Source organism: Lentimicrobiaceae bacterium, from assembly GCA_020636745.1.
In the GTDB taxonomy this organism is placed as follows: Bacteria; Bacteroidota; Bacteroidia; order Bacteroidales; family Lentimicrobiaceae; genus Lentimicrobium.
On record JACJXH010000002.1, the window covers coordinates 57672 to 115342 of the forward strand.

The following is a 57671-nucleotide window of genomic DNA, read 5'->3' on the forward strand; positions in this document are numbered from 1 at the left end:
AGAATCTGATGAGATAAAGAAGCACAAGCCTTTGTATAACAGGGCTCAGCGAAGGTCGGTGTATGGATATGCTTTGTTTGAGTCAATGGATGAAAACGGATACCACAGATTATCTATCGGCCGTAATGTGAACAACCATCAGCCAATAACATCATTTACCACGCATGAGCATGCCCGAAAATATCTGTATGAAATGGTCGAGAAATTTGAGCTTTGCCAAAAACTCTGCGGCCTTTATGAAACAGATGGAGCCTGCTTTCATTACGGGATAAAACAGTGTCGTGGTGCCTGTATCGGTAAAGAGGCCCCTGAATCGTACAACCGGCGGGTTGAAGCTGCCATCAAACTATCGGGCTTTGTGCACACTGATTTTTATGCTGTTGAAATGGGGCGGCACGCTGAAGAATTGGCTGTTGTAAAGGTTTCAGATGGACGTTATGTAGGATTTGGCTATACCGACACCGCTTTTTCCGACCCTGCCAGCCTTGAAGCCTGTATTAAACCTTATCATGATAACCGTGATACCCGTCAGATTATCCGGAATTACCTGAAAAAAAACCCACGTACCAGAATCATAAGAGTTCACAACAATTTTTCCTGATTAAGATGTTAAGAAAGCTGAAAATGATGTGCCACGGTTTGTCGTTGGTACTGCTCCTGTTCGTAGCTGCATCCTGCGCTACAACAAAGGTTGAAAAACCGGCTGAGGCTTATCAGTCAGCCAGTCATGATCTGCAACCTTCATTGATAGGTTTTACTGCTGAAGCCCGGCTGAGCGATATACAAAGAACGCTGAATAGCCAGTTTAACGGATTGGTTTATGAAGACAACAGTCTGGATGATAACGGCGGTGACAATATGATGGTAAAAGCATGGAAACAGGGAGAGATAAAGCTCGCCATGAAGGACAATGTAATTATTTACCGTGTGCCATTAAAGTTGTGGATAAAAGCCGGTTTTAAGACGAAACAGCTGGGAATTACCCTGTCTGATTACCGTGAGGTGACCGGCGCCCTGGCCCTGATGTTCCGCACGTCCATAACCCTTAACCCCGATTGGTCAGTAAGTACCCGTACAGAAACCACGGGCTATGAATGGTTAACAGAACCGGTGATTAAAATAGCCGGAATAAACGTTCCGGTGAAGTTTGTGGCAGACCTTGTCTTGCAGAACAACATGAAAACCATGAGTGTAGCAATTGACGAGAGTATTAAAGATTATCTTAATCTGAAACCATATGCACTTGAAGCCTGGAAATCGCTCAATCAGCCCATTAGCCTAAGCAGCGACTACAAGCTCTGGTTAATGATTAAACCATCTGAATTCTATGCTTCGCCTATAACTTCATCCAACGGCATTATCCGGCACCAGAGTGGTGTAAAATCGGTAATTGAAGCATCAATGGGAGACAAACCAAAGATTATGGCTCCGGGACCTTTGCCCAATCTTATTATTAACAACCAACCCAGAAACGAAGTTATTGTCAATACATCAGTAGATGTGCCTTTTGTGGAAATTAACGCCCAGGCCGCAAAGTATGTCACAGGTCAAACATTTACACAAGGTAAGCGAAAGATAAAAGTGGAATCAGTGAACATTTATGGAAGCAACGGAAAACTGATCGCTGAAACCACACTCTCGGGAAGCCTCAACGGAACCCTTTATTTTTCGGGTATTCCTGCATTTAATGCACAGGATTCAACATTGTACATCAAAGACTTTGACTTTGACATATCAACAAAGAATTTTCTGGTAAAATCTGCTGCCTGGATATATCAGAGCGGATTCAGGAACATGATTGCCAAACAGATGGTATGGTCGTTGGCGCCTGAAATGAAAATGTTCAGCGCCGAAATTAACCGAAGCCTTAAATCTTACCGGCTTGCCGATGGAGTGGCCTTGAACGGAGAAGTTACCCGCATTGTTATCGGTGATATTTTGCTTACACAGGAAGGATTAAAGCCTTTTTTTAGTGCCGAAGGGAATCTTAAAGTCGTTTTTACCGGGTTTGGCGCCAGAAATTAAACCTGGTGCTTCCGAAAACTGATTTGGAATATGTGACTGATGATGAACCGAAGGTAAAAGTAGAAAATCCTGATATCAATAGAAAGATGAAGGACGTTTCCCTTCAAACAAAAACCCTGATCTGCTGATCAGGGTTTGCTCCGGATTTTGACCAAAAAAGGCGGAATATTGCCGGCGTTCTGAGATGACCATCTCCTGTCCGGCCTTGAGTTAATCGAGGGTTTTATCAATGAACATGTATCAGGTTGCCTGAACCGGAAATGCGGCTGTCAACGGAAGGATAGCCTGCATAATATATGCTTCCGCTTCCGCTTATGCGTGCATTCAGATATTCGGCCACACTTATTTCGGTATTGCCTGATCCACTGATGCTGATGTCAGCTGTTTCGCTCAGCAAATCAAAACTGTGAATATCTCCTGAGCCTGAAACCGTAAAGTTTTCTGTAATTGTTTCACCGGCAAGCCATATTTTACCACTTCCTGAAATAGAGGCACTAACCGAATTGGCAAGTACTTCTATATCAATAATTCCAGAACCTGATATGCTAACATATAAATCGTCCGTAACTATAGGGGTTTCGGCATAAAGATTTACTGAGCCTGAAAGCCTGATGTTGTTATACATGGCCGATGAGATGTAGATTTTAACAGGTTCATGATTTCCCAGTCCGGCACCGTTTTCAAGTCCGATATTCAGTTCGCTGCCTGATACATAAGTTTCTATGGCGTCGAGGATATTGGATTGTGCTTCAATGGTTAAATCGCGATAAGGACTTTGATAAACATAAACATCTGCCGGAATCGACACTGAAATGTCGCGATGAATGGGAACAACTCTGGTTTCACTTACAACAGGGCCTGTTCCGTGAATATTATGCCAGTTATCGCGTTCACATGATGAAAACAGCATGCTGACGATCAGCAGCGGAAGAAGGTAAAGTAGAGATTTTATCGTTTTCATATGGTCTGGTTTTGGAAGATGTGTCTTGTATGTTTGTTTTTTGGAATAAGAAAATTTCATGCCAAAAATTTTTCTTATTCCGGAAAACATTTTAACGATGCAAAAATGCTTCAAATTAATTTAGTTTGATAACAGAAGAAGATGAACCGTAATTTGGGAGTGATGAAAGGTGTTAAAATATGGTTGAACAGATTATCAGTGAATTAGTGGGCTGTATTATTTTAAGGCCGATAAATGAAAAAGCCTGTCTGATCAATCAGGCAGGCTTTAAAACATTTTAACGGAAAGTATATTACTTCACAAATTGCTCGGCATAATAGCGGGCTGTGAGTTTTTCGCCGGTAGCTTTTTCAATCATATCATTCCAGTAAAGGCTGGCACCGGGCATAAATACTTTTTGAGTCAGATATTTCCCAACTTCTTTGTTGCCGTAGAAACTCTGGTAACGAAAATCATCTGATTTCACAATGTTGGCTGTAATGTAATGATTTAACTGTGAAGCCAGCAATTCACCAAGCAGATAGTTGTGGTAATAACAAGGTGATGTAGCGATATGAATTTTGCTGGCCCAGTCCGGTTCATTTCTGCCTTCCGGACGTTTTATCATTTGATATTTTTCAACCAGGCTCCACCATAAGTCATTTAAATCCTGATCGGGATTTTCATACATTGATTTTTCGAACCGGTACATAACCTGTGCCCAACGACTGAAAGTAAGTTGCTCAAGACGCAGTACCCGGTATGTATCTTGTGCTATTCTTACCTTTTCAGTGCTGTCAATCAGGCCCATATCCTGCATCCACTGTGGATTTGAACCCATACGCCCAAACATCATGGCTATGGCTTCTGTCGTAAATGTATGAGCCGGGTTGCGCAAACTGAAAGGAAGGTTTCTGTCGATGTACTTATCATAAACTCCATGCCCAAATTCGTGCATCATGGTGTTCATCCAACTGTAATTGGGCTTAATGTTGCACAAAATCCTTACATCTCCGGCATTGTCGATGTCTATACAATAGGCATGCTGATTTTTGCCCGGCTTTTCATATAAATCGCTGTTGGCCAGCATATCAGTAATGTCAAGTCCTATACTTGAATAGTAATTGGTGGTAAGTTCTTCAATATTTTGGTTACCATAATATTTATCAAGATCAACACTGTAAATGGACGGTGCTTCCTGGAAAAAGCGGTTCTGATAATGCCAGGGCATCAGTTGGTCTTTGTTGATTTTGAGCCTGTTGGCCAGATATGTATCGATTTCGTCCTTTAATCCGGCAAAAGCGTCGCGGGTGAGGTTGTCAAGTTCGTCAAACAAGCTGCTGATGTCGTCAGGATTTTGCTCACTCAGCTCCAGACTCATGGCATGGTAGTTTTTAAAGCCAAGCTCCTGTGCTATCTGGTTCCTGACTTTTACCAATGCAATAATATCTGCTGAAACAACCTGCCCGATTTTTTTATGACCTTCCCACGCACTCTGCAGTTCGGCACTGTTGGTTGATGTTTTCAGTAACTCTTCCACATCATTATCAGATAGTTGCCTGCCATTCACATCGGCACGGAAATTTGAGTATTTCTTCTCAATTTCCACTTCCATTTTAATGCGTTTGGCCAGAAGTGTTGTGTCAATCTGATTGCTCAGATAAGCTGTATACAATACATCCAGTTGACGTTTTAGCATGGTGTCGGTCACTGCTTCCGACTCTTTTATTTTTTTGAGCAACGCAAAGTCTTCTTTACTGGTATAAATGCTGTTTAACTGAAACTGTAGCTGCTCTGACTTTGCATAATCTTCGTCGTTGCCTGAGATGGATGCATTCCAGTAAGCAATGTAAGCGTCACGCTGAAGTGGTTCAACACGGGCTTCCCAGTCCGCAATAAACTGTTTTAATTCCTGTTCCATTTTTTCTTTTTTGTTGCTGCAACCTCCGGCAATCAATAGCAGGCTTAAGAGTGGCAGCAAAAGGTTTAATGTGCGTTTCATATATGATTTATTAAGGTTATCCGGATGTTGATTATCAATGCCTGGTGTGAAAGTTAAGGACTTTGGTTAAAACCTTGCAATTGGCAGGCAAAAATGCCAAATGTAAAGATTGCGTCCCAAAGCAATTCATTTCAGGCAAAATCATGCAGTGTTAATCTTCACCGCGATTTGATAAATCAACGATTGCAATCTGTTTTTAATCAAGGCTCCAGGTTGCTCCCTCTTTGGTGTCTTTAACGCTGATGCCAATTTTGGTAAGTTCGTTGCGGATTTTATCAGCCGTTGCAAAGTCTTTTGCAGCCTTGGCATTAGCTCGCAGTTCAAGCACCAGTTGCATTACACTTTCAAGGCCGGCATTATTTTGCGCAGAGGATTCTTCCTGTTTCAAGCCCAGTATTTCACCGATAAAAGTGTTGAAGGTTTCGCGTAAGAGTTCAAGATCGCCGGCTGTGAGACTTTCTTTTTTGTCGTGAACCGAATTGATAATCCTCACTCCTTCAAACAGGTTTGCGATTACAATAGGGCTGTTAAAATCATCATTCATGGCCTCATAGCAGTTATTTTTGAGTTTAACCACGTCCGAAGTAGACAATGCTGAAGGAACAAGTTTTTCGAGGGTTGCCCATGCTTTCATCAGGCGATCAAGTCCTTTTTCAGCAGCCATGAGCGCGTCATTGGAAAAATCAAGTGTACTGCGGTAGTGTGCCTGGAGAATGAAGAAACGGATAGTCATGGCGCTGTAAGCTTTGGTCAGCGAGGAGTGTTCACCACTAAAAAACTCGCCCAAAGTAATGAAATTGCCCAGCGATTTGCCCATTTTCTGACCATTGATGGTAATCATGTTGTTATGCATCCAGTATTTAACCGGATCGGTGTGGTTGGCTGCCACACTTTGTGCAATTTCCGACTCATGATGCGGGAACATCAGGTCCATACCACCGCCATGAATGTCGAAGCGTTCGCCAAGGTAACGGGCACTCATGGCCGAACACTCAAGATGCCACCCCGGAAATCCGTCGCTCCATCTGGAAGGCCAGCGCATGATATGTTCAGGCTGCGCCTTTTTCCACAAGGCAAAATCAAAAGGATTGTGTTTTTCATCCTGGCCATCCAACTCACGGGTATTCGACATCAAATCCTCCAGCACGCGTCCTGATAATTTGCCATAGTGATATTGCTTATTGTATTTTTCAACATCGAAGTAAACAGATCCTTCGCTTTCATAAGCCATTCCCGATTCCAAAATGCTGTCGATCATGCTGATTTGCTCAATAATATGACCCGAAGCACGTGGTTCGATGCTCGGACTTAGCACATTCAGGCGATCCATATCGCGGTGATAGCGATCGCTGAAATATTGCACTACTTCCATGGGCTCAATCTGATCGAGGCGGGCTTTTTTGGCAATTTTATCCTCGCCGGCATCTGCATCATTTTCCAGATGGCCCACATCGGTTATGTTGCGAACATAGCGCACTTTGTATCCGAGGTGCCTCAGATAACGGAATACCAAATCGAAAGTGATGGCCGGTCTGGCGTGACCCAGATGGGCATCGCCATATACAGTCGGACCACACACATACATGCCTACATGAGGACTGCTGATAGGTTCGAATAGTTCTTTTTTACGGCTTAACGTGTTGTGAATATAGAGTTTATGTTCCATGAGCGCAATATTGTTGTTGCAAAATTATTAAAAATCCATCCAATCTATGGTATATTACCTGATTTACAGCTGCAAAAGTTAATATGACTGCCAGGGCTTAACCTGCATTCAATGAAGCATCATCAGGCTTTATTTGACAAGGTGTAGCGTCACACCGGGTTTTATATACCATAAAAAGCAAAGTCAGGCATACAATGGCTGATGCCATTATCCAAACAGATGAATCGGATTTACCCAGATTTTCAGCGCTGATGGTGGTAAATCCGTTTGCATAAAGATATGAAGCCACTACAACCATCGTATTGTTGATAAAATGCGCCATAGCCGGAATCCAGAAGGAGCCAGACCAAACAAAAAGATAACCAAAAGCCAGACCAAGGAGCAGTCGTGGAAAAAAGCCAAAAAACTGGAGATGCAATGCACTGAAAAGGACAGCTGAAATGATTACCGGAAGATGTATGCCTTTGAATATTTTTCTGAAAATTCCAATCAGAGCTGACCGAAAAAGCAGTTCTTCGCCAATGGCAGGAAGCAGTCCAATCATAATGATGTTCATGACCAGTCCCCAGGGGCTGCTTACCATGAGAAATTTTTCAGTCAGTTGTGAAGCGGCCTCCTCGGCGCTGCGCATCCAGTTATCGAGGCCCGAAAGCCACTGGGGCAGGCTCAGGCCTTCATTCCATTCAATAAGAAAGCCTATAGCAGGCCCTGCAGCAGCCATAATAAGTACTGTAAAAAGGATATGAACCCGTCGGGGCTTGTTGAATCCCAGAAACTGTGCAGGATTGCTTTCGCTGAGTCTGGCCCATAACAAAGGGGGCAGAATAAAAAAACCTATCTGGTTGATAATTTGCGTCAAGCGGATAAAATGGAGACTGATTGCCTGTGAATCAGCCGATGGCGAAAGCACATGAGGCCCCCAAATGGCGATAGCTGCAAGGTAAGCCACCGCCAGCGACAAAATTCCACTGAGCATGACAATCAAAATCAGGAGAAATATCTGCGTGCCGGCAGAAAGCCCGCGGAAGGATAGCAACAGTCGCATAGCTGATTAAAAATTTCGTTATTTTGCAGTGAAAATTCAGCAACAGAACAAACGGTAAAAGTAGTATAAATGAAGATAGGAGAGATAGAAGCGGGCGAGTTTCCGATTATGCTGGCTCCGATGGAGGATATTTCCGATCCTCCGTTCAGGCAGATTTGCCGGAAATTGGGAGCCGATGTTGTTTTTACTGAGTTTATTTCATCCGAAGGGCTTATCCGCGATGCAGCCAAGAGCCTGCACAAGCTTGATTTTTCGGAAGAGGAAAGACCTGTGGGGATACAGATTTTCGGGCATAATGTTGAATCTATGGTGATGGCCGCCAGAGTGGCCGATGAAGCCAATCCCGATTTTATTGATTTGAATTTCGGGTGTCCGGTAAGGAAAATTGTAAACAAGGGTGGTGGTGCTGCCTTGCTTCGCAACCTTCCGTTGATGCTTCAAATTACCAACGAAGTGGTAAAGGCTGTTTCACGACCTGTAACCGTGAAAACCCGACTGGGCTGGGATGAAAGTTCCAAGCCCATTGTGCAGTTATCCGAACAGTTGCAGGATGCTGGTATCAGTGCCATTACCATTCATGGCCGTACACGGGCCCAACTCTACAGCGGAGCAGCTGACTGGACGCTGATTGGCGAGGTTAAAAACAATCCGCGTATGGTAATTCCGGTCATTGGCAATGGAGACATCATTGATGGCCAGTCGGCCCTTGAAAAGAAAAATCAAACCGGGGTTGATGGTATGATGATTGGTCGTGCAGCCACCGGTAACCCATGGATATTCAGAGAGGTAAAGCATTATTTAAAAACCGGAGCCCTGCTTGCCGGGCCATCACTTCAGGAGAGGCTCGACATTTGCCGCCAGCATCTGCTGACATCTGCCAGCTGGAAAGGCGAATATTCAGCATTACTCGAAACACGCAGGCATTACCCTCATTATTTTAAAGGTTTGCCCGATTTTAAACCTTACCGCATGAGATTGATGACCTCGGTTAAAATGGAAGAGGTATTAAGCACCCTCGATGAAATCGCATCAGCATATATGCCTCGCTGAAGCTTAAAATTTAATTTTCTGAATCATCCTGACAATAGCCTAAAACTAAATAAATGAAAATGATGTATTCATAATTTTATTTCAATATATTTGTATCAAGCCTAAAATATTGAGAAATGACTTCAGATCCATTGAAAATATTTATAGTTGAAGATGATGTTATTTTTGCCAAAATTATGTCACATCATCTTTCTCTTAATCCGGAATATAACGTTGAAATCTATCCGGATGGCAGAAGTCTGATCAAAAATCTTTATAAAAATCCTACTCTTATCTCTCTGGACTACAACCTGCCCGATATGACGGGTCTGGAAGTGCTCAAGCAAATAAGAGAATTTAATCCTGATTTGCCTGTGGTCATTGTTTCAGGCCAGCAGGATGTAGGTACCGCCATTGAGCTGCTGAAAAAGGGGGCTTATGATTATGTGCTTAAAGATCAGGATACCAAGGAACGGTTATGGAACATCATTAAGAATATCCGTGAGAATGTTAAACTCAGGCAAAAAATAGCCGACCTGGAAGAGGAAATAGGCAAAAAATATGAATACAGCAACCTGATTAAGGGAAACAGCCCGGCAATTTCAAAAGTTTTTACATTGATTGAAAAGGCTTCACGAACCAATATTACCGTTTCAATATATGGTGAAACAGGTACTGGTAAGGAGCTGGTTGCCAAATCTATCCACCATGCGTCATCACGCAGCAAAAAACCTTTTGTGGCGGTAAATGTTACAGCTATACCTAAGGAATTGATTGAAAGTGAGATGTTTGGCCATGAAAAAGGTGCTTTTACAGGAGCCAACAACCGGCGTATTGGCCGTTTTGAAGAGGCCAACCATGGCACTATTTTTCTGGATGAAATTGGCGACATGGACATGAACATGCAATCAAAACTATTGCGTGTTTTGCAGGAAGAAGAGGTTACCCGTGTGGGCGGCAGCGAAAATGTGAAACTGGATGTCAGGGTGATTGTAGCCACACATAAGAACCTTCTTGAACTTGTGCGTAAGGGCGAGTTTCGCGAAGATTTGTACTATCGTTTACTTGGACTTCCGGTAAATTTGCCGCCTTTGCGCGAAAGAGGTAACGACATTGCCTTGTTGGCCCGCTTTTTTGTAGATGATTTTTGTGTGAAAAACAAAATGAAAAAACTTTCTATCACCTCCAAAGCGGTCGAAAAACTTCAGAAATATCATTTTCCGGGCAACGTACGTGAGCTTAAGGCAATTATGGAGCTGGCTGCTGTGATGACCAATACAGACAATATTGAAGAGTCGGATATTTCGTTTAGCTCAACAGGATCATCACAGGATTTTCTTTACGAGGAAACAACCCTTGAAGAATACAACAAAAAGATTATCAATCACTTTATGCAGAAGTATAACAATAAAGTGCGCCTGGTAGCTCAGAAACTCAATATTGGTAAAACCACCATTTACCGGCTCATGAACGAAGGAAAACTCTGAAATCAGCGGATTCTTTGATGGTTTACTTTCTGTTTCTCAGCCATTTTTGACAAAATCTGATTTCCGATTTTTCTAAAGGAGATTGCTGATATCAAGTCCCGATGACAAATGGAAGGCATGAATCCCTTCAAGGCGAGCCGCTTCAACATGTACGAGCGTATCATCAATAAAAAGTGTTTCAGAAGGATTCAGATCTGCATCACCAAGCACATGTCTGAAGATTGCTGCATCAGGTTTTACCATCCCCAACTGATGCGAAAACCAAAGCTTTTCAAATAATTGGTCCAACCCAAAACCGTATTCGCTTTCAAACCGCTTCATAAAACAATCATAGTGAATCTGGTTGGAGTTTGACAGTAGAAACAGCCGATAACTCTGTCGAAGCTCTTGCAGCTTTTCAACCCTCTTCATTGGAAAATCAAGTAACAGGGCATTCCAGGCCTGGTCAATCTGTTGTGGTGTAATCCCTGGAACAAGCATTTGCATGGCTACTTTTCTAAACTCATCAGGCGAAACAGAACCTTTTTCCAATCCTATCAATAAATCAGAACTGCTTCGACTTCCCCAAAAATCGATACCATCGCGCACACCCAGGTCAGAAAAAGCGCTGGCACTAAGCAATGGATTGATATTCAGTAGTACATTGCCAAAATCAAAAATGATGTTTTTTATTCCGTTCAGGTTAATCATTGTTTTTTTCATAAACTCTTTATTCGTGAAAGAATGGGTCAAAGCTAAAAAAAAGAAGCCGACTGCTTTTATTTTTTAATTATTTTGTACATTTGCAATCCCTTAGTAAAACAAGGGATGTGGTAAATTGCCGCAAGGGCCTATAGCTCAGTTGGTTAGAGCACCTGACTCATAATCAGGTGGTCCCTGGTTCAAGTCCAGGTGGGCCCACAAACAATAAGAGGCTGTCTCAATAGGGGCGGCCTTTTCCATTTACCAAAGGAATGGGTGAATTTTTAGTATATATTCTCTATTCAGAGAAGGAGGATTTTTATTATATAGGTCAGACCGAAAATGTAAACATTCGGGTACAGGAACATTTACATGGAAAGTATGACAGGGCATTTACCAAAAGAGCAGATGACTGGACTGTGATTCAAACAATCAGCTGCCACAGTAAACAGCAGGCTATCTGTATTGAACAACACATAAAGAGGATGAAAAGCAGGGTTTATATTGAGAATCTGCAGCGTTATCCTGAGATGGTTGAAAAGTTAATTAAAAGATATTCATGAAGTCCCTGGTTCATCCCGATAGCTATCGGGACCAGGTGGGCCCACAAACAATAAGAGGCTGTCTCAATAGGGGCGGCCTTTTCCATTTACCAAAGGAATGGGTGAATTTTTAGTATATATTCTCTATTCAGAGAAGGAGGATTTTTATTATATAGGTCAGACCGAAAATGTAAACATTCGGGTACAGGAACATTTACATGGAAAGTATGACAGGGCATTTACCAAAAGAGCAGATGACTGGACTGTGATTCAAACAATCAGCTGCCACAGTAAACAGCAGGCTATCTGTATTGAACAACACATAAAGAGGATGAAAAGCAGGGTTTATATTGAGAATCTGCAGCGTTATCCTGAGATGGTTGAAAAGTTAATTAAAAGATATTCATGAAGTCCCTGGTTCATCCCGATAGCTATCGGGACCAGGTGGGCCCACAAACAATAAGAGGCTGTCTCAATAGGGGCGGCCTTTTCCATTTACCAAAGGAATGGGTGAATTTTTAGTATATATTCTCTATTCAGAGAAGGAGGATTTTTATTATATAGGTCAGACCGAAAATGTAAACATTCGGGTACAGGAACATTTACATGGAAAGTATGACAGGGCATTTACCAAAAGAGCAGATGACTGGACTGTGATTCAAACAATCAGCTGCCACAGTAAACAGCAGGCTATCTGTATTGAACAACACATAAAGAGGATGAAAAGCAGGGTTTATATTGAGAATCTGCAGCGTTATCCTGAGATGGTTGAAAAGTTAATTAAAAGATATTCATGAAGTCCCTGGTTCATCCCGATAGCTATCGGGACCAGGTGGGCCCACAACAATAAGAGGCTGTCTCAATAGGGGCAGCCTTTTCCATTTATCAAAGGAATGGATGAGTTTTTGGTGCATATCCTCTGTTCTGAAAGGGAGGATCTTTATTATATAGGCCAGGCAAAGAATTTAAACATTCGGGTTCAAGAGCATTTACATGGAAAGTATGACAGTGCATTCACCAAAAGAGCGGGTGACTGGACAGTAATTCAAACAATTAGCTGCTTAGTAAACATCAGGCCATTGCTATAAAACAACACATAACAAGGATGAAAAGCAGGGTATCTATTGAGAATTTAAAACGTTATCCTGGGTTGGTTGAAAAGTTACTTAAAAGATATTCGTAAAGTCCCTGGTTCATCCCGATAGCTTTGGGGACCAGGTGGGTCCACAGGTAAGAGTCGGAAAATGAATGAAATAACTTTGTTTCCTGCACGTTAACCCTGATTTCAAGACGTTTGGCTTACTTTCTGAAACCCGTTCTTTTCAATGTTTACGGCGAATATTTCTACAAAATTTCTACAAAAATTTTAAAGACAATTTGCCCAACAAGAAACCGAAAAATGCGGTGTAACAAAGGCCTGCGCTCATGCCGTTTTGGATGTTTTAGCCAAAAGCTACACCACCGCCATTAGTAGAATTTAATCCCGCGTAAAAGGCATTGAAAAAGAAGAGTTGAAAATTGCGCCAACTGAAAAGCTCGACTGCCACTAACAAATGCACAACTGTCCTGAGCTCTGTATCCATTCAGGCTGTTAAATGAGTCAGCGTGGTTTTTGAGTGTTGAATATTGCTCTTTAAGGCAGGCAATAGAAAACGGCAAGGGCAAATTCCTGAAAAATTTACTTTTCAGGTACTCATCTGTTGTTCAGTGTAATTTAATAGTTGAGAAAAATGAGATTGGGCGCATTCACTGGGTTAGGGAAACTAATCGGGAACATTGCGCTGTTAAAGGATTACATCATATGTTGCATATTGTAATATAATCAATTCAATGAAAGCATTTTGCAGGTCACAGGTTCCAATTTCTTTATTGAGTATTTTTGTATCGTGACAAAGAGTAAGGTTTAAGGTAAAACACTCAATGTAAATCAATACCTTCTTATGGAATCTATCCGCAAAATATATAAAATCGGGCTTGGCCCTTCGAGCAGTCATACGATGGGTCCTCGGATAGCTGCTGAAAAGTTCAGACAGAGGAATGAGTTGGCTAAATCCATCAGGATAACCCTGTACGGAAGCCTGGCTGCAACCGGAAAAGGGCATTTAACGGATAAGGTGCTGCGTGAATCATTTCCAGAGGATAAGGTAAGAATTATCTGGGAAAAAGATACCATTCTTCCGCAACATCCCAATGGAATGAAATTTGAGGCCCTGGATGATAAAGGAAAGCTGTTGGACGACTGGGTTGTTTTTAGTGTTGGCGGGGGCGATATTGAAGACAGTGAAATAAAAGCTCAGAAAGTAAAGATATACCCTCACTCCAAAATGACCGACATTCTTAAGTGGTGCCAGCAAAACGGTCGCACGCTCTGGGAATATGTTGAACTGCACGAAGGCGAGGAGATATGGGAATTTTTGGCCGATATTTGGAAGACTATGAAAGCGTCTGTTGTGTTAGGACTGGAAAATGAGGGTGTATTGCCGGGTATTCTGCATTTGCCAAGGAAAGCCTCATCATATTATATTAAAGCCAAAAGCTCTGCCGGTACTCTGCAAAAAAGAGCCTTGCTTTTTGCATATGCTCTGGCCGTTTCCGAAGAGAATGCAGGTGGCGGAACCATTGTAACAGCACCTACCTGTGGCTCGTGCGGTGTTGTGCCGGCTGTTTTATACCATATTCAGAATACCTATGCCTTTTCAGATTTAAAAATACTTCGGGCGCTGGCCACTGCAGCACTCATTGGTAATCTGGTAAAGAAGAATGCCTCTATCTCAGGCGCTGAAGTGGGATGTCAGGGCGAAGTAGGTACAGCTTGTGCAATGGCTGCCGGAGCTGCAGCCCAGCTTTTTGGAGGAACACCCTCACAGGTTGAATATGCTGCAGAAATGGGGCTGGAACATCACCTCGGACTGACATGTGACCCTGTTGCGGGACTGGTGCAGATTCCCTGTATCGAACGCAATGCCATTGGCGCCGGGAGGGCCATGGACGCCAGTGCTTATGCCGTTTTATCTGACGGACACCACCGTGTGAGTTTCGATAAAACCTGCCTTGCCATGAAGGAAACAGGGCACGATTTGCCAAATATTTATAAGGAAACCTCGGGAGGAGGGCTTGCACTGCTGATTAAATAATCAGGCACCCGGCGGAATTTTCTGTAATGTATAACCAGCTGTTTTTTTGGCCTGGGCTTAAAAAGACCGATACAGCTTTGTAAAATCAGAGCTGGTAGATGCGGGGTTTTGAGATTGTGCAAGGTTATAAAGCAGCAATGCAGAAATCAGATACCTGACCTCTGCATTGCTGTGTTAGATTTACGCATTACGCGTTTTCCTTTAGCAGCCACCACCTGATGAAGGGGCTGTTTTAACAGGAATCACCACTTTTTTTGCGGGTTGAGGCTTTTTTACAGGAATTTCTTCCACCACAACAGGGGCAGTGAGTTTTCTCAATGCAGCCGTATCAATCATTGGGAGTTCGTTTTGCAGACAGGCTTTTGGAGTTAAAGTGCCGGTATCGGAATGGATAAGCTGGGCATAAGTACCATTCAACACCAGCACATGATCTATGCCGGTTTGTTTAAGCATCATATACGGGCCAATGGCCTGCTGGGGAGTTTCACCATAAATTAATGCATATTGGCCTGCTTTATCCAGTTCTTCAAAAAAGGCCAGATTTTCCTTAAAAAAGAGTTCGCGAACAGGAATATTTTTGGCATCCTTCAAATGGCCTTTATCAAAAGCGATGGAGTTTCTGACATCAATGAGAATGGTTTTACCGTCGGCGGAAGCAATTATTTGCAGTGCTTTTGCCGGGGATACATAGCTATTGCTGTCGCCAGCCAGCTCAATACTTTGGGCGGGGCTCAGCTTATAACTGATTTCGGGTTTTCTGAGAGTAAGAAGGCCCGTAACAAAGACCAGAACAATGGCCACCACTACAATGGTCAGCCGGTTGGTTTTATTTAGTTCTTTCATGCCTGATAAATTAGAAGATAATTAACAACCTCCTCCGGAAGAAGCTTCAACCGGCTTTTTAATAATTTGAACTGCCTTTTTTGGGGGGGCAACAACTTCGGCTTTCACTTCGGGTGAACCGAAAAAATGCTGCCGGGCTCCAATGCGGAATTGATAGCGTGCCAACTGCTCAACGGGTTCAGTTGCTGCCGGCTCTTCAGCTTTAACAATATCGTTAAACCATTTATTAAGGCCTCCCTGCATCACAAAAATGGTTTCAAATCCGGCTCTTTTTGCTATAATCCAGGCCTGATCGGCTGTAGCATCAGCATTTGAATAAAAAACCTTATCCACATCTTTATTGCTGAGCATGGCCATGCTCGATGGCGTTAACAGAGAATCGAGCGGCACATTCAGGGCACCGGGAATTGCAAAGGCTTTAAACTGGGTTTCAGGCCTGACATCGATGAGCAACAGAGCAGGGTCTTTTTTCACCAAACGGTCTGTAATCAAATCGGTGGATAAGAACCTTGAAGGGTCGTCAATGGCATTGAGGAGCTGTTGAGGATTAATTTCCTTGTTTCGGCTGGTTTCTGGCATAAAAAGCATGCCTGCACCAACAGCCAGTGCAATGAAAGTAAGTACAATATATCTCTTATTCATGGGTGCGTGATTAGTATTCTACTTTTTTAACTTTCTTTTCGATAAATCCGGCGCCGTAAAACATACCTACTGCGGCCAGAACCAGCAGAAAGGCAAATACGGTTTTTCGCATACCCAGCATCTCATAAATTTTCAAATCGCCCAGGTTTTCACTATTGTACATAGTAGAGAGGACGGGATAAAATTCGGAGAAAATGAATATGCCGATAAACAGGCCGGCGGTAAAGAGAATAGCATCAATTTTACCGATGGCTACACCGCAAAAGCTTGTGCCAGGGCAAAACCCGCCCAGGGCAAAACCGCCGCCCATAACTATTCCGCCAACAATGGCAGAAGTTACATAATAAGGATTGATATACAGCATGGAAGCATCCATCCATCCCATGTAATCAAAGTAAATAATGCCGCTCATGGCAGTGATGCCTGCGGTAAAAAATACGCGTAAAACAACAAAATCATATCCAAAAAAAGTACCCATGATTTTGCGTGAGGAAGAAAAGCCTGAAGCTTCAAGCGTAAAGCCGAAAGCCATACCCAGGAGCACTGCAATCACATTGTTCCATGCTTCGGGAATCATTTCCATTGGAATAAGAGGGCCTGTCATAATATTTCCTTTCTGAAATTAAATCCATAGTTTTTTAAAAATCCAACCAAACAGGTATGCTGAACCGAAAATGGCCAGCATGGTAACAATGCCCGAGGCTGAAAGTACCGCCATTCCGCTGAGGGCCGCACCACTGGTACAGCCCCTTGCCAGCTGTGAGCCAATTCCAAATAGCATTCCACCTGCCAGTGCGGCTATTAACCGGTGCCGGCTGGTTATTTTAGGCGAGTGCTCAACTTTAAATTTGAGTCGTCCATAAATGGTGCCTGACAAGAATGCCCCTGCCAAAACGCCAAGAACTTCGAACACCAGCCAGTTATTCATGGGGCTGCTGTCGTCAGATAGGAATTTGCTGTAATAGCCTGATTTCATGGCGTGTTCCGGAGCGACAACGTTTACTGACGTTACTACGGTGCTTTTTACAGCGCCTGAGGCTCCGAGTCCACGACCTGTAATATAATATGTGCCAAACAGCACCAGGCCCAACAGAACTCCGCCCAGATAAGGGTTGATGTAAAATGAGCCGTCTCTTCTATTTTTTTCCATTTTGTTTGCAGTTTTTGTCATTAATACAAATACCTGGTTATCTGGCCTGCTTCAAGCATGATAAAGCGGAACATCAATCCTCCAAGCAATATCAGAACAACCGGAATGACAACAGGAATATGATAACCGAGGCGTTCAATCACTTCAAGAATAGCCGGGAAAACAAGCCCGAGGATAATCACAAATACCCAGAAAGGTACTGTAAACTGCCCCCCAAGGAACAAGGCTGCTGCGTCAATCTGAACCTGTGAACCAGCTTTCATTCCCATAATGAGATGGGTAATAAAAAACAGTTCAATCACAATCAGCAGCAGGTCAATCCAACTCATGGTACGGCGTTCTTCTTTTGATTTGCTCATCAGCAGAATAGTGGCAGCTCCGGTTGACATGCCCGAAACAAGGAAAAGAGGGCCGAGAATACTGGTGTTCCAAAGTGGTCTTGCATTAAAGGCCGATAAAAGAATACCGGTATAAATCCCAAGAATAACGGATAAAACAATGATGATCCAGGCCATCCATAGTCTGTAGCGAATCACAAACGCTTCGAATTTTTCAAGTAAGTTGTATTTCCAATTCCATCCGGGAACAAGCTCTTTCATATAACTGGCCACCCAAATCATAGAAAGCGGGGTAATGGCCATCAGCACCCAGGCACCCCACGACATGGGCGATTCGATGCGTATGGTGGTATATAGTTGCCAGAAAAAAAGCTTGTGTTTCAAATCGAGAAACAGGGCAAACAAACCCAGAACAAGCGCAAAGGGAGCAATAATCGGGGCTTTTTTAACAGCTGCCGGCATTTCATTTTCTTTGCCCATAATGGTAAACAGGGCTGCAAAAAAGAGGATACCCGCTGCGAGTCCGCCCAAAAACAGATATAAAGGAATCTGCCAGTGCCAGATATTAAGGTAAGGGTCGATGTTGGGAATATTGCGGCCGCTTACAAATAGTTCTTCTTTCATGATTTACTGATGTTTAAGGTGATCAGATCAGGTAAAAAATATGAGGATTGGTTCCTGCTTCAGGTGCCAGAGGCTTGAACTTGCGGTTCTTCAGTACATTGGTAATTTCGGAGTTGGGGTCATCAAGGTCGCCGAAATACATGCACTTGGTAGGACATACAGCAACACAGGCTGGTTTTTCGCCCTTCCGCACCCGGTGAATGCAAAATGTACATTTATCAACATAGCCTTCGGGATGCGAATAACGTGCATCATAAGGGCAGGATTGAATGCAGGCGCCACATCCTATACATTTGCTGTGGGTTACCAGAACAATTCCGCCGTCTTCAATATGACTGGCACCGGTAGGGCAGCAACGCACGCATGGCGAATTGTCGCAGTGGTTGCAACGCTCTGAGCGTAATTCAATTTCTACATTCGGATAGCTGCCATCAACGGTTTCTGTAACCCAGTCGCGGCAAAAGCCGATGGGCACATTGTTTTCGAGCTGACATGCCACCACACAGTCGCTACACCCAACACATTTCAGGGTGTCAATTGCCATAGCGTATCTCATGATACAACCTCCTTCATATTTTCTTCATTATGATTCACAAATGTTACAAAATTGCCACGCATTCCGGTACCGCCCATCAAAGGGTCAATCATGACATTGGTAATGAGTTCGGTATCGTTGGCTCCTTTGCCAAAAGCACGCGAAAGTTCCTTCATATGATGTCCGAAGCCGTGTACCATATAAATAGAGTCCCAGCGAATGCGTTCAGTGACTCTTACTTTTACAGGAAATACTGAAACCACTCCATCCTGATTTTTCAGGTAGGTATAACTCCCATCACTGAGTCCCCACAAACGTGCAACACGCGGATTTATCCAAACAGCATTTTCCTTCATCAGGTCGGTGAGGTTCGGATTATTGGCTGTGCGGCTGAACGTGTGCATGGGTGCACGACCGTATATCAGGCGGTAAAAACCTTCTTCCGGTTCAGGGTGAGGTGTATAAACCGGAATGGCATCAAAGCCGGCTGCGGCCAGAGCTTCGGAATATAATTCAATTTTGCCTGATGCTGTAGGGAAGGTATGGGGTATGGTGGGGTCAAGATAGGGCGTGCCATGTTTTCTGGGCAATACGATAACTCCCGTTTTTTCAATCTCTTCAAGTGAAGACCCGAGTTGTTTCAATTGCCAGTCAAGCACTTCTTTATAATCTTCATACTCAAACCATGCGTGAAGACCCAGCCTTTCTCCAATTTGTTTGGCTATCCACCAGGCGGGTTTGGTTTCATACATGGGTTCGATGGCAGGTGAGCGCAAGGCGATGGTGGGCTCACGGTGAGGTGAGTCGCGCAGGTCATCATAGCGCTCAAGGTAAGTGCATTCGGGTAAAATAACATCAGCATAACCGGTAACTTCGGTGGGCATAGTATCCACTACTACAACCAGGTCAAGTTCCTGAAGTGCTTTTTCCATCTGATTCTTAAGTGGAATTGCCATAGGAAGGTTGGTGCCGGCAATAATCCAGCCATGTATCTGATGTTTGTTTTCTTCCGAGGCAACCGAGCAGTCAATAAAAGCATTGGTTACCGACATTTTTGCAAAGGGGTATTTCCCATTCAGTGTTTCCACCCATGACCATGCTGGTTTAGGGTAGGCCGGATGCGGATGGTCGGGGATATTCACTCCTTCTTTCAGGAAGAAACCACCTCTTGCTCCCCACGATCCCAACAGTGCATTTAAGATGGCAATGGCTCTTGAACGCTGGGCGTCGTCGCCATACCAGGAAACATGCCGGCCCGGGTGAACAATCACAGCAGGTGCAGCATCAGCCATTTCCTTGGCTGTTTTTCTGATCTGATCAGGCTCTATTGTTGTAATTCCGTAAGCCCACTCAGGTGTGAAATTGCGCACATGAGCTTTTAATTGTTCAAAACCTTTGGTGTGCAGTGCAACATATTCTTTGTTATATAATTCATCATAAATAAGCACGTGAATCCATGACAGCAATAAGGCGATGTCAGTTGCCGGTTTAATCGGCAACCAGTATTTCGATTTACTGGCAGCAGTCGAAAGGCGGGGGTCAACAGTAATGATTACAGCACCCTTGTCAATGGCATCTGACATTTCCTGAACCTGGCTGTTGTGCATATTTTCGCCAATATGCGAGCCAATCAGTACCATGCACCGGGTATCGCGTATGTCAGTAGGTTCAGGGCTGCCAATCTGAAAACCGAAAGTAGTTTCAAATCCTACTTCACGGGCTCCCCGGCATTGTGCGTAAGACGGGGCCGAGATTGTGGATGAACCATAGGCTTTAAGCAGGTGAGAGAAATAATGACCGGCTGAACCATGATTGAACAGTGCAATGCTTTCCGGACCGTATTTTTCTGAAATCTCTTTCATTTTTGTGGCGACAAAGTCAAGTGCTTCATCCCAGCTGGCTTCCCGGTAGGTTTGTTTCCCGTTCTCATTAACCCTGATTAAAGGTTTTTTGAGCCGGTCTTCATCATAAACCATTCCAACGCCGCCTGTACCCCGGGGACATAACCTGCCGTTGCACTGAGGGTCCAACTCGTTGCCTATTACCTTGCTTATGCGGCCATCGCCGTTTACATGAGCCCAGCCTGCACATTTCCAAAAGCACACTTCGCAGTATGTTGGAATCCTGCGTAATGCATCTCCTCCATGGCCGCTGCTGTTTTCGCTGCCAAATAATGGCAGGCCAAACCCCATTTTACCTGCGCCGGCTGTTACTGCAACCGCACCCAGGCCCAGTGCTGAAATTTTAATAAAGTCTCTTCGTGTTTTCATGAGGACCAATTCTTTTTTGACTTTCGACTACAATAGATTTCTCCTGATGTTCCCCTTTTTTTATACTTCTGTATTCTTTCTCTTACGCTTACAAAAATTTTGAAAAATCAGATTATCAAGGTTATAGTAAGCATTTTTACAGAGTTTTATGTTGGAAAAACAGAGCTCTATTGTTTGTTGAATAACAAAGGTATATTAAAGTATGTTATATCCAATATTTGTTTATCGATATTGATATTGCTTAACATGCAGATAATCAGTAGAAAACAAACCAGGTAGTTTTGGGGCTTTAATTTCATATCCTCATAAAGTATTGAAAAACAGCATTGTATAAAATTGTTTAGAATGCATATAAATTTGAAGGAAATTTTTTAAAACACTGAATATCAAATAGTAGGGCGTTTGTCGAACTTGTCAATATAAAAGTCGTCAGGCGTCATAAAATAATATGACCTTAAGCCCGGGTATGTTTAAAAATCATTGTTTGACCCTTGTAATTTCTTATTAGTTTTGGATTTCATTTGAATAACGTGAAAATTTCAGAATTTTATAACCGGCGCGCATTTCTTAAGCTGGTTCCGATTGCCGGAACTGCGTTGTTTTTGGCTTTCTGGTATATACTTACAGGAAAAAACAGGAAGTTGCTGTCAAAACCAGTGGAATGGCGTATCGATACAAGAAAACTGGGTGACGGAGTTTATTTTTATGATAACTTTATTGTTTCGGTTAATGAGGGCAAAACCAGCATATTTTCTAACAAATGTACCCACGCGGGTTGCCTGATAAACCGGGAAATTTCGGGAGAATTGGTTTGCCCGTGTCATGGTTCAAAATTTAATGCAAAAACAGGGGCTGTTTTACGCGGGCCTGCTATTTTGCCGCTGCACAGACTAACATATAAAGTAGATTCGAAAACCGGTGAAATAGTTGTTATCAGTTAACTATGGATAAAATGAAGAAACTGAAGGAATTACTTGTCTTTGACACCTGGGGATGGGTAGCTGCTTCTGCTTTGATTTTATGTGCGGTTTCCGGAGTTTTGTTAGCAGTTCCCTATGACATTACCAACCCGTATTTGTCAGTTAGTCGCCTGGTTACAGCCAATCAGGCTGCTTCATATGCCAGAAATGTTCATTACTGGAGTGCCCAGCTTTTTCTGATGCTGACCATTGTCCACCTTTTCGACCATTTGCTTAATAAAGGGGAAAAAGGCATTAGGAAAAAAGGAGTTTGGTTCAGACTCTCATTTTCGTTGCTCTTTGTGTTTTATGTTATGATTTCGGGTTTTATTTTAAAAGCCGATGGAGATAGCTTACAGGCGCAGCGTATTCTTGATTCTTTACTCCGGAGTGTTCCGTGGGCAGGTTCCATGTTGGCAGATACTTTTGTTGGCACTTCCGGAAGTTTGCAACTGCTGTATATTCAGCATGCAGCCACGGCCAGTATTATTATTTTTATTGTGGTTTTGGAGCATGTCCGTAGTTTGAATGTGAAATTAAAGACATTTATCCTCACCTTTATTATCATCGGACTTGTAAGTCTTTTTTTCAGAGCGCCATTGAGCGAACTGAATAATGATTTGATGAAAGGACCCTGGTACTTTATCGGACTTCAGGAAATTCTGCATTGGCTGCCTCACCCATCCTATGCTGTGGCTGGTGTTATTTTTTTACCGGGAATTTTATACCTGTACTATTTTCTGCATGAGAAGAAAAAGCAATTAATCCTGAAGTTCTTCTTCGCATTCCTGGTTGTTTATGGTTTGCTTACTATTACCGGACTCTTTTTCAGGGGAGCCATGTGGCAATGGCAATGGCCCTGGGCGCCTGGCAGCCGGATTCCGGCTTTGCTGGTAAAGGATCACTTTTTTCATCCAACCGCCGATACTGCAAAACTTGAAATTATCGGGGGACGGGTAGAAGGGTGCATGAGTTGCCATAGTGGCATGACTGGTTTTAGTGAAGCCCATAAACCCGGGTATATTGGTTGTTATGCCTGTCATGGGGGAGACCCGCTTACACTTGATAAAAATCTGGCACACCGCAGGATGTATGTGGTGCCCGGAAATCTGTCAAATGCATCGGCAGCCTGTGGAAATACAGGATGTCATCCTTCTGTTACTGAAAGGGTTCCCACCAGCCTTATGGCGTCTTTAACCGGTATTGTAAATGTTGATCGGTGGGTTTTTGGTGAAAATAAAACACCCGATGGCCTGGCCAATGTGCATGATATTGGCCATCAATCAGCGGCCGATGTGCATCTCAGAAATTTGTGTGCAGGCTGTCATCTGGGCATGGAGAAAACCGTGCCGGGCCAGCATGAATGGATAGACAGGGGAGGGGGATGTTTGGCCTGTCATCTGAATTATGACGAAAAATCCCTTTCAAGCCTTCATCAACTGAAACAGCAGCGAACATCAGAGTACTTTCCCGAATTTCACCCTGCCATTAATCTTAATATAAAAAATGATCATTGTAACAGCTGCCATAGCCGTTCGGGTCGTATCTCAATGAATTATGAAGGCTGGCATGAAACAAACCTGAAGCCTGAGGAGGCAAGAGGGCGCGATGACTTAAAAACGCTGCATGATCAACGTGTTTTTATCAGGCAACCTGCTGATGTTCATCACACAGCCGGAATGTTGTGTGTTGATTGTCACGGCTCATATGAGGTGATGGGTGATGGAAATCAATATATGCATAAGGAAGACGCTGTAAAAATACAATGCAGCGATTGTCATGCTAAAAAGGCTCACCAAAAGTCATTGATCACACGCACCGATCAGGAAACACAACTCATAGCCTGGCTAAGAAATTATACGACTGAAGGTGAACAGGTTGTTTTAACGCAAAAGGCAGATCGGCCATTGGTTAATACGAGGGTTGAAGAAGACGGGAATGTATTGAAATTGATAAAGAAATCGGGGGCAGGCAAAGTCGTGATGAAACCGCCTGCAACTGTTTGCAGTGAGGGGAAAGTGCATATGAGGCTAAGTTGTGAAGCCTGCCACACCGGATGGGCTCCCCAGTGCATTGGTTGCCACAATGCTTACGAGCCTGAAACCATGGGCTTTGACATGCTTACACGTAAACCCCGGAAAGGAACATGGGTGGAATTTTCGGCCGAAGGTATTGCCGGGTTACCAGTTTTAGGTGTCAATGAAAATGATAACACTGTGGCCGGAGGGAAAATCACAACTTTTGTTCCCGGAATGATAATGACTATTGATAAACAGTCGTTCAATCATGCTGATGCACAGTCGTTTCACAGGCTTTATGCACCTGTTTCGGCGCACACAACACAAAAAGCCGGACGAAGCTGTGTATCCTGTCATAACAACCCGCAGGCATTGGGTTTTGGGAGGGGAAGCCTGACTTTATCAAAATCGGGAAAATGGTTTTTTGATGCTGAATATGCTAATTCAGCCTTTGATGGATTGCCTGAAGATGCGTGGACAGGCTTTATGAAAGAAAGAGCCGGTCAGGCTGCAACCAGGTTAAATATGAGGCCGTTTAATGTTGAGGAACAAAAAAGAATACTGCTTGCAGGAGCGTGTCTGACTTGTCATTTGCCCGAATCCAATGTTATGCGCGAATCATTGATTCATTTTGATGTCGTGCAGAGCAGGATGAGTAGTAAATGCATAAAACCGGTATGGTAAAATAAAAGCCATCCCGCAAGAGATGGCTTTTTCACAACAAAGTGCCGGTTTTCAGCTATTTCACAATAGGATTGTCAGCAACAGAAGCCCATTCGGCATAGGCTCCGGCGTACAATTTTACATTCTGATAACCAGCAACTTCTTTCAGGGCGATGTAGAGAACTGCCGCTTTAATTCCAGTCTGACAGTAAACAACTACTTCTTTTTCAGGGGTAGCCCCAAAACCGGTGGCCACCTGAATAATTTCATCTTTTGATTTAAATGCGCCATTGGCAGTCTGTACTTCTTTAAAGTTCATCAGCACAGCTCCGGGCAAATGACCTTTGCTGCGTTGGTCTTTATCCATGCCATCAAATTCTGCTTTTTCGCGTGCATCAAGCAGTATAGCATTTTGGTTTCCGGACAATGCTTTCACGGCGGCCATATCAATATTCATTTCGGGTTTCATTGAAACCTCAAAGGTTGCTGCTGGAAGGTTTTTGGCTGTTGCAGTCATGGGTATACGGGCAGCCTCCATAAGCGCCATATCTTTATGTAAAAGATATACATCGTTGGCTCCCAGGTATTTTAAAACCCACCAAACGCGGCTGTTGTATTTTTGTGAACCATCATCGTAAATCACAATTTTAGAAGTGTTGCTTACGCCTTTTTTGCCAAAAATAGCGGCCAAATCAGCAGCATCTTTAAATTGTCCTTCAACAGGACCATCCTTATAAAGGCTTTTATGAGGTATATTGATGGCGCCTTGTATATGTTGTTTTGCATACACATCAGCAGCCTGAACATCAATCACCACCATTGATTTATTGGATTTCAGTTCCGATGCAAAAGTTTTTGCATCAATGCTGATTTCACCGGCAAATAGCTGCTGGCTAAACAAAGCCAGAGAAAAGAGGAATATGAAGATTTTCGTTTTTTTCATAGTTGTTTTAGTTAAGTTTAACCTGAATCTGAATTTGAAGCATATCGTTGGGAATCTCATTGTAGTTAACCAAATCAGTAGATGAGCTGGTTTCGGTTTTGTACATGTAATTGAGTTGAACCCTTGTCCAGTCATTGGGGTAGTAGTTCAGTCCGAATGTCATGGTTGAGTTTCTGTATGCCGAGTGGATATCGTCTTCAAGATCCATATCGGGGTCATAGGTTTCATATTTTACAACGGGCATAATTTTCCAGGGTGTATTATACATAAGCTGGGCAAAATAACCATTGCTTTTAAAATCACCAACCACAAGTTCGGGTGTTGAGCCACAGCCTCCACCCATCAGTTTTGAGCCTTTATCCTGGCCAAAGATATATTCGGCCTGTAAAATAAAGTTGTATTTTTTCAATTGAATATCAGCACCATAGCGCATGCGTTCATCCATAGTTTTAACGGTTACGTCCGGATTTTTCTGTTTGCCAAAGAGGTAGCTTCCGCCAATACTAATCCAATCGTAAGGTGCAATGACCAATCGTCCTACTACATCTTTCTTCAGGTCACCATCAAAAACATTTTTTCCGGTTCCGTTGGTAAAAGAAAGATACCATGAAAGAATGTTCTCTTTTTCAAGGCCAAAGAATTTTTTAGCACCGCTGGTACCGCTGAGCATGACGCCTAAGTCGCGATCGGGAGCTGTAAGTTCTTCCACAACTTTTGACCTGTTGATGGTGTATAAATCCTGACAGCCGGTTGAAAGTTCGAGGCCAAAAGGTTTTTTAAACTGACCCATAGAGATTCTGAACCATGGTTTGAATCTGTTGTAAGAAACGAAAGCATCCAACATATAAGGTCCATTTTGGAAGGAGCTGAACTCGGCGAGTACATAATACGAAAAATCGTAAGGGATATTGCCGGCAAAACCAAGGCGGGCACGGCGAATACACCAGCTGGCTGCATCTTTTGAAGATCCATCTGCATTGTCGCCATTGAATTCGTACCTGAACTCAGGTTGTATATAACCAATGATGGAAGGTCCACCGGTGGAAGAGGTCGGCTCCATGCAGCCCTGGGCGCTTACCGATGCTAAGCCGGCCACCATTGAAAACATTAAGGTAAATAGTAGTTTCTTCATTGTTGTGAGTTTTAAAAGGGGAAGCAACCAATTGCTCCCCCTCTGTGCTAAATATTGTTATCAGATTAGTTGGTTACTACTGCCCAGTTTTTAGGGCCTTTGTAAACAGGTTTGGCTGATGCTTTCAATTGATCATAAACCAGGTGATTGGCGCCGAAACCAATGCTTTTTGCTTTATAACCCAGAACGTTGAGCCAGAATGTGGCAATACTTGAAGTTTGTCCGGTATAGCAATAAATTAAGGCATCTTTTGAAGGATCGATGGTTTTTACAAGGTCACCGGCCAATGAAATAACAGGTGTGTTATTGGCACCGGCAAAGTGGCCGAAAGTCAGATAATCAGCATTTGACCAGTAGTTGTGAATCTGGTAACTGGTGGCATTGGCAAGTACATCACTACCTGACATGGGTGAAAATCCTGCGTCAAGAACAGCCTGAACTCTTTCTTTAAGAATGGCGGCACCATCAGTGGCGGTGGATGACCATACAGGCTCGTCGAAACTGCCGGCAGCAGGTGCTGCTGTGGTTACCCAGTTTGCATTGCCAACGGCAATATTTCCGTTTGCCTGCACTTCGTGTCCTGAGTTGGAAACCCAGGGTCCTTTATTGTTAGGATTCCAGCCTGCCATACCCCATTTTAAAACAACAGCGTTGGCAAAACCTGAAAGTCGCAGTGCCATTACTGCCTGTCCGGCTGTTTGTCCGGTAAAACAAACAACGCAAATAGGTTTATCAGTGTAGTTGGCAGCAGTCGTAACTACATCTTTCAAAGCTACATTGATGGCATTTTTGATATGGCCGGCAGCAAAATCAGCAGCAGGACGGATATCAAACACGTGATAAGAAGGAATGGTTCCTGTTACAGAATCAACGATACCGCCCATGTTGGTTGATTTGGGATCCACTACCCAGTTTTTAGCTAAATCAGGCAGGTCAAGCGCATTGGTCACCATATAGGTTTTTAATGTCTGATAAGCATTTACTGTTTCCGGTTCATCCTTTTTACAGGAAGTCATCATTAGTACAGGCACGAGGGCCAATAAAACCGCAAGATTGATAAGTTTTTTCATAATGTTGTTGTTTTGGTTTTTGTTGTGAATTGTTATTGATTGATTTATTGTTTTTTACATTGTTATTCAGTTCACAAATCTAGACCTTCAGTTTTATTAATTTCAGAAGCTGATACCTCTATTGAATTGCTAATAATCTGCCTTGCATCAAAAAAAAACTGATTTAAATCATAAAATTTGTTAGTATTGTAGTACTTTTATCCTCGAAAACAAACATCTATATATGTCAGTATCTGGCGCAGACACTTGTGTTTCATTTGTTTACGAAGTTTCTTGCTTCGATTTACTTTCTGCCGAAGAAAAGCAAATGATTGATAGCACCTCGGTTCTGGTAAATTATAAGAAAGGCGAGACCATATGTAAGCAGGGCTCTTTTGCTTCTCATATCATGTATGTTGAAAAGGGGCTTGTTAAAGTTTATCTTGAAGGGAGCGCAAAAAATCTTATTCTTACCATTACACCCAAGTTTAATCTTCTAGGCCTTCAGGCTCTTTTTGAGGGGAACAATACATTTTTATACAGCATCAGTACGTATACCGAGTCCTCAGTCCGGCTTATTGATGTGCAGGTTTTCAAACAATTGCTCAGACAAAACCCTGCATTTGGATACAGGGTTATCAATATTCTGAATGAAAGCACATCTCAGTCCTATGGCCGGTTTTTCAGCCTAACACAAAAGCAATTGCACGGACGGCTGGCCGATATTTTGCTCTGCCTGTCGAGGCGTATTTTTAAATCAGACTCTTTTGACCTCCCCTTGTCAAGAAGTGATCTCAGCGATTTAACCAGTATGTCGACGGAGAGTGTGATTCGTATTATGAAAGATTTTAAGGATGACAACATCATTGAAATCAACAATAAGTCAATTACACTTATTGATATTCCACGACTTGAGAGAATCAGCGAAAAAGGCTGATAAATATGTGCGCAGCTGGATATGCGCTTCTGATGATACTTTTCTGTTTCTTTCTTTAATTGAACAGGCTGGGATTGGTTATCCGTTGCGGCTGATGTCGTGCAAGCGGGTTTCGTCAAGAATTTTGACATGATTTTTCTCAATTCCAATTATCCCTTCCTTACAGAATTTTGACAATCCGCGGGTTACGCTTTCGCGGGTTGTTGAAATCAGGGCAGCAAGGTCGCTGTGTGTGACGGGTAAATCAAATTCAACAGAGTCAAAAATATCTTCTCTGAAGGAAAGTAATGAGTGGGCTAGTCTTCCGTACAGCTGTTTCTGATTGTTTTCAACAAACCGATGATAATTGCCCAGATTTTCGCGGCATAAGGCTGTCATTATTTCAAAAGCAAAATGTCCGTTCTGCTTTACCAGTTTTTTAAAAATAGATGCGTCGATGTAGCAGACTTGTGCATCAGTGAGTACTTTATAATTGAAGTGACTTACCTTGGCTCCCAGCATGGTTGATACACCTATGTAAAAGAGGGGTTTGATAATCTGTACAATTTGTTCTTTCCCGTTAATTCCAATGATTGATTCCTTTACTAAACCCGATCTCAGGTATATGATATTAGAGGGGAGCGCTCCTTCACGTGAAAGTGTTTCTCCTTTTTTTAACGCAACCCCGGCGCAATTGCCCGATAAGAGTTCTAACTCCTCTGGTGTGAGAACAGAAACTGCGCATGATTTATCAGCACAAAGGCTACATTTATTCTGTATCGTTATCATTCTTTCCGGTTTTTTATTTATCAAAGATACAACATGTGATATTTATCACAAATAATTGGTGATGTTTATCACATAAATATTGGTCAGACCAGGTATCAACAGCCTTAATTTTGTAGAAGCAGATAAAGAAGAGGGAACTTTCAGGCATTGCATAAAAAGTGATGTATTAATGAATCGTGAGTTTTACCAGTTTTCTTTTACCTGCCAGTAAGAAGTCTGATTCGTTTAACTTAAAACAAAAGCCGATGAAAGCAATTCTGATAAAAGCAGCTCTTTATATTCCGGTTACATTCTTTGTGGTATACATTCTTTTGATGGTTATCGGAGGTGTAACCTGTGCCTGTAGTGCTGATGCACAGCCTTACTGCACCGTTTTCTGCCTCGTTGCCAAGATTCTTATCGGAGCTTCAGTTCTTGCAATATTGGGTTTGATAGCAAAGGAATGGCATCGTGAGTATAAAAAAAGTCATTCGTTTCAAGCATAGAATTGCAGAAATGAAAACCGGTTAAGATCGGGACTCTTAAATTAAAGACATGCTAAAGCAACCGGAAAGGTTGCTTTTTTTATGCACACTTTTTCTTTCATCCTTTCATATGACAATCTGTATTACCAAAGTTTACCGTTTAGCTTGATTGCCATTGGGAGATGTTGTTATATTGGGAATATCGTTCTTAAACTAAAAAAAAGCAGTACGAACAGGATTTACACCTGAAACGTACTGCTTTAACTATGTCGATTGTCAGGCGTTTTAATTATTGTGAAACATCTTGATTGAAATCATTTCAGCCGCTTTAATTAAAGGATATGCGGCTGGTGAAGCGGTCAAACAGGGGTGTGTTCCAATCTGCATGGTCAGAAACGAATTTACTGACATACGGTTTTGAATAGCCAATCCGATAACGTTGGTCAATTCGCCGGCTTCTTTACCTCCGATAACTTCGCCACCGATGATGACACCTGAGTTTTTAGCAGCGATTAATTTTACGATTTGTTTGTGTGCATCAGGTAAATTGCCTGGGTGACGGTTAATCCCTTCAAACATGCCCGTTATGCATGAAATACCCTCTTCGTTTGCCCGTTGTTCGGTTATTCCGGCAGTTCCGAATCCGGTGTCGCCAATAGCGGTAGAATAAATGGCAATCGTGCCACTAAAAGTTTTTACCACCTGCAGATCAAACAGGTTCATACCGGCGATGCGGGCTTCAGCACAAGCCGTTGAGGCAAGCATAGTGGGAACACGGCGGCGGGTAACAAAATCGCGTTTCTGAGCGCAGTCACCTACAGAAAATACATCGGCATGATGGGTGCGCATATATTCATCAACCGCAATAAAATTATCTTCATCTACCTGTATGCCTGATTTTTTGGCCAGTTCGGAGTTGGGTTTGTATCCGATGGAGAGCACTACGGCATCCATTTCAACTTTTTGACCGTCTTCCAGTTCAATGGCTTCCACTTTATCGGCCCCTATTACTTTGCTGATTCCTTTGCCTGTAATCACGTTTACACCACGGGCAACCAGCATTTCGTGAATTTTTTCGGCAATTTCAGGGTCAAATGCAAGCCCAAGGATATGGGGCATTTTTTCAATAAGCGTGACATTGTAGCCATGTTTGGTAAGTTCATCTGAAAGTTCAACACCAATAAAACCGGCACCAATAACAGCAATGTTTTTGGCTTTGCCCAACCGGGTTTTCATTTCGTCAAGGTAGTTTCGGTCTTTCGGAATAACAAAAACATTTTGTAAATCTGCGCCTTGAAGCCATTTGGGTTTCATAGGAGTAGATCCGGTGGCAACTACCAGTTTCCGATAGCTGATTTTTTCACCGCTTGCAAATAAAACCTCTTTTTTATCGGTATGAATTTCAACAGCTTCATCCACCAGGGAGGTAATTCCGTTTTTCTGCATCATGGCATCAACGGGCATCAGATTTTTATCGGTACTTTCAAGCGTACCAAAAATATAAGGAATGCCACAGGGAACCATCATATCCTTTTGTTTCTTTACAAGGATAAATTCTTTATCGGGCCAGTGAGCCTTACCTGTTAATGCAGCAACCATACCGGCAGCACTACCACCGATTATTAAAACATCTGTACTTTTCATAAGGGCAGGAGTTAAATTGTTTCTAAAGCGTGTTTTAAGTCATTGATGATGTCATCAACATCTTCGATTCCAACTGAAAATCTGACCAGGTCGTCGGTGATACCTGCGGCAAGTTTATTTTCATGGCTAACAGCAGCATGAGTCATAGAAGCCGGATGCTGAATGAGTGTTTCAACACCGCCCAACGAAACAGCCAAAATGGCCAGATGCACATTGTCCATGAGTTTTTTGCCTGCTTCATATCCTCCTTTAAGGCCAAAGCTCATCATGGAGCCAAAACCTTTCATTTGTGTTTTTGCAAGTTCATATTGAGGATGAGATTCCAGTCCCGGGTATTTTATCCAGGCTACTTTGGGGTGAGATTGAAGAAAACGGGCAACTTTCATGGCATTTTCCTGGGCACGTTCAATGCGGATAGCCAGCGTTTTAACGCCTCTAACAACCATAAAAGCCTGGGTGGGATCCATGTTGCATCCCATGTAAACCATTGAGTGCCTGATTTTTTTGTACAGGTCAGGGTCTTTTGCCACAATTACGCCTCCAACGATATCGGCATGGCCATTGATAAATTTGGTAATGGAATGCAACACCACATCAGCACCCAAATCAAGTGGTTTTTGCAGATAGGGTGAGCAGAATGTATTATCTACAACCAAAAGAAGGTTATGCTCTTTGGCAATTTTCGCACAGGCTGCAATATCCGTAATTTCCATGGTTGGATTTGCAGGAGTTTCTATATACAGCACCCTGGTGTTGGGTTTTATGGCTGCAATGATATTTTCGGGTTTTGAAGTATTTACAAATGTTGCTTCTACATTAAAGCGTGAGAAATCCTGTTCTAGCACACCTCTGGCGGGGCCATAAACGGCATCGGAGCTTACGATGTGACTTCCGGCACCAAGCAAGGCCATGTAAACGGTACTTACGGCTCCCATTCCTGAGCTGGTGGCAATGCCGTCGTACCCGTTTTCCAAGGCGGCAATATTCTGCTCAAAAGCACGGATGGTTGGATTTCCAATGCGGGTGTAAATGTATCCGTCGCTTTTTCCTGAAAAGCAATCTGCCCCATCCTGCGCACTTTTAAATTTAAAGGTGGAAGTCTGGTAAATTGGAACTGTTGCACTTCCAAACTCGTCATCAAATGCTCCAGCATGAATCAGTTTGGTGTTGAATCCTTTGTCATTCGTATTCATTTTTTGTAGTATTAGGTTAAAATTCAATTCCCTTGCGGGCTTCAATTCCGTTATGGTAGTAATGTTTAATTTCAGTCATTTCGGTCACCAGATCGGCTATTTCAATAAGTTCAAGCGGAGCATAACGCCCCGTCAAAACAATCTCCATATTACAGGGTTTGGTTTTCAGGATTGAAATAAGTTCTTCTGTTTCGAAAAGATGGTAGTACAACGCAATACATACTTCATCGAGGATTACCAGATTGTATTTGTTTTGAACGATAATATCAGCCACTTCTGCCAAACCTTTTCGTGCCGCTTCGATATCATTTTGAGTTGGCTTATGCTCAATAAAGCAATCCAACCCGTATTGTTTTAGTTCAATTTCCGGGATTCGCTTGATTGATTCGAGTTCAGCATAATGCATTCCTTTTACAAACTGGGCTATAAAAATGCGCATGCCATTTCCGGCGGCCCTTAATGCGAGGCCAAGAGCGGCAGTGGTTTTACCTTTGCCGTTGCCGGTATACAATTGAATATAGCCTTTCATTTTATTTTTTATTGAGCATCTTAGCAGCTGAAAATGAACAAATCCATCAACTTCAGGCGTTGTCAGATTTCTCTGAGTTTCCCACTCTTAAAAGATTCGTATGCTTGCTTCAGGGTCAATTCCTGCGCATCAGCAAATATTTTCATATTCAGGTGTTTAAGGGCATTTGAGGCGTGTTCACCCGGGCCATTTCCGGTAATCAGCACATCGGGTTTCAATTCAAAAATCCGTTGCGATGTAGCTGTGCCTGCTCCATGTGCATCGTTCTTCACGGCACTGTTATCATGTCCTGTTAAATTCTGCCGTTCTTCATCATAAATTACAATGTATTCTGTTCTGCCAAAACGTGGGTCAATCATTGATTCCCAGTTAGTTCCTGTGGCGGTGAATGCTATTTTCATTTTTTGAGGTTTTAATCATTTACCAGCTGTTTTATTTTATTCCAGCTATCTGTCAATGTGTTTTTTAACTGTCCGTTATCAAACTCTACAATGGTTTTTCCTTGCGTCATAGCTTTGGTAAAGTTTTCATCATAGGGCAAGTCGCTGATGTGTGCAATATTTTCACGGGTAAGAAATTGTTTGATTTCGGCGGTTTTTGCAGGGTTCACATCTGCTTTGTTGATGATGCAACCAGCTTTGATTCTGAATTTTTTTACCAAATCGTACACGCGCTTTAAATCATGAAGACCCGAAACTGTAGGTTCGGTAACCAAAACAACGTAGTTTGATCCGGAAAGAGATGACAATACAGGGCATCCCACACCCGGAGGTCCGTCTATCAACACTATTTCTCTTCTTTCTTCAAGGGCTATTTCTTTGGCTTCGTCTTTTACTTTAGCAACAAGCTTTCCCGAATTATCTGCTCCTATTCCCAGCTTTGCATGCACCATTAGGCTTCCGGTTTTGATGTTGGAAATATACCATTGTCCTGCAAGACGTTCCCTGTTGACAATAGCTTTCGTGGGGCAAATACGGGCGCAATAACCGCAGCCTTCGCAGCTCAATGGATCAATAATGTATTGTTTATTTCTCAATGAGATGGCGTCGAAACGGCATATATTGATGCATTTCCCGCAGCGGGTACATTGGCTTTGATTGATATTTGCGATTTGTCCACTATAAAAATCTTCGGTAACATCCACCCGGGGTTGCATCAGCAGGTGCATGTCGGCAGCATCCACATCGCAATCGGCAACCACCACACTGGTGCCAGCCAATACTGCAAATGAAGCTGTGATGGATGTTTTTCCGGTACCGCCCTTGCCTGAAATTACCACTATCTCCTTCATGCTCTTCCCTCCTGTATTGATAAGGTGCAATAATGGATGATGCGTGCCAGTGCTTCGCTTATGGCCGGAAAATGTTGATAAATAAGCTTGCCTGATGAGTATAATTCTGCTATTTGCCGACTGTTGGGGATTTTAGCCAATACAGGTATGTTTTCTTGAATACAATAATTGTTGACTGCATCATTGCCAATCCCATCGCGATTGATGACCACTCCGAATTTCTTATTTAAACTTCGCATGGTTTCAACGGCCAGACTTAAATCGTGAAGGCCAAAAGGGGTGGGTTCGGTAACCAGTATCACAAAGTCCGCATCTTTGGTGGCTTCCAGCATCGGGCAAGAAGTGCCGGGTGGTGAGTCAAATATGGCTATACGGATATGACCATACTTTTCAGCACTGTATTTTTTTGTATGAGCAATTGTAGAAACTGCTTGCTCCTCTCCAATATCGAGGCGGCTTTCTACCAGATGAAGTCTTTCTGCCTGAAAATCGCGCAACATTCCTGTTCTTTTGGATATCATTGGCAAAGCAGCAGCCGGGCACAATTCAGAACAGGCATAACAGCTGTGACATAGTTCAGGAAATACAATAATGGAAGGGCCAAGCTGAATGACTGCATGATATTGACATACTTTCTGGCACAAGCCGCACAGCGTACACAATTCAGCATCCCAATGTGGTATCATTTTTAAGTTTTCCTCTTCATGTTTAAGAGAGCTCTCTATAAACAAACCGCTATTGGGTTCTTCAACATCCAAATCGACCAAAAGCACTTCTTCCTGCTCGGCAATGAAAGCGGCAAGATTGGTGGAAAGGGTTGTTTTGCCGGTGCCTCCCTTGCCGCTTGCTATGGCTATTTTGAAGGACTTTTGGTTAGTCATACGATAGTCTTGTTTTCTCGTCGGTAAGCGTTGGCTGAATGGCTTTTTGTAAAAATGGTGTTTCCCAGGTCGTCATATGACTATGCGTGATAAAGTATTTTTGTGGAATAGGATGCGTTCCGAAAATGACTTTCATCCCGTATTTTTCGGGGATAAACTTTGCAAAATGCTCCATATACGGGCATGGAGGATATCCCACTAAAAATCCGGTGGCAAAATGAACATGAGTTACACCATTTTTACGCATTTCTTCGGGCGCATATTCAATATTTCCACCCGGACAGCCACCACAGGTCGTATATGCTGCCAATTCAATTTCATTGTCGCGATAAATGGCAAAACCACCTTCTTTCCTTTGAAATGCCCTGAAACATTTACCACCTGCACAAGATTGGTATCTGTTGCAAATGATTATGCCTACTTTAATTTTTTCTGTCATCATCATTTATTTGCCAATGGCCGGGCAACTGGCATTATTTTGCACAGGCCTGGGTTACAGCAGTAGAAATTTTAACAATTGTGTCCATGACCATGATGGCCTTCATCACCATGATGATCGCAGTAGTTGGCATTCAGGTTCAGCTTGCCGCTTAAAAACTGATTTACCAGATTTGTTGGCGTATCAACCGGAGCACCTACAAATACATTGACCCCGGCTTCGTTAAAGAGGTTTACCGCCATAGGTCCCATACCTCCCGCAATTACATCAGTAGCGCCATTAGAGGCAACCCAACGAGGGAATGTTCCGGGTTGGTGTTCAGGTGGATTCATCATGGTAATATTGGTAATGGTATCTGCTTCAACATCAACGTATGCAAATGCCTGGCAATGTCCGAAGTGTTCTGATAGTAAATTCCCAACCATTGGAATTGCAATTTTTTTCTTTGTCATTTTTTGGTTTGATAAAATTGATTAGTTGTTTGATTATTTTGAAAGACAGTTTGTTATGAATCAATTGAACTTTGACCACCTCTGAAACGGTTTTGTCTGCCAAGGCCACGTCCGCGTCCGCGACCGAACCCTCTTCCCATTCCCATTCCCCGGCCAGGCATTGATTCCGAAGGGTTTTCAGTTATTTTGTTTTCCGGAATTTCGTTGTCTGTTTCAGGGTGTTTTTTCAGATTTGCTCCAAAGTTTGTACAACGCCCCATTCTGCGTCCGGTCATTGGACCTTGTCCTGTAGGACCTTTATGATTTAATCCTGGCATACTGACCTCCTTTTTGAATTAGTTTGTACTATTTTAAATCGGTTTTAAGTCTCTTTCCTTTACCGCTTCCTCCGCCGGAATGTTTCTTTTTGCCCATTCCTTTGCCCAGTTTGGCTAATTTTTCATCAGCATCAGCTTCGCTGCATCTTCCCAGTTTTCGGCCTGTTTGGGCTCCTTCTCCTTCAGGACCGGTTCCGTCAAGTTTTGGCATTTTTATTTTCCTCCATGATTTAACATATCAATCATTTGCTGTACTTCCTTTGAAGTATCCCTGATTACAATCATTTGGATTTTAAGGCTGTCGAGCAGGGGTTTGATTTTTTGCCCGAACTCATAGGCTATTATTATAGAAACATTGCGGGTTGCGAGTAACTGTACCGAAGCTGAGCCGGCTCCTTCTTCCAGATTTTTGTTAGGATTGGGAATAAACTCCATGGCATGGGTTTCGGTATCGTATACCACAAAATAGGCTGAACGCCCAAAGCTTGTATCTAAGACTGATTCCAGTGTGTTGCCTTTAGAAGCTATCGCAATTTTCATGATTTTCCCTTTATTAGTCAGCGTTTCTTTTTCTCATCATCAGGCTTCCGCAATTCTGACATTTTACGCTTTTGCATGGATTCCCGGCCTGGTGTTCCTGTTGGTAGCCGCATTGAGGACATATACAGGCGTTATCGTAAATCTTTGTTGTGTCCTGAATTGATTCTTCGTTGTAATCAAATTGTTTGATTTGATGACTTCCACACAAAGGACAATTAAGCAATGCAAAATCCTTGTGCGGATTGTTGAAAAAACAATCGCAGGCATGGCATTTGTACCAGTCGCTGTCGAAGTAAACTTTTCCTCCTTCAATGGCGATCTGAGCTCCTTCAACAAATGCCCTCGCAATTTTTTGAAGGGCTGATGCATAAATGCGGGTAAATGTGGGCCTGGATACTCCCATCATCACCGAAGCCTGTTGATGGTTCAGCTTGTCATAATCGCTAAGGCGCAAAGCTTCATACTCTTCAAATAACAGATTGACAGGTTCTCCGGCCTGGTTATCCGCTCCTAAACCATATGGCTTAAACCCCTTGATAATAGGGGGATTTGAAATTTTTCGAATTCTTTTAAGTCTGGGCGACATATAAAATAAGCTATTGTTCGCTACAAAGATAATGAACAATAGCTCAAATGAAAAATATTTCTGCATATATTTGCCAAAATATTTTTCAGGATGGAGAAAAAGAAAGATACATCAGAAACCAGACAATGCAGAGTAATACTTCCCGGCTTGTTAAACGATCAGGGTATTTTATTTGGCGGAACTGCTATGCAATGGATGGATGAGGTGGCTTACATTACGGCTACGCGTTTTTCTAGAATGCGGATGGTGACGGTTTCAGTTGATAAGGTTAATTTTAAATTGCCGGTTCCGGCAGGAAAAATTGTTGAAATAATTGGCAGGATAAGGAATGTAAAATGTGTTAAGATTGAAGTCGGGGTTGAGTTGTATATGGAAGATAAATATGCAGGAATGAGACAACTTGCGATGGAAGCTCTGTTTACTTTTGCGGCTGTAGATGCCAATCACAAGCCTGTTTTGATTGATTACAGAAAGAGTTGCAATGTCCGGCATGTAGAGGAACCGGTTGAGGTATCTGTTTCAGTTTGAAAATGTTTTTCAAAAAAAAACATCCTTGCTGTAAGGCAAGGATGTGTACAATAATTATAAATTTCTGAAAGGAAGTATAATATATGTTCAGCTGAATTATTGTTTGACGAATTTTTTTGTAGCAAGGCTTCTGGTTCCGGCAACCAGGTTACAAAAGTACAATCCAGGAGATAGAGAAGAGGCGTCAAACTCCAGTTCCCCTTTCTTTTCATCAACTGGCATCGAAAGCACAACTCTTCCGCTCAAATCAGTTATAACTACTGCTGCTTTTCCATTGAAATCAGGCAGGGTGTAAGTTAGTTTGATTTTATTGGCTGAAGGGTTAGGCCAAAGTTCTGAAATAAATGGCAGCGTTTGCGTGTTCGGAGAATGCATGCCGGTTGTTATATCCAGAATAGAAACGCTTAAATCATCAAATAGGAAACCATCATCCACTGTGTTTCCATCGGTGCGCAGGGTAAACCTGAGTTTAATATCACGGCCGGCAAATTCACTGATGTTTATCTCTTCATGAACCCATTGGTTCATGATTCCATCATAAAGTGGTTGTCCGGCTGCCTGATTATAATTGCCGGTTTTTGTGTATTTTCCTGAAAGAGGAGTCCAGGTGCTTCCGTTATTGGTTGATATTTTTACCTGCACATAATCATACCCCTGTTCAATCCTCCATCGGGCATAAAAACTGAGCATGGCAAGCGAAGCATTTTGCAACGAGATATCGGATGTGAGTGTGATGGAGCTGTTGGCATTATTGCCATAGTTGCCTGCAGGCGAGTCGGCGATAGAATAAGGCGCTGAATAGGGCAGGGTGCTGTATAAGCCCCAGGCTCCTGTCCAGTTTTCAACATCCGGAAAATCTTCAAAAAAGACGACAACTGGAGTTCCATAATATTTTTGAATGGTATCGCGGGTAATATAGTATCCGTTGTCGATGGCCAGTACATAACGAATGGTATCGCCATTCTTGATATTGTCGTTAAGTGTCACTGAAATCGAATCTATCTTTGTTTCAAGCAAAGCAAGACTTCCAAATGCTACCGGTTCGCCAACGGCAACAAAATCTTCGCCCAGAGGTTCAACCGAAACCGTAAAATTGCCTTCGGTCTGGCCTAAACGGGTGAGGGCAAAATCAATGTTAAACTGTTTTTCAGGGATAATGAGAGGAGTTCTGTCTTCAATTTCAGCATAACTTCCCGAAAAGCGGGCTGCCAGCAGGCTTTGCAACATATTTTCCTGGCAAAGCGGAATAATACGCGATGCCAAAGGCCAGAAACCATCACTGCTTCCGCCGCATTCCGGCGTATAGGAAAGAATTTTGTTTTTTGTGGTTTGTTCTCCGTACATCCAGTCGTCGGATCCTCCGTTTGACGGATAAATGGTGGTACTTCCCGGTCCGTAAGTGTATTTGTTGTCGGCTGTCATTCTGCGTGAATATTCAAACAGCACATTATCGTCCGGACAAGCATCAGAAATATAGCCCCAGGGATAGAGCAGCAGATTGCTGTATGAATGGTAATTGAGTGCAATTTTGAAATTGTGACTTTCACAGAATTCCTTCATTATTTGAGTTTCAGGCTCTGAAAAACCTGAAAGTCCACGGTAAGTTTCATCACTGGGGTATGGAGATGAGCCTTCATCATCGTAGCCCCATGCAAAGCCATAATTGCGGTTCAGGTCAACACCAAAAGTTCCGTCGCCATTATTGCGGCGGTTTTTACGCCACATTCCGCCCCCGTTTGGACTGGTTGTAATATTATGCTGATAACCATCAACGTTTACAATCGGAACAAAGTACATTTCTGTATTGTCAATCAATTGTTTAATGTCAGGGTCAGTATTATAATGCTCGAGAATATAATACATATAAAACAGAAGGTGCTGCATGCCGATTGGTTCACGGGCATGATGCATACCCGTATAAAGCACCTGAGGTTCATCTTCTGCTTCGTTTGGATTGTCAGATATCTTTACATAATAAACCGGCTCGCCCAATGTGGTTGATGTTGATGAAATGGGCTGCTTTACAGTGATAAGGTCGGGATATAAATCAGCCATATGGTCAAGGTGCGTATAGCATTGTTGAATGGTACTGAATCCGCCACAAGAACCTAATTCAAAATCGTAAGGCACTTCGTAGTCCGATGCTTCACGCATGGCTTCCTGCTTAAGCTGTCTGATGTCGATGCCTTCATTGCGTTTGGCATACCAGTCTGATAAATCTTCAACCAAAACCTGCGTTTCGAATCCAAGTTCCTGAAGTTTGCGATAATCTCTCTCAGGAATTTCAGCCTGATAATAGTTTTCTTTACTGTTGTAGAAACCTGCATCGGTTGAAATACCAGCCTTTGAAAGCCTGGTAATATCTCCACTTTTCAGCTGTATTTTAACCCTCAGATATTTTCCGTTCTGAGCAAATGTCATGGCTGAAATCATCAGCAAAAGAGATAAAAGCGTAATTATTTTTTTCATAAATGGAAAGTTAGGCCACATCTACATGGATGCACAAACGTACATATTTTTTGTGAAAGAATGTGAATGTGATGGAATCTTAAAACCGATAAAGCATAAGTATGCATGAAACTTTATCCGAAAGGAAAAGAAGGAGTTTGGTGTTTAACCCTGCCATCACTTCCCTTCTTTTTGAACCAATTCTCTTTTATTTTGTTATTCAACTACTTGCATGACTATTAAATTCAGCTACTACAGAGGTTTTCCGGATGGGTATTGGGATGAAAGCCTGAAAACGCCGGCAGCAATTTTATCTCCCTTCAAATTTATTACTTATCTTTCCATTTATAACGAAACCATATTTCAACATATTTCCATATGCAGGAAACTCTCGTTTATAAGCCCGAAAATCATATCCGCATTGTTACCGCTGCTGCGCTTTTCGACGGGCATGATGCTGCCATCAATGTGATGCGCCGTATTTTGCAATCTTCTGGTGTTGAAGTCATCCATCTGGGACATGACCGTTCCGTTCAGGAGGTGGTGCAATGTGCCATTCAGGAGGATGTACAGGCAATTGCCATTACTTCCTATCAGGGAGGGCATATGGAGTATTTCAAGTACATGTTTGATTTGCTGCACGAAGCCGGTTGTGGCCACATTCAGATTTTTGGCGGCGGTGGTGGTGTAATCCTGCCTCACGAAATAGAAGAACTGCACAGCTATGGCATTGCCCGTATTTATTCGCCTGATGATGGCCGTACACTTGGACTTCAGGGAATGATCAACGACTTGCTCCAAAAAGCCGATTTTCCGGTGGGTCATGTTGATGGAATTTTGCCTGATGATATACGCAAAGGAGATACCGGGGCCATTGCCTCATTGATTACAGCAGCTGAGAATAATCCTGAAAGCATTAAAGAACTTACAAATATTCTCCGAAAGGACTGTAATCAACCATCCAGCCCTGTGTTGGGCATAACCGGAACCGGAGGTGCCGGAAAATCTTCGTTGGTTGATGAACTGGTGAGGCGCTTTCTTCAGTCAAACCCCGGAAAGAAGATGGCTATCCTGTCGGTTGATCCCACCAGGCGTAAGAGTGGAGGTGCGCTGCTCGGCGACCGCATTCGCATGAATGCCATTCATACACCCCGCGTTTATATGCGTAGTATGGCTACCCGCCAGGCCAATCTTGCCTTGTCAAAATACATCAGCGATGCTGTTTGTATTGTTAAAAATGCCGGATTTGACCTGGTTATACTCGAAAGCTCGGGCATTGGACAGAGTGATACCGAAATTGTGGATTATGCAGACATTTCACTTTATGTAATGACACCAGAATATGGTGCTGCTTCGCAACTGGAGAAAATTGATATGCTCGATTTTGCCGATGTAATTGCCATCAACAAATCGGATAAGCGTGGTGCTGCTGATGCTTTGCGTGACGTAAAAAAACAATATGCCCGTAATCATAAACTCTGGGAAACTGATCCTGAAGCCCTGCCTGTATTCAGCACCATGGCTTCGCAGTTTAATGATGCAGGGGTTAATAAGCTTTATGATCACCTTGCCGGGTTGATGAATGAAAAGTCTGGTACCAAGTTTAAATCTAACTTGATTTCGCCAGATGATGGCCAAGGGCGAAGCCAGATTATTCCGTCCTCGCGTACCCGATATTTATCGGAAATAACCGAAACGGTTCGTGCATATAACAAACAGTCGGAGGCGCTTGCGAAAATGGCCGCTGAATTACAGTCTGTTGAAAATTCAATCTTACTATTTGAAACTGAGTCGGTAGAAGTGCCGGAAGTGTTAAAAAGAAAATCGGCTGCATTACGACAATTGCTGGGCGAAGAAAACCTGAAAATACTCGAAAACTGGGAAGCCAAGAAAAAGGCATACCGTGATCCGGAGTATGTGTTTTCAGTTCGCGGAAAAGAGATTAGGATTGAAACGCATACACAATCACTTTCCCATTCAAAAATTCCTAAAATCAGCATGCCCGGGTATTACAGCTGGGGTGATATTTTAAAATGGACGCTTCGCGAAAATGTTCCGGGCGAATTTCCTTTTGCTGCCGGAGTTTATCCCTTTAAGCGTGAAAATGAAGACCCTACGCGTATGTTTGCCGGGGAAGGAAGCCCCGAAAGAACCAACAAGAGGTTTCATTATGTTTCTGCCGGAATGCCTGCCCGCCGCCTTTCAACGGCATTTGATTCAGTAACCTTATATGGAGCCGACCCCGATATCCGACCTGATATTTACGGGAAAATTGGCAATGCAGGGGTTTCAATAGCCTGCCTCGATGACGCCAAAAAGCTCTACTCTGGTTTTAACCTGGCCGATGCTGCAACCTCAGTAAGTATGACTATTAATGGACCTGCTCCTACCTTGGTGGGTTTTTTTATGAATGCCGCTATTGATCAGCAATGTGAACTCTACATAAAACAACACGGTCTTGAAACAGAAGTTGTGACTAAAATTGCGCAGATTTATCAAGAACGGGGAACTGTTCGTCCCGCTTATCAGGGCAACTTGCCCGAAGGCAACGATGGGCTGGGACTGATGTTATTGGGCGTAACAGGAGATCAGGTATTGCCGGTTGATGTTTACCAGAAAATTAAAGCTGATACCATTGCTAAAGTCCGGGGTACTGTTCAGGCTGATATTCTGAAAGAAGATCAGGCACAAAACACCTGTATATTCTCTACCGATTTCTCATTAAAGGTAATGGGCGATGTTCAGGAATACTTTAATCTTCATCAAATTAAAAATTTCTATTCAGTATCCATTTCAGGTTATCATATTGCCGAAGCGGGGGCCAATCCCATAACCCAACTGGCATTAACTCTGGCCAACGGTTTTACTTATGTGGAATACTATCTTTCGCGGGGAATGAAGATTGACGATTTTGTGCCAAACTTTTCTTTCTTTTTTTCAAATGGAATTGACCCTGAATATGCCGTGCTTGGAAGGGTTGCACGGTTAATATGGGCTAAGGCCATGAAGCTGAAATATGGAGCAGGTGAACGGGCACAGATGCTCAAATATCACATTCAGACTTCGGGACGATCATTACATGCACAGGAGATTGGGTTTAATGACATCAGAACAACGCTTCAGGCTCTTTATGCCATTTACGATAATTGTAATTCATTGCATACCAATGCTTATGATGAAGCGATAACCACCCCTACCGAAGAATCTGTTAGACGGGCAATGGCTATTCAGCTCATTATTAATCATGAGCTTGGGCTGGCAAAAAATCAGAATCCACTGCAGGGGGCTTTTGTCATTGAAGAACTTACCAATCTGGTAGAGGAAGCTGTAATGGCTGAATTTGACCGGCTTACCGAACGCGGTGGTGTGTTAGGGGCCATGGAAACCATGTATCAGCGCAGCCGGATTCAGGAAGAATCGCTCTATTATGAAAAGTTGAAACATGACGGCACCCTTCCTATTATGGGTGTCAATACCTTTCTTTCCCCGGAAGGTTCGCCAACCGTAATTCCTGCAGAAGTAATTCGCTCTACCCGGCAAGAAAAGGATTATCAGGTGCAAATGCTGCAACAGCTTCATAAAACCTGGGCTTCTGAAGCGGAACAAGCGCTCAGGCAATTACACCATACGGCGGCCACTGGCGGAAATGTGTTTGAATCGCTGATGGAAGCTGCCAAATACTGCTCACTTGGTCAAATAACCAATGAACTGTTCAGGGTAGGAGGACAGTACCGAAGGAACATGTAGGGTTATGAAGTGCTAATGATTCCTGTAAAGCTAAAAATACCATCCAAGGTTGATATAACCAATTGTTTTATTGGTTTGAGGGCTGTATGAAAATGTGAGCTCAATCGGCCCTAACAGTGAAAGGTATCCAAGGCTTAAACCTGCCCCAATAACAAAATTGTCATCGATGGTTACAAGGTTGAGTTTCTCTAAATCAAAGTCATAAACGGCTCCGTTTACCAGTGCCGAAGTGTAAAGGCTGTTCCCCAGCGAATATTGAAGTCCAAACGCACCTGAACATACTGAATTGGTGATAACTTCGTATTCATTCAGCCCTGTAAATATAAATTGCTTGTCCAGAAAGTTATTGGTTCCACCCATGTTAAAACTATTGATGAAACTTTGATCGTAATTAAAATTGTAACCACTTTGAAGCCGTATGATTTGTGTCATTCGTTTTCCCACAGGAAGATATTTTTCCCACGAAAAAAGTGCCTGAATAAAGTTTTGAATTTCTATATTCATTGTACTTAGCGATACAATTTCGCCATTATAGTTTTTAACGTCAAATTTGGGAGTTTGACCATGAATAAGGCTTGTTTGAAAACTGATTTTCTGGCCCGATAACGGAAATGCATTCCTGTTCAATGAATGATAGTTCCATTTGAAAAAAGTTTCAAAACCGGTGTTATGACCTTCTACTGATTTGTCACTGATGATTTTAGGTTTTAATTCGTGATAAAAGAAGGAGGTACCGATGCTTAAAAAACTGTTTTTCCCCGATAAAGCATTGATGGAAAGCCCAATCTGGGCTCGGGTTTGAACATACTCATAAACAGGTCTGAAATTATCATAAACCGGAAAGTTAAGACGAAAACCGTTCCCATCAAAAGCGAACCAGTGCTTTTGCTTATTGCCCAAATAATATGAAATTCCTGCTTTAAAGGCTGGATTTTCACCAATTAATACTTTGGTATTTGCTTTGGCATTGTTGAATAAAAACCTGTTTGATTGCCAGCCAGCAATCAATCCAACCCCGGTGAAGGAGGAAAAGTTGATGGCTGCCAGCAAACCATTGGTCGGTTTTTCATCTACATCAACGGTTAATATTACATGATCAGGGTTAGGTGCGACAGATAAGGAATAGTTTACCCTCACAAAATAAGCTGTAGCAAAAAGCCGGTTTATTTTACTGGTAAAATCTTTTGATTGCAGCGTGTCACCTTTATGAATGTTAAGTTTATTATGAATAAAGTGATCGCTAAGAATTTTGTTACCTTCAATAACGACTGAATCTACAACGTATTGTTTTTGAATTAATGTAGTGTCACGACTTGATTTGGGTTGATTTAAGGTTTTTAAGTTTTCAGCCAGTTGAATCAATGGTACAAGTTGTTTACGTGCAGCAATTTTCCCTCGTTCAATAATTTCAGCAGCGTTGGTAAAACTTGCGGCTGTAAATCCGGTTAAATCAGGTTCAATATAAATGTCAGTTAATTTATAATCATTAATAAAGTTATGGGCATCAACATAAAATCCCATCTGATAAAGGATATCAACAGGAGTGTTGAGTTGGTCTGAAGCCTGCAGCCCTTGCGATACATTTACTCCAATCACAAAATCGGCACCAAGATCTTTAGCGACGCCAACCGGAAAATTCTGAACTACACCTCCATCAATCAGTTTCTTGCCGTCTCTTATAACAGTGGTAAAAACAGAAGGGATGGCCATTGATGCCCTGATGGCACTTGTCAGATTCCCATTTTTCATCACAACCGGCGTCCCTGTGGCAACATCAGTAGCTACACAAGCGAACGGGACAGGGAGTTGCTCAAAATTGCGGGTTTTATAAACAGGTAGAAATATTTCGTTCAGTGTATTCCATAGTTGTTGTCCTTCAATAGCTCCGGTAGGTAATTTAATTTTTCCGCTTTCTACTGATAATTCAATGATATTATTTCCTGAGTTGTTTCTGTTTTGAGGTGGAATATATAATAGTGACGGTCTCGGGGAAAAGAGTGACTCCCAGTCTATATTGGTGGCAAATTTTTCAATTTCATTCGCAGAATAACCTGCAGCGTACATTCCACCTATAATACTGCCCATGCTGGTTCCGGTAATCACTCTGACTTCTATTCCCAGGCTGTCAAGAATATGAAGAACTCCTATGTGAGCAAGACCTTTGGCGCCACCGCCACTTAAAGTGAGGCCGGGTTTGAGAGGATGCATTGTATGATAAGTAGAATCATTTCCCAGGGCATTGGCATAATTAATAAGATTAAAGCTCAGGAAAACGACAAGAATTAACTTTTTTAAAATAAAGCGCATAATTAATTTGTTTATTGTATTCTGAAAATGCAGGTCAATCTTCAGAAATGGCAGTTTATCCTTTTTTTACCAGATGAAGTTCCAGATCATTCATTAGTCCTTCAAGGTTCCTTATTTTTGATAAATCGGCCTGAATGGCCAGTTGAATTCCGGCAATTTTTTTGACATTAGCCATCATTTCCGTGGCATTTTCATTGTCTTCGGGGCTGTGGAGGAGCAACAGATAATCTGCATGTTTATAATCAGGGCACATTTTACCGCCGGTATGATTATTTCCGATAAGGTAATAGTGTGTTCTAAGGCTTGATTCAAAACAAGCAAAGAGGGGATAAGTGTATTCTTTGGCTTCGCGCTCCATAAAAACCGGAAGATCGTCTGTTTTTGCCAGGTCAAGCCCGGCCGCCTGATTTATATAAAAAGCGAGCCGGTAATCGCGCAATGTACTGCTGATTGCGATAATGCTGAGTCCAGGATAAGAAGCCGGTGTACTAATGAGTTTCCTCTTTGCCATTGCGGTACTTTCGTGCAAATATAAGAAACTTAATTTGTTGTTTTTGAAGGCAGAAATAAACTTGTAATCAGCAATAATTGCATCCTGTCTGATACTATATGTCTTGCTGGCTTAGTTCGATGATTTTGGATTTCCGTTTATCCCAAAAAATTCAATAGCTTTCATTGCGGCATTTTGTTCAGCACCTTTAATAGAGTAGTCCTGTCCGGTGCCGGCGACTTCTTCATTAACACGAACATCAACTACATATTGCTTATGATATCCGGTGCCAACCTCCTGTATAACCGAGAATTCAATTGATTTTTTTTCACGCTGTGCCCATTCAATCAATTTACTTTTGAAGTTCACGTCGGTATTCATCAGCTCATTAAGGTCATAGTTGTTTTTTATTACCCTGTTTATAAGTACTTTGCGGGTAAAAGTGTACCCTTTGTCAAGATACATGGCACCAATAATAGCCTCAAAGGCATCTCCTTTAATGGAGCGGTAAACGTTATTTTTTTCCTGAGTGTGGATGATGAGCTGGTCAATTCCCAGGCGCAGTGATAACTTATTGAGCTGTGCCCGGCTCACAATTTTTGAGCGCATTTCTGTAAGGAAACCTTCGTCTTTATAAGGAAACATCCTGAAAAGGTAATCGGCAACGACATTACTCAGAACAGCATCGCCAAGAAATTCAAGGCGTTCATTGCTGACTCTGATACCATTGTGTAACTCTTCGGCTTGTGATTTATGCCTGAAGGCCAGTTTATACAAAAAAATATTTTCGGGATAGAACCCGAAAATATTTTTTATAGCTTCAAAAAAATGCTTTTCGTGAGAAAGGTAGAATCGAATCGGTCTTATTTTAATGGGAAGCACAGCTTATTCAACAAATTTCTTGAACAGAATAGATGCATTGTGTCCTCCAAAGCCGAATGTATTACTGATAGCCGCATTAACTGTACGGTTCACTGCTTTGTTGAAGGTAAAGTTCAGGGTATTGTTAATCTCCTCATCATCAGTAAAATGATTGATGGTTGGAGGGATAATATTGTTCTGAACGGCAAGGATAGTAGCTACAGATTCAATGGCTCCGGCGGCACCGAGTAAGTGGCCGGTCATTGATTTTGTACTGTTAATATTGATTTTGGGTGCATGTTCGCCAAAAAGAGCTGTAATGGCTTTTATTTCAGCTATATCTCCAAGTGGTGTCGAAGTTCCATGAGTATTGATGTGATCAATATCAGTAAAATTCAATCCCGATTCTTCAATAGCAGAAAGCATAGCTCTGCGTGCGCCGTCTCCATCAGGATGCGGGCTTGTCATGTGGTATGCATCGGCAGTAAGACCACTTCCGACAATCTCACAATAAATTTTGGCACCACGGGCAATTGCGTGTTCAAGTTCTTCAACTACCAGTGCACCAGCACCTTCACCAATTACAAAACCATCGCGGTCTTTGTCAAATGGGCGTGAGGCCGTTTGGGGATCATCATTGCGGGTTGAGATAGCATGCATCGCATTAAATCCTCCTACACCCGAAGCATTCACTGCAGCTTCTGAACCTCCGCAAACAAATGCATCGGCCTTGCCAAGTTTGATGTAATTGTATGCATCAACAATAGCATTGGCCGATGAAGCGCAAGCAGAAACTGTCGCAAAATTCGGACCGCGGAATCCATGTTTAATGGATATATGTCCGGCGGTAATGTCAGCAATCATTTTAGGAATAAAGAAAGGATTAAACCGGGGAGAACCATCTCCTTTGGCATAACTGCTAACTTCTTCCTGAAACGTAAGAAGGCCACCAATACCTGAGGCCCAGATAACACCAATACGGTCGAGATTGAGTTTTTCGGGTACTAGTCCGGCGTCGGCAACAGCCTCATCAGAACTAACCATACCGTACTGGGCGTAGGGATCGTACTTCCGGACTTCCTTCCTGTCAAAATGTGCCAGGGGATCGAAGCCCTTGACTTCGCATGCAAACTGAGTTTTAAACTTGCTTGCATCGAACCGTGTAATACGGTCAGCACCGCTTACTCCATTAATCAAACTGTTCCAGTATGCCGGAACAGTATTGCCTAATGGAGTAAGTGCACCTAGTCCTGTTACTACTACTCGTCGTAACTTCATTCAGGAATTTCCTTATTTAGTGTTGTTTTCGATGTAGGCAACGGCATCACCTACGGTGCCGATTTTTTCGGCCTGGTCATCGGGAATAGCAATGTTGAATTCTTTTTCGAATTCCATGATCAATTCAACAGTGTCCAGAGAATCTGCACCTAAATCGTTGGTAAAACTAGCTTCGGGAGTTACTTCATTTTCATCAACGCCAAGCTTATCAACTATGATAGCTTTAACTCTTGTTGCAATGTCTGACATTTTTTTCTCCTTTTTTGGTTTGAGGGTGCAAAGAAACAAATTATTCAAATACCAAGCAAAAAAATGTGTCTGACCTGCCTTTGTTATTTGCTTAAATGACAGTAAAACAATAATATAGACCAATCTAAATATGATACAAGTGTTTGTGCCCGGTTGGTTAAATGCATGTTATACAACATTCTACGGTTGAATAGACCAAAGTATTAAAATTGCCTTAAAATTTCATTTCTACAACTTTCAGTGGAGTGCTTTCTATGCTTTTCGAACCTAAATTATGATTCATGAGAGTTGTTTCAGGTTGTAAATAACAGAGGCCTTTTTACCATTGGTATTTATATCTGCTCACATTGATAAAACCAGTGATTCAGAGCATAATCATATTTTTTATATTTGTGATATTCAAAAAGATGACCTAAATTTGACTGATTCTGGTTTTCGCAAATGATATACATATGGCTACTTCTGTTGATAATCCATCCGGCAATCCAATTCAAAAGAAAAAGAAAAGAGGTTGCTGTTTTGGATGCCTTATCATTGTGTTGATAGTAATGGCTTTGATCTTAGGTGTTATCGGTTATTTCTGGTATCAAAGCTTTCCCAAAAAGTCGGCGGTTGAGAAAGAGTATCACAACATACCTGAATATTTCGAAAACTAACAGACTATGAAACATTTTTTATACACTTTCATCCTCGCTCTGTTATTTTATTCCGGTTTTTCTCAGGATGCTTTCCGGATTCATGTTCAACCTGGTAAAACCCTGCTTAGGGGCGATGGCGATGATTTTACGACCATTGTTGTTACTGCACGCAATTATGATGGGGAAATAATCCAATCTGTGAATGGAACTGTTAGTATTCGTGTTAGTTCGGGCTTTCCTGACGAGCTAAAATTCAGCATGAAGTCAGGAGTGGCCATGGTAAAGTTTACGGCTCCTATGTTTGGAACTCCTGTTAAATCGTCGCAGCGGATGGTTTATTTCATGTTTCGTTTCATGCAGAAATTTTTGGCCAGATCAGTTGGTTCTGCTGATTACCAGGCTAATCAGAAACTGGCCACTGATATAACACTTGAAACGTTTAAAGAAGGACTTAATCCTGTTGCACTTATTCCTCAGAAAGAGGGCGATAATTTCGTTTACATTGTTTGTGAATTAAATGGAATCAGGGGAAAGGCAAAGATCGAAATCAGCAAAGATACCGATGGCCGGAATGGAAACATTATCCCAGGGGTTTACTATGGACGTGATATTACCGGACAATCATCGTGGATACTTGATATTACCAGTGGTGGTGAAGGAACTTTTGGCGAAGCCTCAGCATCTGCCAGTGAATCCAATACTATTTTATTCACGAATGAGAATTTTACCGAATTTAATGATGCCATGGGTAAAATGGCCGGTATGACAGGGTTTAAGAAGGCTTATCTCGGACCGCCTGAAAAGGAAGCAAAGTATTACGAAAACTTTAATATTCGCGAAAACGGGATGCCCTCAGCCTATATGCCTATGCCCAACCACGGTGTTTTTGTTTATATTCCTCCTGTATTATTTGAATATGCCGGAACCCGAAGAGCGAATGAGAAGTCTGTTACGGAAGCTGAATTGGTTAAAACAGAGAAAACCGGTATTGTACTTAGCCAAGATAAAATTGTTGGTGATGGACGCAGCAGAACAAAAGCTGTTTTCCATTTTGAAGATGAAAACGGACAACCGGTAGGTGGAAAAAACGTGAACTGGTCTATACCACGCAACCTGAAAGTTCTGTCGGTGGAAACAGTAACCAACGCATCAGGGAATGCAGTTGCTGTAATTGAAGCTCCATTAATTAAGGCTACAGAGGAGAAAAGAGGAGAGAACACAAAGGGTTTATATGACAATTACGATCTTTTCTTATTGAAAGCCAGCTATGTTTCGTTAAAAGAAAGAACCGAAACAACCCAGACAGAACTTATGGTGTATAAAACGCTTGAACAGGACATGTTCATTCTTAAGCCTGGCATGGAGATGACGCCTTATAAGGTTTTGTTGCCTCAAATGGAATACTATAATCTTGAAAGCAGTATTTACGCATTACTTCCTGAAAGTTACCTCACTAGCCCTGACAAAAAAACGGCGGTCAACGATGCCGTTGTATTTCTGGCGAGCCGCAATTTTGATCGGGCTGAGTTTCAGAAGAAATTTGACCTGTTTTTTATGAATGACAGGGAAATGTTTATCCGGATGCTTGAAAATGAAAAGGGTGGGTATGCTGCCATTACAGATGCTGCCGGGAAATATAAGTTAATTGTGCGCGATTTTGAGGGTAAAATGCGGCTTTACTCAGGCGATTATGAGCGAAGACTCAGCCTTGAGCCGCTTGAGGCAAAGATTGCAGATCTTACGGGCAGGCATAAGGGTGCGCTTACCGAGGCGTTGAGCCTGCTTGCAGGTGGTGATACCGAAGTGATGTCATCTGAAGCTGCTGGTGAATCCTCTCTGAACCAGACCTTGCACGGCCTGGCATTTAAAGAGAAGGTTTTGGCTAAACTTTTAAACATGGAGCAGGAACTTTGTTCCGGAAATTACCAGGATGCTTTATTTATTCAGGAAAAGCTTCACATTATTGGTATGCTTATGACCAATATCAAGGGTTCATCAAGGTATGTCAGCGATTGCGCCAATGTATTTGGAGAGCAGGCTTATGAAGCCGTTAAATTTCTGGTGTTCTTTGCCGCCGAAAAATACAAGTTTAACGAAAAGATATTCAATAAACTGGCGAATACAGAGAACGCCCAAAAACTGAAGGCTGCTGGTATAGATTTAAGCGGTTATATTGACAATTCTTTAACTGGAATTTCAGAAGAAGTTGCCAAAAAAGGCAAGGCAACTGAGTTTTTGCTTGCGATAGTTGCCCAGATAAAGCAACTGCCCGGAGATGAGTATTATCGTCTGCTGGGGCATGCGGCCAATTATGCACTTACTGAAACACAGAAAAAAATGCTGGATGCAGTTGTTGATGCGGTGGTTTATTACAGTCCTACCCGTGGCATAATTGGCGATATGATTAAAAAACAATATTATGCCGGGCAAACATTGGAGGTGCTTAAATTACTGGAGCAGGATCCCCGTAAGGTACATGCGGTGTACGAACAACTCCAGCTTGCTCTGCGCGACAGGTCAACTGAAATCCGGGCGCAATATTCGAGTGTTGCTGCCTGGCGACTTAATCTGGACGACTTTAAGGCGTATACCGATCTTTTCGCTGATTTGGTGGCTAAGGGAGCTGTAATTATTTTTGATGCATACACTGTTAACTATGCTGCAATTGAAAAACATCTTGAATATATTGATAAAGCCAAGAATGTGCTGAATGCTGCTTATCACACATCAAGCCTGGCTTTGGAGTTTACCAGCCTGCGGAATCTCTGGGCAGAAAGTGATGCTGCCCTGATTTATGCAAATAAATGTATTGAGCAGGGCGTAATGAATCCGATTGCTGATAACAGCGAGTCATCTTTTACTCTTTTTCCTTCTGCCCTTGCAGAAAACGGTTCAACGATAAATATACTCAAAGGCGTGCCCGCTCTTTCTCCACAGGATTTAAAACTAACAGGTGGAAAGCTTCCTGCAAAGGTTTTGAATCAGTTTTACAACGGATTCGGCGCATTTAGCCAGTGGTTTCAACAAAACAAACAGGCATTGTCGTGGATGGCAGTGGCCTATCCTGAGCAGTTTACACAAATGAATAATGACCGAAATAGCTATGAGGATCGTTTGATGAGCATTACCACTATGGCTTTGGCTATTATCGGGAATCCTGCTGATGTGACTTTACAAACCGGGTGGAACAAACGCTCAGAGGCTTTGGTCAGTGCTTCAGTTAACGTTACAAAAGCTGCCGGGGCGGCCTCTGAAATAATATCAACGATGGAGGCCAATCCGCAGGTAAATATTAATCAGGCGAATGATACAGAAGCGAGATATGATAAGAGATTATTATATGCCGGGGTTGGCTTGGGTGGTTTGGCCGTACTTGTTGTCTTGTTTCTGGTTGTTCGGCGCAGAAAACGGCATAAGGTTGTGGTAACTTCCAATGCGCAACGCATTTCAAATCCATTGAATTCCTCAACTTCCATAGAGAGGCAGGCAAATGCGAATACTGTTATACCATCTGTTGAACAAGTGCATCAAAAGGTTGAAAGTAACCAGGAAAAGTTAAAATATTGCCCCAAATGCGGCAATCAACTTAAGAGGGATGCAAAATTCTGCAATAAATGCGGTTATCGGTTGGTATAAAAACCAATATCAGCCGGAACAGTGGTTGTACATACCAGTTGTTCTGTCTGCGCCGACTGATATGGGGGTGTAATGTGTGACCAGATTATTTATTTCTGATAGACAAAACGCTTCTGTATATCGAACCCAGATAATTCATCAGGCTTACATATCGGTTGGCTGCCGGAGCAATGAGCACTTTCCCTGTACCTGTAAAAGTATTGACAATCCCTTCACCTGAAGTCCACGATGAAAAGAGGCCTTTGGTTGCCTTGTTAACAGTGAATTGAATGCCGGCTGTACGGGCAACGGCAAATGATCCGTCAACAACGAGTTTATCATTATTTAGTACAATTTCTTCAAGCGGACCATTTGAAACAACAATCACTTTGCCTGTACCTGATACCTGAGTCTGGAAGAATCCTTCACCCGAGAATAATCCGGAAACAGCTTTGTTGGTCCACATTCCAACCTCAATGCCCATCTCTGAAGCATAATAAGCGCCCTTGTCCAAAATCCATTGCTCATTGTTAAGTTCAAGAATAGTAAACATCCCAAAACTTGGTTCAAGATAAACAGTGCCAGTTCCTTTTATGGTTGGTTTAAAGGCTGTTTCCTTGGTAACCATTGATTTTAGCAAGCCACCTGCCGAAGGCATTTTCGATTCTATTTCAAGATTTCCCAACATGTAATACATCGCCCCGGCTTCGCAGCGGATAGTGGCGTTCTGCATTTCTACCTTTACCATTTTCAGCATTTCTTTTTCTTCAATACTGAAATGAACTTTTGAAGGCAAGGTCTGAGCTGGAGCCTGATATGCCTGAGGTTGATTTACAGGTTGAGGTGCTGCCATTGTTTGTTGCACCGGAGGAGCAGCTCCGGCATCCTGTCGCGAACCGCATTCATGACAAAATACTGCTCCATCTTTAAGGCGTGTTCCACAATTTCCACAAAAAGCCATAATATGTAGTTTTTAAGTTTGCATTAGATTGCTGTACTGTTAAAATCCAAAATGAGCCTGCAATGCATAAGCTTCCTGAAGTTTGTTTGCAGGAACAGGCACTCTTATTTCATAGTTTTCAATGCCGGTTCGGGCCGGATATCTCATGTTAAACTGGAGAATGGCCGGGTGTTCAGTGGCGTTTAACTGAACGTGCTTAAGCCGGGCTCCGAGAATGTCCCAATTGAAATATGTTCCACCTACATAAACCGAGTTTTCTGAAACAATTACCAGAGCCGGACTCCTTAGCTTTTTTCTTTTTCTGAAATAAGGAAAGGTAAAAGCCGGAATTATCAGGAAAACTATAATTCCAAGGCAAATATAAAGCATCATTATATCCTTAAAAATGAGGCTTAATACGACACCTAGTACTCCTGAAATAATAGAAATCAGTAAAAAAGTGCCTTTGCTGATGGCTTTATCTTTGGCAAAATCAAGCGAGATAAAATCATTCCAAAGAGGCTTTTCAATTTCCCACCAGGCCAGATTCTGATCGCTCATAAGCATGTTGTCGAGCTGCCGGGCCCGATAGCGGTAAACCCCAATGACAACCAGGCCGCAGATAACCAGAAAACCGCAAATGGTAATGATAGCGAATCCGCCATCCATGCCATCGATGTTAAAAAAACCGGGTGTAAAACAGCCGAGTAGAAAGAGGAATGTAAAAACCGTCCATATTCTGACAACTCTCCACTGAAGATTAGGCGGTTTTGTTTGCATATCTGTTCAGTTTTTAATTATTCAGCCTCATAGCCCTCAATAACAACAAACCCTTTCTGGCCTGACTGTGAATTATAGGACCATGATTTATCATCAGAGACTGAAACTTTATAGTTGCCATCATCGAGCCTTATGTTTGGTTCGCAAATCCACTTGCCATTAGGGGTCCCGTCATCTCCGGCCGCCCCGCGCGCCTGCCATGGGCCAAATGTTTCTTTTTTGCGCTGCAGCGAAATAGTTCCCGGTTGAGCCCCTTTCCCCCAGTTGTGATGGTAGGTGGTAATTTTTGTGATAATAAATGCCTTGTCGAGTTTTAATTTGCTGGCAAAAAGTGGCCCGCTTTTGACATCATTGTTATTGTGTATGCTTAAAATTATCCTGCCCGTTTTGGCTCCTGTTGGTTTGATTTTAACCTTTAACGGTTCATTGTTCTGTACCGGAGGTTCTTGCTGTGGCTCAGTTTTTTGAGGTACAGTTGATTGTTTTTTCGGTGCAGGTTTTTTAGGTGTGGTTTGCTTGGCAGATGTAGTTTGCTGCTGTGTGGTAATTTGTGTTTCAGGTGCCTGATTTATTGCCATTTCTGAGGTGTCAGGCATTTGAGTTTCAACCACGCTTGTTTCCTGTTGAACGGCTGCAAGGGTTGAGTCCACCACGGGAACTGCAGGGCTTTTCATGTATTTGTCATAAGCCAGCCATCCTCCTGCACCGAGAACAGCAAGTGCCAGCAGACCAAGCAAAACAATCAGCAGGCCTTTTTTCTTTTTTGGTGATGTGCTTGCAGGCGCTTGATTGACCGAAACATTGAAAGCAGCTGAAGTTTGATTTGTTACCGGAGGAGGGTTTACCGGCTGAAATTCAGCGGGACTGGGCTGCGGCCTGACCGGAGGCACTGGCTTTGCTGGTGGGGGAGGTGCCGCAGTTGCAGTGGTTGCGGTGTTTATTCCTGCACCGCATTCCTGGCAAAATGCATCACCCGGGGTCATGGGTGCACCGCACCCTGAACAGAAGGCATTGGCCGATGTGTCTGCTACAGGTGGGGCCTTCGTAGTTTCATCTGTTATTATATCTCCGGGTGCAGATGTTGTTTCCTCTAAATGTGAAACCTTTTCAGTTAACGGCTTTATGCCTGAAGTATCAAATCCGCATTCCTGGCAAAACCGGTCTTCGGCAGCCAATTTTACTCCACATTGCGGGCAGGAGGCCAACTCTGTTTCATGTGCTTTTTCTGAAACATCATTATGAACAACGGGAGGAATGTCTGGTTGCTCATCCCTGTTTTCATCGGTGAAAGACACTTCCTGTTCAACCGTTTCAAGACTTGTGATGTCAAATCCACATTCCTGACAGAACCTTGAGCCTGGCTCAAGCGGAGTTCCACATTGGGGGCAGAATTTCATGGGAAAAGGTTTTAATTAAACATTAAATAAAGCCTTTCAGTTTTTTCCTCTGTGAAGGGAGTGTTACTGAAAGGCCTTATAATAAAGAAAAGGCTGTTAAAATCTGAATCCGCCAGCACTACTTACAAAGAAAATACCCATGACAGCGCCAAAAACAAGGGCCATCAGGAGGCCTATAACTATCATGGCAACAATTGTCAGTACAACATAGCCAACAACTTTTTCCTTAGGTGTGCTTTTAATAATTGGCATACCTACCGCAAGCAGGTAAATTGCATAAAGCCCGATAAGCATAATAAGTACGCTGAATCCGGTTCCAATTAAAAGCAATATGCCTGCAACCCATTGAGGGGTAGAAGAGTAAACGGCAAGCTGTAATGAACGGCCAAAATTCTTTTGTGAATCAAAGGTAGGTGCAAGCATATCGATGACCCATGCTAACAGATAAACGCCAACTATTGCTGAAAGAAACTGGATAAGACCGGTTTGAATTCCGGATGCTATACTTCGTGAAGTATAGCCCATAAATGTAAATCCTATTACTCCGTATTTGATAAAAGATGATAAAGCTGGAATCAGGGCCAGTATCAGCGCGTAACCACCTATTAGTTTCATGGTATTGGGCTCTTCATTTG

General features: G+C 42.6%; 55 protein-coding genes and 1 tRNA gene (2 of these 56 cut by a window edge). 18 read left to right on the forward strand and 38 right to left on the reverse strand.

Going from position 1 to position 57671, the window contains the following annotated elements; all coding sequences use genetic code 11:
• Together H6541_03130 and H6541_03135 are read left to right on the forward strand one after the other, a co-directional pair.
• Positions 1–601 carry the 3' end of a GIY-YIG nuclease family protein gene (locus H6541_03130; GenBank protein ID MCB9014763.1) on the forward strand. It extends 743 nt beyond the left edge of the window, so the window shows 601 of its 1344 coding nt (coding positions 744–1344); its start codon lies beyond the left edge, outside the window; its stop codon occupies positions 599–601.
• Positions 602–624: 23 nt separating this feature from the next.
• On the forward strand, positions 625–2025 hold the full coding sequence (locus H6541_03135; GenBank protein ID MCB9014764.1) for a DUF4403 family protein: 1401 nt from the start codon (positions 625–627) through the stop codon (positions 2023–2025).
• Between the two features lie 226 nt (positions 2026–2251).
• On the opposite strand, the gene H6541_03140 is transcribed toward H6541_03135, so the two are convergent.
• From H6541_03140 to H6541_03155, 4 genes are all read right to left on the reverse strand, one after another.
• Positions 2252–2986, reverse strand: a complete 735-nt coding sequence (locus H6541_03140) for a DUF2807 domain-containing protein (GenBank protein MCB9014765.1) — start codon at positions 2984–2986, stop codon at positions 2252–2254.
• A gap of 292 nt (positions 2987–3278) precedes the next feature.
• Positions 3279–4967, reverse strand: coding sequence for a M2 family metallopeptidase (locus tag H6541_03145; GenBank protein MCB9014766.1), 1689 nt, complete (start codon positions 4965–4967; stop codon positions 3279–3281).
• 196 nt (positions 4968–5163) lie between these two features.
• Positions 5164–6633: a cysteine--tRNA ligase gene (locus tag H6541_03150; GenBank protein MCB9014767.1), complete on the reverse strand. Its 1470-nt coding sequence runs from the start codon at positions 6631–6633 to the stop codon at positions 5164–5166.
• Between the two features lie 97 nt (positions 6634–6730).
• Positions 6731–7678 carry a CPBP family intramembrane metalloprotease gene (locus H6541_03155; protein ID MCB9014768.1) on the reverse strand — a complete coding sequence of 316 codons (948 nt, stop codon included), beginning with the start codon at positions 7676–7678 and terminating at the stop codon, positions 6731–6733.
• 69 nt (positions 7679–7747) lie between these two features.
• Here H6541_03155 and dusB point away from each other — a divergent pair, with 69 nt between their 5' ends.
• Together dusB and H6541_03165 are read left to right on the forward strand one after the other, a co-directional pair.
• A complete protein-coding gene (gene dusB / locus H6541_03160) occupies positions 7748–8728 on the forward strand; it encodes a tRNA dihydrouridine synthase DusB (GenBank protein MCB9014769.1) in 981 nt (326 codons plus the stop codon).
• Positions 8729–8844: 116 nt separating this feature from the next.
• On the forward strand, positions 8845–10194 hold the full coding sequence (locus tag H6541_03165; protein ID MCB9014770.1) for a sigma-54-dependent Fis family transcriptional regulator: 1350 nt from the start codon (positions 8845–8847) through the stop codon (positions 10192–10194).
• A gap of 72 nt (positions 10195–10266) precedes the next feature.
• Here the strand turns inward: H6541_03165 and H6541_03170 are convergent, their stop codons facing one another.
• Positions 10267–10896, reverse strand: a complete 630-nt coding sequence (locus tag H6541_03170; protein ID MCB9014771.1) for an HAD family phosphatase — start codon at positions 10894–10896, stop codon at positions 10267–10269.
• Positions 10897–11020: 124 nt separating this feature from the next.
• Between H6541_03170 and H6541_03175 the strand changes: the two genes are divergently transcribed.
• From H6541_03175 to H6541_03200, 6 genes are all read left to right on the forward strand, one after another.
• Positions 11021–11094, forward strand: a tRNA-Ile gene (locus tag H6541_03175).
• A gap of 53 nt (positions 11095–11147) precedes the next feature.
• Positions 11148–11438 carry a GIY-YIG nuclease family protein gene (locus tag H6541_03180; protein ID MCB9014772.1) on the forward strand — a complete coding sequence of 97 codons (291 nt, stop codon included), beginning with the start codon at positions 11148–11150 and terminating at the stop codon, positions 11436–11438.
• 97 nt (positions 11439–11535) lie between these two features.
• Complete coding sequence (locus H6541_03185) at positions 11536–11826, forward strand: GIY-YIG nuclease family protein (protein ID MCB9014773.1); 291 nt, start codon at positions 11536–11538, stop codon at positions 11824–11826.
• A gap of 97 nt (positions 11827–11923) precedes the next feature.
• Entirely contained in the window at positions 11924–12214 is a 291-nt protein-coding gene (locus H6541_03190) for a GIY-YIG nuclease family protein (protein ID MCB9014774.1), read from the forward strand.
• Between the two features lie 96 nt (positions 12215–12310).
• A complete protein-coding gene (locus H6541_03195; GenBank protein MCB9014775.1) occupies positions 12311–12505 on the forward strand; it encodes a GIY-YIG nuclease family protein in 195 nt (64 codons plus the stop codon).
• Positions 12506–13357: 852 nt separating this feature from the next.
• Positions 13358–14551, forward strand: coding sequence for an L-serine ammonia-lyase (locus H6541_03200; GenBank protein MCB9014776.1), 1194 nt, complete (start codon positions 13358–13360; stop codon positions 14549–14551).
• Positions 14552–14752: 201 nt separating this feature from the next.
• On the opposite strand, the gene H6541_03205 is transcribed toward H6541_03200, so the two are convergent.
• From H6541_03205 to H6541_03235, 7 genes are read right to left on the reverse strand one after another with little or no spacing between them, the layout of a single operon-like run.
• On the reverse strand, positions 14753–15394 hold the full coding sequence (locus tag H6541_03205) for a rhodanese-like domain-containing protein (GenBank protein MCB9014777.1): 642 nt from the start codon (positions 15392–15394) through the stop codon (positions 14753–14755).
• 21 nt (positions 15395–15415) lie between these two features.
• Positions 15416–16036 carry a rhodanese-like domain-containing protein gene (locus H6541_03210; GenBank protein ID MCB9014778.1) on the reverse strand — a complete coding sequence of 207 codons (621 nt, stop codon included), beginning with the start codon at positions 16034–16036 and terminating at the stop codon, positions 15416–15418.
• A gap of 10 nt (positions 16037–16046) precedes the next feature.
• Complete coding sequence (locus H6541_03215; GenBank protein MCB9014779.1) at positions 16047–16640, reverse strand: YeeE/YedE family protein; 594 nt, start codon at positions 16638–16640, stop codon at positions 16047–16049.
• An 18-nt stretch (positions 16641–16658) separates the two neighbouring features.
• Complete coding sequence (locus H6541_03220) at positions 16659–17186, reverse strand: YeeE/YedE family protein (protein MCB9014780.1); 528 nt, start codon at positions 17184–17186, stop codon at positions 16659–16661.
• A gap of 20 nt (positions 17187–17206) precedes the next feature.
• Complete coding sequence (nrfD, locus tag H6541_03225) at positions 17207–18148, reverse strand: polysulfide reductase NrfD (GenBank protein MCB9014781.1); 942 nt, start codon at positions 18146–18148, stop codon at positions 17207–17209.
• A 22-nt stretch (positions 18149–18170) separates the two neighbouring features.
• Entirely contained in the window at positions 18171–18704 is a 534-nt protein-coding gene (locus tag H6541_03230; GenBank protein ID MCB9014782.1) for a 4Fe-4S dicluster domain-containing protein, read from the reverse strand.
• Positions 18701–20953 carry a molybdopterin-dependent oxidoreductase gene (locus tag H6541_03235; GenBank protein ID MCB9014783.1) on the reverse strand — a complete coding sequence of 751 codons (2253 nt, stop codon included), beginning with the start codon at positions 20951–20953 and terminating at the stop codon, positions 18701–18703. The genes H6541_03230 and H6541_03235 overlap by 4 nt, the downstream gene beginning before the upstream one ends.
• Before the next feature lie 530 nt (positions 20954–21483).
• On the opposite strand from H6541_03235, the gene H6541_03240 reads away from it, so the two are divergent.
• Together H6541_03240 and H6541_03245 are read left to right on the forward strand one after the other, a co-directional pair.
• Positions 21484–21894, forward strand: a complete 411-nt coding sequence (locus H6541_03240; protein ID MCB9014784.1) for a Rieske (2Fe-2S) protein — start codon at positions 21484–21486, stop codon at positions 21892–21894.
• A gap of 11 nt (positions 21895–21905) precedes the next feature.
• Entirely contained in the window at positions 21906–24614 is a 2709-nt protein-coding gene (locus tag H6541_03245) for a hypothetical protein (protein MCB9014785.1), read from the forward strand.
• A 55-nt stretch (positions 24615–24669) separates the two neighbouring features.
• Here the strand turns inward: H6541_03245 and H6541_03250 are convergent, their stop codons facing one another.
• From H6541_03250 to H6541_03260, 3 genes are all read right to left on the reverse strand, one after another.
• Positions 24670–25536 (reverse strand): sulfurtransferase, encoded by an 867-nt coding sequence (locus tag H6541_03250; protein MCB9014786.1) that lies wholly within the window; start codon positions 25534–25536, stop codon positions 24670–24672.
• Positions 25537–25543: 7 nt separating this feature from the next.
• The gene (locus tag H6541_03255; protein MCB9014787.1) at positions 25544–26668 is read right to left on the reverse strand and encodes a hypothetical protein; all 1125 of its coding nucleotides are present in this window, start codon (positions 26666–26668) and stop codon (positions 25544–25546) included.
• A gap of 65 nt (positions 26669–26733) precedes the next feature.
• Positions 26734–27738 carry a rhodanese-like domain-containing protein gene (locus H6541_03260; protein ID MCB9014788.1) on the reverse strand — a complete coding sequence of 335 codons (1005 nt, stop codon included), beginning with the start codon at positions 27736–27738 and terminating at the stop codon, positions 26734–26736.
• A gap of 223 nt (positions 27739–27961) precedes the next feature.
• On the opposite strand from H6541_03260, the gene H6541_03265 reads away from it, so the two are divergent.
• Positions 27962–28654, forward strand: a complete 693-nt coding sequence (locus H6541_03265) for a Crp/Fnr family transcriptional regulator (GenBank protein ID MCB9014789.1) — start codon at positions 27962–27964, stop codon at positions 28652–28654.
• Between the two features lie 78 nt (positions 28655–28732).
• On the opposite strand, the gene H6541_03270 is transcribed toward H6541_03265, so the two are convergent.
• A complete protein-coding gene (locus H6541_03270; protein ID MCB9014790.1) occupies positions 28733–29422 on the reverse strand; it encodes a Crp/Fnr family transcriptional regulator in 690 nt (229 codons plus the stop codon).
• Positions 29423–29667: 245 nt separating this feature from the next.
• On the opposite strand from H6541_03270, the gene H6541_03275 reads away from it, so the two are divergent.
• Positions 29668–29907 carry a hypothetical protein gene (locus H6541_03275; protein ID MCB9014791.1) on the forward strand — a complete coding sequence of 80 codons (240 nt, stop codon included), beginning with the start codon at positions 29668–29670 and terminating at the stop codon, positions 29905–29907.
• Positions 29908–30171: 264 nt separating this feature from the next.
• Here H6541_03275 and H6541_03280 read toward each other — a convergent pair whose 3' ends face one another.
• The 12 genes from H6541_03280 to H6541_03335 form a co-directional block, all read right to left on the reverse strand.
• Positions 30172–31530 (reverse strand): NAD(P)/FAD-dependent oxidoreductase, encoded by a 1359-nt coding sequence (locus tag H6541_03280; GenBank protein MCB9014792.1) that lies wholly within the window; start codon positions 31528–31530, stop codon positions 30172–30174.
• 11 nt (positions 31531–31541) lie between these two features.
• The gene (locus H6541_03285) at positions 31542–32723 is read right to left on the reverse strand and encodes an aminotransferase class I/II-fold pyridoxal phosphate-dependent enzyme (GenBank protein ID MCB9014793.1); all 1182 of its coding nucleotides are present in this window, start codon (positions 32721–32723) and stop codon (positions 31542–31544) included.
• A gap of 16 nt (positions 32724–32739) precedes the next feature.
• Entirely contained in the window at positions 32740–33252 is a 513-nt protein-coding gene (cobO, locus tag H6541_03290) for a cob(I)yrinic acid a,c-diamide adenosyltransferase (GenBank protein MCB9014794.1), read from the reverse strand.
• 62 nt (positions 33253–33314) lie between these two features.
• Complete coding sequence (locus H6541_03295) at positions 33315–33653, reverse strand: NifB/NifX family molybdenum-iron cluster-binding protein (protein MCB9014795.1); 339 nt, start codon at positions 33651–33653, stop codon at positions 33315–33317.
• Between the two features lie 11 nt (positions 33654–33664).
• Positions 33665–34543, reverse strand: a complete 879-nt coding sequence (locus tag H6541_03300; GenBank protein MCB9014796.1) for an ATP-binding protein — start codon at positions 34541–34543, stop codon at positions 33665–33667.
• Positions 34540–35424 (reverse strand): ATP-binding protein, encoded by an 885-nt coding sequence (locus H6541_03305; protein ID MCB9014797.1) that lies wholly within the window; start codon positions 35422–35424, stop codon positions 34540–34542. Before H6541_03305 ends, H6541_03300 begins: the two co-directional genes overlap by 4 nt.
• The gene (locus H6541_03310; protein ID MCB9014798.1) at positions 35417–35863 is read right to left on the reverse strand and encodes a CGGC domain-containing protein; all 447 of its coding nucleotides are present in this window, start codon (positions 35861–35863) and stop codon (positions 35417–35419) included. Before H6541_03310 ends, H6541_03305 begins: the two co-directional genes overlap by 8 nt.
• A 71-nt stretch (positions 35864–35934) precedes the next feature.
• On the reverse strand, positions 35935–36315 hold the full coding sequence (locus H6541_03315) for an ATPase (protein ID MCB9014799.1): 381 nt from the start codon (positions 36313–36315) through the stop codon (positions 35935–35937).
• Positions 36316–36368: 53 nt separating this feature from the next.
• Positions 36369–36632, reverse strand: a complete 264-nt coding sequence (locus H6541_03320) for a DUF5320 domain-containing protein (protein MCB9014800.1) — start codon at positions 36630–36632, stop codon at positions 36369–36371.
• A gap of 28 nt (positions 36633–36660) precedes the next feature.
• Complete coding sequence (locus H6541_03325; GenBank protein MCB9014801.1) at positions 36661–36843, reverse strand: DUF5320 domain-containing protein; 183 nt, start codon at positions 36841–36843, stop codon at positions 36661–36663.
• Between the two features lie 2 nt (positions 36844–36845).
• The gene (locus H6541_03330; GenBank protein MCB9014802.1) at positions 36846–37172 is read right to left on the reverse strand and encodes a diguanylate cyclase; all 327 of its coding nucleotides are present in this window, start codon (positions 37170–37172) and stop codon (positions 36846–36848) included.
• A gap of 13 nt (positions 37173–37185) precedes the next feature.
• On the reverse strand, positions 37186–37737 hold the full coding sequence (locus tag H6541_03335) for a DUF134 domain-containing protein (GenBank protein ID MCB9014803.1): 552 nt from the start codon (positions 37735–37737) through the stop codon (positions 37186–37188).
• A 111-nt stretch (positions 37738–37848) separates the two neighbouring features.
• Between H6541_03335 and H6541_03340 the strand changes: the two genes are divergently transcribed.
• Positions 37849–38286 (forward strand): acyl-CoA thioesterase, encoded by a 438-nt coding sequence (locus H6541_03340; protein MCB9014804.1) that lies wholly within the window; start codon positions 37849–37851, stop codon positions 38284–38286.
• Positions 38287–38382: 96 nt separating this feature from the next.
• Here the strand turns inward: H6541_03340 and H6541_03345 are convergent, their stop codons facing one another.
• The gene (locus tag H6541_03345) at positions 38383–40755 is read right to left on the reverse strand and encodes an immune inhibitor A (GenBank protein MCB9014805.1); all 2373 of its coding nucleotides are present in this window, start codon (positions 40753–40755) and stop codon (positions 38383–38385) included.
• Positions 40756–41112: 357 nt separating this feature from the next.
• Here H6541_03345 and H6541_03350 point away from each other — a divergent pair, with 357 nt between their 5' ends.
• On the forward strand, positions 41113–44481 hold the full coding sequence (locus H6541_03350) for a methylmalonyl-CoA mutase family protein (GenBank protein ID MCB9014806.1): 3369 nt from the start codon (positions 41113–41115) through the stop codon (positions 44479–44481).
• Between the two features lie 30 nt (positions 44482–44511).
• On the opposite strand, the gene H6541_03355 is transcribed toward H6541_03350, so the two are convergent.
• The 5 genes from H6541_03355 to H6541_03375 form a co-directional block, all read right to left on the reverse strand.
• A complete protein-coding gene (locus H6541_03355) occupies positions 44512–46788 on the reverse strand; it encodes a patatin-like phospholipase family protein (protein MCB9014807.1) in 2277 nt (758 codons plus the stop codon).
• A gap of 55 nt (positions 46789–46843) precedes the next feature.
• Entirely contained in the window at positions 46844–47299 is a 456-nt protein-coding gene (locus tag H6541_03360) for an IPExxxVDY family protein (protein ID MCB9014808.1), read from the reverse strand.
• A gap of 111 nt (positions 47300–47410) precedes the next feature.
• Complete coding sequence (gene rnc, locus H6541_03365; GenBank protein MCB9014809.1) at positions 47411–48151, reverse strand: ribonuclease III; 741 nt, start codon at positions 48149–48151, stop codon at positions 47411–47413.
• A 12-nt stretch (positions 48152–48163) separates the two neighbouring features.
• Positions 48164–49417: a beta-ketoacyl-ACP synthase II gene (gene fabF, locus H6541_03370; protein MCB9014810.1), complete on the reverse strand. Its 1254-nt coding sequence runs from the start codon at positions 49415–49417 to the stop codon at positions 48164–48166.
• A gap of 12 nt (positions 49418–49429) precedes the next feature.
• Positions 49430–49666 carry an acyl carrier protein gene (locus H6541_03375; protein MCB9014811.1) on the reverse strand — a complete coding sequence of 79 codons (237 nt, stop codon included), beginning with the start codon at positions 49664–49666 and terminating at the stop codon, positions 49430–49432.
• Between the two features lie 452 nt (positions 49667–50118).
• On the opposite strand from H6541_03375, the gene H6541_03380 reads away from it, so the two are divergent.
• Positions 50119–50322: a hypothetical protein gene (locus H6541_03380; GenBank protein ID MCB9014812.1), complete on the forward strand. Its 204-nt coding sequence runs from the start codon at positions 50119–50121 to the stop codon at positions 50320–50322.
• A 6-nt stretch (positions 50323–50328) separates the two neighbouring features.
• A complete protein-coding gene (locus H6541_03385; protein ID MCB9014813.1) occupies positions 50329–53940 on the forward strand; it encodes a zinc-ribbon domain-containing protein in 3612 nt (1203 codons plus the stop codon).
• Positions 53941–54025: 85 nt separating this feature from the next.
• Here H6541_03385 and H6541_03390 read toward each other — a convergent pair whose 3' ends face one another.
• The 4 genes from H6541_03390 to H6541_03405 all read right to left on the reverse strand — a co-directional run.
• A complete protein-coding gene (locus H6541_03390) occupies positions 54026–54880 on the reverse strand; it encodes an AIM24 family protein (GenBank protein MCB9014814.1) in 855 nt (284 codons plus the stop codon).
• A gap of 39 nt (positions 54881–54919) precedes the next feature.
• Positions 54920–55639 (reverse strand): hypothetical protein, encoded by a 720-nt coding sequence (locus H6541_03395; GenBank protein ID MCB9014815.1) that lies wholly within the window; start codon positions 55637–55639, stop codon positions 54920–54922.
• A gap of 17 nt (positions 55640–55656) precedes the next feature.
• Positions 55657–57036 (reverse strand): zinc ribbon domain-containing protein, encoded by a 1380-nt coding sequence (locus H6541_03400; GenBank protein ID MCB9014816.1) that lies wholly within the window; start codon positions 57034–57036, stop codon positions 55657–55659.
• Positions 57037–57132: 96 nt separating this feature from the next.
• On the reverse strand, positions 57133–57671 hold the 3' portion of the coding sequence (locus tag H6541_03405; GenBank protein ID MCB9014817.1) for a YIP1 family protein. 247 nt of this gene lie beyond the right edge of the window; the window shows 539 of its 786 coding nt (coding positions 248–786); its start codon lies beyond the right edge, outside the window; its stop codon occupies positions 57133–57135.

Coding starts and splice junctions, on each gene's coding strand:
- H6541_03330 (MCB9014802.1), bottom strand. CDS start 37,172: ATGAAAATTGCGATAGCTTCTAAAGGCAACACACTGGAATCAGTCTTA.
- H6541_03190 (MCB9014774.1), top strand. CDS start 11,924: ATGGGTGAATTTTTAGTATATATTCTCTATTCAGAGAAGGAGGATTTT.
- H6541_03325 (MCB9014801.1), bottom strand. CDS start 36,843: ATGCCAAAACTTGACGGAACCGGTCCTGAAGGAGAAGGAGCCCAAACA.
- H6541_03345 (MCB9014805.1), bottom strand. CDS start 40,755: ATGAAAAAAATAATTACGCTTTTATCTCTTTTGCTGATGATTTCAGCC.
- H6541_03355 (MCB9014807.1), bottom strand. CDS start 46,788: ATGCGCTTTATTTTAAAAAAGTTAATTCTTGTCGTTTTCCTGAGCTTT.
- H6541_03400 (MCB9014816.1), bottom strand. CDS start 57,036: ATGAAATTCTGCCCCCAATGTGGAACTCCGCTTGAGCCAGGCTCAAGG.
- H6541_03210 (MCB9014778.1), bottom strand. CDS start 16,036: ATGAATAAGAGATATATTGTACTTACTTTCATTGCACTGGCTGTTGGT.
- H6541_03350 (MCB9014806.1), top strand. CDS start 41,113: ATGCAGGAAACTCTCGTTTATAAGCCCGAAAATCATATCCGCATTGTT.
- H6541_03275 (MCB9014791.1), top strand. CDS start 29,668: ATGAAAGCAATTCTGATAAAAGCAGCTCTTTATATTCCGGTTACATTC.
- H6541_03205 (MCB9014777.1), bottom strand. CDS start 15,394: ATGAAAGAACTAAATAAAACCAACCGGCTGACCATTGTAGTGGTGGCC.
- H6541_03265 (MCB9014789.1), top strand. CDS start 27,962: ATGTCAGTATCTGGCGCAGACACTTGTGTTTCATTTGTTTACGAAGTT.
- H6541_03180 (MCB9014772.1), top strand. CDS start 11,148: ATGGGTGAATTTTTAGTATATATTCTCTATTCAGAGAAGGAGGATTTT.
- H6541_03230 (MCB9014782.1), bottom strand. CDS start 18,704: ATGAGATACGCTATGGCAATTGACACCCTGAAATGTGTTGGGTGTAGC.
- H6541_03250 (MCB9014786.1), bottom strand. CDS start 25,536: ATGAAAAAAACGAAAATCTTCATATTCCTCTTTTCTCTGGCTTTGTTT.
- H6541_03245 (MCB9014785.1), top strand. CDS start 21,906: ATGAAGAAACTGAAGGAATTACTTGTCTTTGACACCTGGGGATGGGTA.
- H6541_03135 (MCB9014764.1), top strand. CDS start 625: ATGATGTGCCACGGTTTGTCGTTGGTACTGCTCCTGTTCGTAGCTGCA.
- H6541_03390 (MCB9014814.1), bottom strand. CDS start 54,880: ATGGCTTTTTGTGGAAATTGTGGAACACGCCTTAAAGATGGAGCAGTA.
- H6541_03360 (MCB9014808.1), bottom strand. CDS start 47,299: ATGGCAAAGAGGAAACTCATTAGTACACCGGCTTCTTATCCTGGACTC.
- H6541_03165 (MCB9014770.1), top strand. CDS start 8,845: ATGACTTCAGATCCATTGAAAATATTTATAGTTGAAGATGATGTTATT.
- H6541_03150 (MCB9014767.1), bottom strand. CDS start 6,633: ATGGAACATAAACTCTATATTCACAACACGTTAAGCCGTAAAAAAGAA.
- H6541_03215 (MCB9014779.1), bottom strand. CDS start 16,640: ATGACAGGCCCTCTTATTCCAATGGAAATGATTCCCGAAGCATGGAAC.
- H6541_03320 (MCB9014800.1), bottom strand. CDS start 36,632: ATGCCAGGATTAAATCATAAAGGTCCTACAGGACAAGGTCCAATGACC.
- H6541_03395 (MCB9014815.1), bottom strand. CDS start 55,639: ATGCAAACAAAACCGCCTAATCTTCAGTGGAGAGTTGTCAGAATATGG.
- H6541_03305 (MCB9014797.1), bottom strand. CDS start 35,424: ATGACTAACCAAAAGTCCTTCAAAATAGCCATAGCAAGCGGCAAGGGA.
- dusB (MCB9014769.1), top strand. CDS start 7,748: ATGAAGATAGGAGAGATAGAAGCGGGCGAGTTTCCGATTATGCTGGCT.
- H6541_03270 (MCB9014790.1), bottom strand. CDS start 29,422: ATGATAACGATACAGAATAAATGTAGCCTTTGTGCTGATAAATCATGC.
- fabF (MCB9014810.1), bottom strand. CDS start 49,417: ATGAAGTTACGACGAGTAGTAGTAACAGGACTAGGTGCACTTACTCCA.
- nrfD (MCB9014781.1), bottom strand. CDS start 18,148: ATGAAAGAAGAACTATTTGTAAGCGGCCGCAATATTCCCAACATCGAC.
- H6541_03145 (MCB9014766.1), bottom strand. CDS start 4,967: ATGAAACGCACATTAAACCTTTTGCTGCCACTCTTAAGCCTGCTATTG.
- H6541_03195 (MCB9014775.1), top strand. CDS start 12,311: ATGGATGAGTTTTTGGTGCATATCCTCTGTTCTGAAAGGGAGGATCTT.
- H6541_03220 (MCB9014780.1), bottom strand. CDS start 17,186: ATGGAAAAAAATAGAAGAGACGGCTCATTTTACATCAACCCTTATCTG.
- H6541_03285 (MCB9014793.1), bottom strand. CDS start 32,723: ATGAATACGAATGACAAAGGATTCAACACCAAACTGATTCATGCTGGA.
- cobO (MCB9014794.1), bottom strand. CDS start 33,252: ATGAAAGGCTATATTCAATTGTATACCGGCAACGGCAAAGGTAAAACC.
- H6541_03385 (MCB9014813.1), top strand. CDS start 50,329: ATGAAACATTTTTTATACACTTTCATCCTCGCTCTGTTATTTTATTCC.
- H6541_03375 (MCB9014811.1), bottom strand. CDS start 49,666: ATGTCAGACATTGCAACAAGAGTTAAAGCTATCATAGTTGATAAGCTT.
- H6541_03300 (MCB9014796.1), bottom strand. CDS start 34,543: ATGAAGGAGATAGTGGTAATTTCAGGCAAGGGCGGTACCGGAAAAACA.
- H6541_03170 (MCB9014771.1), bottom strand. CDS start 10,896: ATGAAAAAAACAATGATTAACCTGAACGGAATAAAAAACATCATTTTT.
- H6541_03235 (MCB9014783.1), bottom strand. CDS start 20,953: ATGAAAACACGAAGAGACTTTATTAAAATTTCAGCACTGGGCCTGGGT.
- H6541_03140 (MCB9014765.1), bottom strand. CDS start 2,986: ATGAAAACGATAAAATCTCTACTTTACCTTCTTCCGCTGCTGATCGTC.
- H6541_03315 (MCB9014799.1), bottom strand. CDS start 36,315: ATGACAAAGAAAAAAATTGCAATTCCAATGGTTGGGAATTTACTATCA.
- H6541_03260 (MCB9014788.1), bottom strand. CDS start 27,738: ATGAAAAAACTTATCAATCTTGCGGTTTTATTGGCCCTCGTGCCTGTA.
- H6541_03310 (MCB9014798.1), bottom strand. CDS start 35,863: ATGACAGAAAAAATTAAAGTAGGCATAATCATTTGCAACAGATACCAA.
- H6541_03200 (MCB9014776.1), top strand. CDS start 13,358: ATGGAATCTATCCGCAAAATATATAAAATCGGGCTTGGCCCTTCGAGC.
- H6541_03295 (MCB9014795.1), bottom strand. CDS start 33,653: ATGAAAATAGCATTCACCGCCACAGGAACTAACTGGGAATCAATGATT.
- H6541_03380 (MCB9014812.1), top strand. CDS start 50,119: ATGGCTACTTCTGTTGATAATCCATCCGGCAATCCAATTCAAAAGAAA.
- H6541_03155 (MCB9014768.1), bottom strand. CDS start 7,678: ATGCGACTGTTGCTATCCTTCCGCGGGCTTTCTGCCGGCACGCAGATA.
- H6541_03340 (MCB9014804.1), top strand. CDS start 37,849: ATGGAGAAAAAGAAAGATACATCAGAAACCAGACAATGCAGAGTAATA.
- H6541_03255 (MCB9014787.1), bottom strand. CDS start 26,668: ATGAAGAAACTACTATTTACCTTAATGTTTTCAATGGTGGCCGGCTTA.
- H6541_03185 (MCB9014773.1), top strand. CDS start 11,536: ATGGGTGAATTTTTAGTATATATTCTCTATTCAGAGAAGGAGGATTTT.
- H6541_03280 (MCB9014792.1), bottom strand. CDS start 31,530: ATGAAAAGTACAGATGTTTTAATAATCGGTGGTAGTGCTGCCGGTATG.